A 53,403-nucleotide genomic window follows, 5' to 3' on the forward strand; every position below is an offset into this window, starting at 1 on the left:
CCGCCCGCAACTTCTGCCCAAGCCGCACCGCACTCGCAGCCGACACATCGAACCGTCGCGCAACAGATCGAACCGATTCACCCTGCACGACAGCCGCCGCAATCCGGCTGCGCAAATCCAACGAAAGTGACTTCGGCATTGCTGAAAGCCTCCCGCTAAAATCCATACGGAATCAGAAAACAACACAAAATGCCAGCCCCCGATTCCGTTACCCGCAGACAGACTCTAACGCTTGCGCAAAATCACCGTTGTAGGTGTATTCAGGTCGAGCTAGTATTCCTTCAGCTTCTAGAAACTCCTCCTCTGGTCCGCTACCGAAGTGAACCGCACGTGACGAGGGCCAGACTAATTTATCAAAAAACAGCAGCGCTGCTTTGAGCTCCTGTCGGTCAATTTGGTGACTCTTAATATATATTCTGCTCTTATTAATATCTATCGGAGGGCTAACGATCAGCCCACGGATAGGGTTTCCGTAGTTTGCATCCGATGCTTTTCGGCGTTTCGCTTCGCCCATTTTCAGTCTCCGTCACTCCACTCAGGGTGGAGCAAACGCTCTTTCTTCATCCAAAGCAAGGTTCCCTTTCAAATGAACAGCCGTCGCTAAGGCGGCGCGGTCTTCGCGTGGCGATGTGTCAACGTTGCAATGCTGTTTGAAGCCATCACGCTTCCACAGTAATCTTCAATGCATGCCACGGTTCCCAAGCTCTCAGGCTGTAGCCTGGCTGGGGCAAAAGCCTCCTGCTGATGCCCTCCAGCCGCCCGTGCCCCCACCTCATCTGGTAGGGTAGTCTCGCTCAAGCTTCACCTGCATACTGCTGCTTCGGAGGCTGGCTGCACCGTTGCCTGGTTACAGTCTCCGCGGTCCTCCCAAGACCTGAAATGCGCGCCCCCTTGCCCTAACCGGCGAGGGGGCTTTTTTGCGTGTCGCAGGGTAGCCCCCGTGCCGTCCCGTCCTAAATCTAGGTGTATGAATTCCTACGAAAGCCGGTTCCGCGTCATTGTCGGCGAAGACTTCGACCCATCACGGGATCTTGGGGCAGAACAGGCGTGTGCACTTTCTGCTCTCATCTTCGGCATGCCGGAGACGCAGACCACGAGAGATGGTTTTTTCATCCAGTACGAGGGCTGGAGCTTCGATCAGGACATCTACCTGTCGGTTACGGTCACAGACGATCATAAGAGCGGGGCGCGGGCTCTATGCGAGCCGAATTTCGCTCTCGACCAAGATATCGCAGCTTCCTGAGAGACGCTGCGCGGCGAGACTTGACCCACCCCGCGCCATTTGTTCTGCGGGGTGGGAGCGTCGACGGGAAGTTAGAGAAGGAAGAAGCCCTTCTGCAAGTTGAGCGGATCATCAAAGTGCAGAACGAAGTCGGCCTTCTTGTCGCCGTTCGTATCGGCATAGACGATCGTGTCCGACTTGAGTTTCTCATAGCGAAGTTCGCCCGCTTTTCCATGGAAGCCAGCTGTGCCGATGTATGAGAAAGCCTGATTGCCGGCAGCTTTGGTGTTTGCGTCAATGACCGATAAGTCGATGCGATCTCTCTCGAGAAGGAAGAAATCGAATATGCTATCGCGCGTCGCTCCCGTGCCGTAGCTGTCTTTGACAGACGTGAAAGCGAAAGTATCGGCGCCGACGCCGCCGAATAGTTTATCGCCTCCGACGCCACCATCCAGCCGATCATTGCCCAGGCCACCATCCAGCCGATCATTGCCGAGCCCGCCGGTGAGCGTATCGTTGCCGAGCCCGCCGGTGAGCGTATCGTTTCCAGCAGCTCCGTAAAGCCTATCGTTTCCGTCGTCTCCCAGGAGAACGTCGTTGTCAGCGCCACCGTCGATCCAGTCGTCCCCGAGGCCTCCGAACAGGCGATCGATATCCGCGCCGCCATAGAGCACGTCGTTGCCATCCCCGCCCAAGATACGGTCCTGTCCGGAATCGCCCCACAGCCTGTCGTTGCCGCCAAGCCCGTTGATGATATCCGCGCCCCCGAGGCCGGAGATGACATCGTCGCCGGAGCTGCCTTCCAGACGGTCGGGTCCCTCAGTCGGCGCGGGTTTTTCCGGATCGTCGTTGACGATGATAACCTGAGCGCTGCCGACCGCGATCGTGGCGGCTTCATCGATGCCGGAGATCTGGAGGCCGACCAGTTCGTCGCTTTCGAATGTAACGTCACCGTTGATCGTCAGCGTCACCGTCTTCACTTTCTCTCCGACCGCCAATGCGAGCGACGAGACCAATCCCGACACATCCGTCGAGTCGGCCGATCCGATACTCTGGAGCGCGACGATCGCAGCACTGTCTGCGCTATCACGGGAAATTGTGAACACGACGCTCTGCGTGCCGGCATTGCCTTCAACGACCGACGACGTATCGACGGACAGGCTGTAGATGGGTGTTTCGAGGACTTTGAGCAAAGCGCCCGCTGCTTCTGCTGCATTCGATGCCGAAAAACTCACCCCGCCCGTCGAGGTGGACAGATCACCGAAGTAATCGACGACATCCGGGTCGCTGCCTATGACGACGGTGAAGATCTGGACAGGGATCGACGTCCCGCCGGCGGCGGCCGCCATCGCAAACGTCGACATGTAGACCGACGGTGCGATCGCCTTGGAAACGATGCCGCCAGACAGCTTGACCCCGAGATCCGCCGCAAGCGCCCGGACCTGACCCTCCAGTTCCGGGTCGTTTGGCGGTGCGTCTCCAAAAAGAACGATACGGCGCGCCGCCGCATCCTCCCGCCACTCGCCCGCTCCGCCGTTCAGCGCCCTAAGCAGTCCGGCATTGACAGCTTCCGGATAGTCGCCTCCGCCCCCGACCGAAATAGAATTGATCGCGTCGATCGCAGCGGCCTTGCGCTCCCCTAACGTCGCATGCTCCGTGAAGGAGAGAATGGTTTCCGTTTCGGGATCGTTGTAGCCAACGACCGCGACGCGAGAATTGCTGAACCCCCTGTCCGCGTCGAAAATAGTGTCTAGGATGGCTGCGGATTGCGCCCGAACGGCATCGATATCATCCGACATGCTGCCGGTCGTATCGATCACGAAAGCGATATCCTGGCCCTTGCCGACCGGAATCTCGAATTTCTGGACGACCGGAGCGATCATATCGACGGAGATCGGGATGCTTGTCTTGTAGAGGTCGTAGCGCCCGTCAGTAAGAGACCAGCTGTAATCGAAGTTAGCGAGGGGACCGAAGGTAATATCCGGCGACAGCACCGGTCCATCGAGAGACACCTCACCGGAAAGGATTTCCATACCGACTTTTCCGATCGGTGCAAGGGAGTAGGAGACATCGACATTGCCGACTAGCTCATAGGTGATCTGACCCGTCAGGGGTTTAGAGAGATCCGTCGGAGCAATGAACGTGAAATCGTCTCCGATCTTGCCGGAATAGGTCTCGGTCCCGATCTGGATCTTCGTGAGGATGTTGCTCGGCTCGAAGCTGAACGTCTGAACGAGGCCGTAGCCACCGACGATTTCCGGCGCCACAATCGTGTATTCGAGTTCGAAATTATAGTCGCCGATGGCTACCTTGTATTCTTCGGTTAGGAAATCGAGTGCTGCAAGGGCCGGAATGATATCCAGAAACTCGATCGGATTGAGCTCAAGAGAAACGAGAGGCTCTTCGATCGGCAAAGTAAGAGGAACGAGGACGCCGGTCGGACCTGTTCCGTCCTGCAGCGTGTTTTTCTCTTCGCCGGAAGGTGTCGCAAACTCTAGATCGAGCCCGTCGATCAGCTCACGACCGCCGGAAAGAGAATCGATGGTGACAAGCGGAACTGACACGGGATCTTTCGTCGCCACAGCGATGTCGGCCGACGTAAAAAGCGGTGTCTCGAAAAGATTTCCAACCTCGATATTCGTCAGCGAGGCTGCTGCCTGCAGTTTCGCACTGAGCTCGAGTCCGCCGAAATTTAGGCTTTCCGCTGCCAGAACGGCCCCCTCCACAAAGAAGTCATTCGTCGTTCCAACGAGATAGGCCGCCCCTGCCGTGATCTCGTCGGGAAGTTCAAGACCTGCAAACATTGGGTACGTCAGATCGAACTCTCCGAGCGACGGCGAGGAAAGCTCAAGATCCAGACCGACTTTGACATCATAGGTGTAATCGAAATTGGCCGCGAGACTCGCATATTCGCCGGAGCCGACGTATTCCTTGGAAAAAAGCGTTGTCTTGAAGTCAGAGAGATCGACCCCGAGTACTTTTCCGATATCGACATCTTCGGCCGAGAAGGAGATGTCCTGTTTAGAAATAGCCATAATGTTCCCCCTACACACATAAAATTGACCGTTATGGAAACTGAAATTTTTTTAAAATAAAATCAACTATATTTGGGAGGTGTTCTTAGGGGATTTCTATCCCCCCTTCCAAGCGTGCGCCGATAGGTGCGTTTGGCACACTTGAGTGACACGCCGCCTTGAAATGGCTGGCGGTTCTGGAAGCTTCCCAAGCTGAGTATGCCACTTGCTGACCGCCGTAGCATGGTCGGATAATTCCGCGTTCCAATTGCGAATTTAGTCCGTAGGCGCTAGCTTGAGGCAAATAGCAAAGGGAGCCACATGAATATTATTTTAGGAAAATACGAAGTTTTTAAGAGTGTTTCTTTGTTGATCCCGCAAGGTGAGAGAGTCATCGTTCCGATGGAAGTAGATGGCTGGCAACTTCAGGTCGCTATTTCCCTAATTGAAAATGGTGGCCCTCCGTCGCTGGATATTGAAGCAGTCGGATCTAACATTGCGCAGTTAACTCTGAGAAACTGGAACAATCCCCTTGGCACTACCACCAATCAGCCAGCAAGTCTTGGTAAGAGTGGCAAAAGCGGATTAGACATCACTTTCGTTTTGGCTCACTGGCGCATAGGCACCGTCGATAAGATCGAAATACAGTTCATGAGCGCTGTGCAATGATCATTGGTCAGTCATCAGGACCTATATATCAAGAAAGCGAACTTACGACAGGCACAGTCGATGTCGTGCTTGAGAGCAATAATACCGCACAAAATACGATTAAGATCACGGAAGACAGGCTGGAATTACGCTTAACAGCATTTCTCAAGCGACATGAGAGGAGAAATGAGTGGGCAAAATGGCTAGGCACGTTTCTGGCTGTACTCACTACGATCGTGACATCTAGCTTTGTCGATGTATGGATATTCAAGGCAAGTCTTATCCAAACCGTGTTTGTCTGCGTGGCTATCTTGACGGGTCTGGCGACTATACGAGCGCTTTATCAGTTGGTATCCACTCCAAGGATTTCCATCGAGAGCTTTATCCATGGGCTTCGCGATGACACGACGATGCCAGCTTCACAGCGTGCACTTAAGTCTGAGTCCTGATCATTACGGACCGATTGCGGACCGCTGCGCGAGACAGAACCAGAACAGACGAGAACGGAACGAGACCGGTCTTCTTGAAAATGCTGGGTTTGCGCGAAGCCTACGCCGTTCGGGACGGGGGTAACCTCCACGTGACACGGCTCTAGAGTAGCTTCCTTAGCCCTAACCCGCTCGAGGGGCTTTCATGGTCTTGGCGCTAGATGACTATGCATCCCCTACTTTTTCGTTTTCCTCCCCAATGACTGCCCAAGCCGCTCCTCGCCATCTGGCGCCGTCGCCGCAAACCCTGCCGTGATCCCGAAGTATCCGTCGTAGAATTTTAGGACCAACGGCACTGATCGGCCATCATGCAGCGGGTCGACCTGCGGAAAGCCCTTGCGCATGAGCTGCGGGATGACCGCCTTGATGTAGTAGTCCGCCCGCTCCTTGCCAACGATCGCGACCGCGATCTGCTTGTCGGTCGCGAACATGGGGAGGGAAGTAAGGGGGTCGGTCATCACCTCCTCCCTTCCAATTCCCACGCCTCAATCTTCCGCATCTCCGCCTTGCCGTCCTTTGTCAGCGTGAACCTGCGCTTGCCCTTCGCGTCCTTAGCGAGCTCGCGCACCATCGATTTGCCAGCGAGCATTGCCAGGGTCGTTTCACCGGCGCCAGGGATCTCTGCGGCAGTCTCGCATTCCGGATGGTCGCGCATAAATCGCAGGACCTTCACGTGTCGGTCGTCGAGTTCGGTTGGTGAAGACAAGCGGTCAAGGGCGGAGCGTAGAGCCGACTTGCCGGCTGGTTGCCCACTTTTGAAGCTGTCGATCCACGCATCGAGGTCGCGCACATCATAACGGTGCATCCGGACGCTATCTCCGAGCGCAACCGCTCTCACCGGGCACACCCCGCCGAAGGTTGAGATCGACAGCCCGCAGTAGGCCGCCGCCTGGCTCTTGGTGAGGAGACGAGGGGTCACGGTGCTCTGTGTCATGAACCAGCGCCCCATTTCACGTGCTTGCCGACATAACCAAGCGGATCCGCCCACCACGGCATTGCACGCCAGATGTCCGGAACGGGAAGGGTATTGATCGCCTCGATAAGGGGCGCCTGCGGCACATTCGTGTAGTGGCGGCTCATGCTGTCCACGGCGTGACCCAAGATCTGGTCCTTAATGTGCGGGTGGATCTGGTTGATGACCAGCTGCGTCGAGACCGTGTGCCTGCCAGTGTAGGGGCTCACGTCATCGATGCGGATACCGCGCTTTGCCAGCCGCGCTCTCGTGCCGCGTATGGATCCATTGAGCTGGCCGCCTCGCTCCTCGAAAATTTGGTAAGCAGTCCCGCGATAGTTCTGGAAGACTTGCGGCGGCCCCTTCTTGCGCTTCAACAGCGACGTGAAGAGCGGCACCAGGAACTCGTGCATCGGAACGCCCCGTGGCTCTCCAGTCTTGGTGTGCTCGAGCGTGAGCCATCTGCCGGCCACATCAATGTCGCTCGGCTCAAGCGTGAAAAGCTCAACTGGTCGCATGCCTGTGTAGAACAGCGCCGTCATGACCATCGCAGGGGCAGGTGACATGTTCGATACGAACTCAGCGGCTCGCTCGTAGGCTACTGGGCGGGTTCCCGATCTGCTCGTGGTCGGTCGACGCCGCGTACCCTTCTGCTTCCTCGGGCGTGCCCATTGCCTGGGCTCTGCCCACTCGTTTCTCGCGGCGTGATTCCAGACTGCGATGAATGGCGTGAAGAGTTGACGATTGCGTGTGACGGCGGTTGTGTCGGGATAGAGCTTTAGCGACAGCAGATCGAGGTCGCTCTGGTGGATGTCTCGGAGGAGCCTGTTGCCAAAGGCGTTCACGAGCGGTGTGAGGAACCGCGCGGATCCTCCTCCGACTAGGTACGCATCGGCCGCAGTCTTAAAGGTCACGACCGACTTTTTTCCGAAGATGCTTTCGTCCAGCAGATCGCGCTCACGCAGGACGCGGATGGTTTCGGCCGCGTCAGTGTCCGCGGTCTTCGTCGACTCGTAGACGGCGATGCCCCGCACGTTTCCGCGGAGCCATAGATTCGGGCTGTCTTTTCGTTTGATGAGTTTGAGAACCACCACAGGCCTCCTAGGAGAAAACAGGTCCGCCCGCGGCACCGGTGTGCCGACGGCGTTGTTGCGTCTCCTCAATGTGGTGTGTGCGGGTTGGTGAACCGCGAATACAAGCTAGATGGCAGGGAGTGGCTGGTCAATACGGCGCGCCGCATGCTCTCCCCACAAAGATGCGAACCCGGGAAACCAGCGCTTGACTCTCATCGACTACCAGAACAAAATGGGAACATAGTCCGCAGTATTAGAAAACATTCCCAACCGAGAGTCTCGCAATGACTAGCGCAATGCCTCACCGTGTCCAGCAATCCGATGCCGTTCATATGTCCGCTGACACCTTAGCCGAGGAGATCATCGCCTCCTACAACGGCGATCACCGGGCGGCGCTGAAGTCTGTGTTGGCGGATTCCCTGTTCTTCCAGTCGCAGCTGCACACCGCCTCGTGCTTGCTCTCGAAAGGTATGGGGAGGGGCTGGGTACCCGCATTCGAGCGCATACCAGCTCAGGAGGGCTGACGGTGAAGCATCCGCGCTCGATCGATCTGCGCACGGAAATGTCCGCGCCATTCAAGCCGGCCCGTGCCAGAGACGCCAGTTACGATCTGTGGCGGCTTATCGGCGACTTGCCGCAGTACGAGATCCTCGGCGGCACCTGCCCGAAGTGCGGGAATGTCGGATGGCTCGACATGGATGTCGTGCGCAGGAAAGTCGGGGCCGACATGAGCCTGAACCATTTTAAGGAGAAGCTCGTCTGCCAATGCGGGAACCGCGAGGGCAATCGGCTCATGATCGGGACTTTGGCGCGGTGAGGGTGGTAGCCCCTAGCTCTTACCGCTGCGCACCTGCTCCGCAATTCTCGCCTCAATCTTCTTTTGGATCCACTCCATCACCTCGCTCTTCACGAAGGCAATTCGTCGATCGCCAAGATCGACGGCAGCCGGGAATCGTCCGGATGTTCTGTAGGCGTTGACCATCGTTCGAGACATGCTTGTCATGATGGCCGCTTGGTTCAATGAGACCAGAACCGCTAGGTCGTTGTCGTCGCGCCGTCTGAACATACGCCTCTCCTGGTCGATAAGGCTAGCATAGCCAACATTGGCGACCTGGGCAACGAGGATGCGGAAATTATTCTATACTAAGATATTGTATTGTTTTACAAATTTGTCAAACGCATCAAGCGATCTTAAGCGGCCATATTCACTCAGCAGCGCCCTTCGGCAGAAAGCCTTTGTCTTCAAGGTCGCGGATGATCAGGTACTCGACATATGCTGACATCGATCTTCTGTCTGCCTTTGCCGCCTCCTCAAGGGCTTCGCGAACCTCCGGAGCCAGCCGTATCCCGATGCTCGCCGCACGTACCATTTCTTGCCCCTCAGTTTTGTTGAACTTTGTTTAACATTGTTGTTGACGACTATTGAACATCGTTATAGCTTGTTAAACAGAAAGACGCAACGAGGAGCTGGGATAATGGTAAACGAGAAGGTAATATTTGCAGACGTCGAGGATCCGATATGCGCCGCGGCCAATCATGCGGTTCTGGCCAATGAGTTTGTCTGGAACCTTCTGCGGGAGAACAAGGGGCTGGGGTCGCTCTCAGAGCACCGCGTAACAGCGGCCTGCTCTGTGCTCGAAACGGCCGAGACCGCCGCTCTGGAAGCTCGTGACACCTACTACGCGGCATTCGAGCAGAACAATGACGCCGCCTTCGGCAAGACGCCTGTTGTCACTGTCGTGAGTGTCCAGGTCGCTTCCGGCCTTGATGACCTCAAGCAGCAGCTTGAGTTGCTCTACATGGCAACCGCTATGCTGCCCGATGAGGACGATGAGGGCGCAATGAGGGACGGTCTGTCACGAGCCTTGAACCTGCTGGCCGAGACGGCAGGGCACCTGCACTAGAAGTTTCGGCCCGCTGGCGCAATTGGATAGCGCACCGGTTTTCTACCCTGGAGGTTCCTGATTCGAGTTCAGGGCGGGCCACCAAAATACAGAGCATGTGCATCCACCACCTCGCGGGCTCACCACCCGAGTGCACAGCTCAAGGCGCGGCGTATGCTGCTGCCGGCCGCTCGCTGTCACAGCGAGCGGTTTTTTCTGAGTTATGACAGAGGATAATAAAACCCAAATAAACCAATAAAAACAACGGAAATGGCGGAAGAGGTGGGATTCGAACCCACGGTACGGTCTCCCGCACGCCGGTTTTCAAGACCGGTTCCTTAAACCACTCGGACACTCTTCCAGAGACTTTTGGCGCGCGAGGGTCTGGTTGGATTATCGTTTGAGGGGGCCCTCGTCAACTCGGGGTTTGATGCGGATGGTCGGCGAGGGCCGGCATCCGATGGTCCGTTAAGGTTTGGAACAAAAGCAGATTGGGGGTGTTCCTGGCGTATATCATCATGGCAACGGAGATACAGAGATGCGGAAGGTCGGAATGTGCATGGCTTTGAGCCTCGGTGCTGCGTTTTCCAAGCCGGCTGTTGCTGCTCTCGGAGATCCGGCATCCTACGCTCGGGACGACGTTGTCGTCGCCGCGTTTTACAATACGACTCCCGCAGGTGGCTCTGCCAGCGAAGAGACGGCAGATATTTGCGTGCCGCCGGAGGAGCAGTATATTCCGTCCTTCGTACGCGATCCGCGCGGCCGTATCGTGGGCGTGAATTACACGATTATCGAATATGTTTGCTGACGGGAGTAGAGCTGGCGATCTTGCGATCGCAACCACTCGTTAACCATAAACACGAATTCCCGGCGGAGCGCGAAGCCCGCATTCGCATTTACGCCATGTTGCTGTCATTTTTGACGACTGTATCCTTTTGATACGATCGGTCCGCCCATGAGGGGCTTGAGCGTTCCGATTTCGTCAGACAGCGGCAATGTGGGACAGATGACTTTCAGACAATATGCACGTTTCCTCGCAAGGGGTGCTGGCTTTGCCGCCGTTCCGGCGATCTGCCTGGCACTGACGTCCTGCGGAACCACGGCGCAGGTCGAGGCGCCGAAAAAGCGGAGCAAAGAGTATTTTCCGGAGTCGGTCTATGGCGTCAAGGCGAGCCCCCGCGTCGCCGACGGCAAGAACATTCCGAAGGGCGGCGGGCGTTATCAGGTCGGCAAGCCCTACAAGGTTAAGGACAAGTGGTACACGCCGAAAGAGGACTTCAGCTACAACAAGGTCGGTATCTCCTCGTGGTACGGCTCGGCCTTCCATGGTCGCCTCACGGCCAATGGCGAGGTCTATGATACGGCGCATCTGTCTGCGGCCCATCCCACCTTTCCGCTGCCCAGCTATGCGCGCGTGACGAATGTCGAGAACGGCTCGTCGGTCATCGTGCGCGTGAACGATCGGGGACCCTACGAATACGGCCGTATCATCGATGTTTCCTCCAAGACGGCCGATCTCCTCGACATCAAGCGCAAGGGCAGCGCGCAGGTTCGCGTCCAGTATGTGGGCCGCGCGCCGCTCGAGGGCAACGATATGCCCTATCTGATGGCATCCTATGCCGCCAAGGGCAGCCGCGTACCGGGTATCGCGCCGGAAGGGCAGATCGCGTCGGGCGTCATGGTCGCGTCGAACGAACCGCTGGCCCGGCAGATGAAGAGCCTCGGATCGTCGGACCTCGGAACGGTATCCATTCCCGCCAAGGCGCCCGTGCCGCAGCCCGCACGCAATTCTGTCGCGCCGTCCGCGCATCCCTCGCTTGACAGTGCCTCCTCGATGACGGCCCTTGCCGAGCCGCAGCATGTCCTGCGCGCGCCGGGCGCCATGGACGCGCTCGAGGCCTTCGTGACCTTGCCGGATGTCGGCCCGATCCCGGCAGAGCGTCCGAGCACCTTCGGCAAGCCGGGAAACGGCGTTCTCTACGCTGCAGCCTATGTGGAAGCGCGCGTCAGCACCTCGGAGACCGCGTTCGATGCCATCATGGTCGATCCGCATGCTTTGACCTCCTCCGCCATCATCGCACATGCCAAACGCAACGCTCGCTAAGGTGGGCGAGATGGGGGCGACCCCGGGGGAGGCTTCGTGAGGCGGCGCATGCTCTGCAGGACATGGGCGCTGGCACTGGCGCTTGCGCTCTGCAGCACCGCGTCCGGCGCGCAGGAGTTCGAGACGAAGGCGCGCCAGGCACTCGTCATCGATGCGCTGACGGAAACCGTTCTTCTGGAGAAAGCAGCCGACGAGGCCGTTCCCCCGGCCTCCATGGCCAAGATGATGACGGTGGAGCTGGTGCTCTCGGCACTGAAGGACGGGAGCCTTTCGCGCGAGTCGCTGTTTCCCGTCAGCGAACATGCCTGGCGGACGGGCGGGGCGCCCTCCGGCACATCGGCGATGTTTGCGGCGCTGAATTCCCGCGTGTCGGTCGGGGATCTGCTTCAGGGCGTCGTCGTTCAATATGCCAATGATGCCTGCATCGTCCTTGCCGAGGGCATGGTCGGCAGCGAGGCTGGGTTTGCGGAACGCATGACGGCCCGGGCACGGGCGATCGGGCTGAAGGCATCGACCTTCGCCAATCCCACAGGCCTGCCGGCCGACGGCAATCTCACGACGATGCGGGACCTCGTGATGCTCGCGCGCCATCTCCGCACGTCCTATCCCGACGATATTCCGCTTTTCCGCCAGGCCGAGTTCGAGTGGAACAAGATCCGCCAGCGAAACCGGAATCCGCTGATCTTCGCCAATATCGGCGTCGACGGCTATGTCACCGGTTTTGCCGAAGGTTACGGCTACGGCCTCGTCGCATCCATGGAGCGGGACGGGCGGCGCGTCGATCTGGCGCTGAACGGGTTGGCGACGGACAAGGACCGTTTGGCCGAGGCAAGGCGCGTGTTCGACTGGGCCATGACGAACTTCTCGGAGAAGCGGCTCTTTGCCGGAGGCGAGACGGTGGCGGAAGCCAGCGTCTACGGCGGCGATCGCGCTTCCGTCGGGCTGGTGACGGCGAGCCCCGTCGATATTCTGCTTCCGGTAAAAACACCCGCGAAGCTGACCGCCCGCGTCGTCTATCGCTGGCCTCTGACGGTGCCCGTGCGGGCAGGGGAGGTCGCGGGCACGCTGCGCATCTGGAACGGAGAGCAGTTGTTGCGGGAGGTGCCGCTGAAGACTGCAGCATCGGTCGAGGCCGGGTCGCTGACGAGCCGTGCTGCGGATGCCCTGAAGGAACTGCTGTTTTTCTGGCTTTGACGACTCCTGTCTGTGGCGCCGGGCCTGTTCGGGCGGCCTTGCGTCCTTTTCCGGCACGCGTGTTTTCAGACGATGCACAATAGGTTACTGGAACGTCTCCCCTTGTCCGTTCTCCGGGCTTGGGATCGCGACGATTGAGGCAATGAATTGACGGCTGATGCGATGTTCGTGACATTCGAAGGCGGCGAGGGGGTCGGCAAATCGACCCAGATCCGTCGTCTGGCCAGTGCGCTGGAAGCGCAAGGCCATGCCGTGCGCATCACCCGCGAGCCCGGTGGTTCCGCCGGGGCCGAAGCGGTGCGGCACGTGATCCTGTCAGGGGCTGCGGAATCCTACGGGGTTCGCATGGAAGCGCTGCTCTTTGCCGCCGCACGCAGCGACCATGTGGAAACCGTGATCCGCCCCGCGCTGGAAAGTGGCTGCATGGTCCTCTGCGACCGTTTCATGGACTCCTCCCGCGTCTACCAGGGCATCACCGGCAATCTTCCCGAAGCCCTCATCGACGGTCTGGAGCGGCTGGCGATCAATGGGCTACGCCCCGACATCACCATCATTCTCGACATGCCGGCAGCGAGCGGGCTCGCGCGGGCGCGGGCGCGGGCGTCGGAGGCCGCGGACATGGCGAGTGCCGTGCCGGATCGCTTCGAGAAGGAAGAACTGGAAACGCATGAGAAGCGCCGCGAGGCCTTTCTCGATATTGCCGCGCGCGATCCCGCGCGGTGTCGCGTGGTCGATGCCTCCCGGTCCGTCGATGCCATTGCACACGATGTGCTGGCAACCGTGGAAGCGCGCATCGCGGAGCGGCAGGCGGAAAGGCGAGACGCATGACCGACGGTCGATCCGATGTCCTCGACGGCGCGATCGCGCCATCCGACAACAGCGCGCTGTTCGGGCACCAAGAGGCGCAGGCTTTTCTCGCGGCCGGCTATCGCTCCGGCAAGGGACATCATGCCATTCTCATCGAGGGGCCGGAGGGCATCGGCAAGGCGACGCTCGCCTTTCGCTTCGCCAACCACATTCTCAGCCATCCCGAGCCGGCCGATGCGCCGCCGGAAATTGCCGATCCCGATCCGGGTTCTGTCGTCAGCCGGCAGATTGCGGCCGGGTCGTCGCACAATGTTCTGCACCTCACGCGTCCGGTGGATGAGAAGACCGGCAAGGTAAAAAGTGCGATCACGGTGGACGAGGTGCGCCGGGCAGGGCGGTTCTTCGCGCAAACCTCGGGTACCGGCAACTGGCGCATCATCATCATCGACCCGGCCGACGATCTCAACCGGAATGCGGCCAATGCCATCCTCAAGATTCTGGAGGAGCCGCCGAAGCGGTCGATGTTCCTCGTTCTCACCCACACACCCGGCCGCCTTCTGCCCACCATCCGCTCGCGCTGCCTGCCACTGGCACTAAAACCCCTTGCCGACGACGACATGACCCGGGCACTGGCGCATCTCGACATCCGGCTGGAGGGGGAGCGGGGCGAGCGCGTGCTTGCGGCCGCGAAGGGCAGCGTTTCGGAGGCGTTGAAGCTCATCAATTATGGCGGACTCGACATCATCGACGCCTTCGACCACATGCTCGGCCATCCCGACGACGCGCCGGCGCGACGCGAGATGCACAAGCTCGGCGACATTCTGGCGGCGAAGGACAGCGATACGATATTTGCCTTTTTCGCGACGCTTGTCGCGCGCCACGTAAACGCACAGGCCAAGGCGGCCGGCCTTGGCGGCGATCTGGCCGCGGCCGAACGTTTCGCGCGGCTTTCCTCGGACCTGTCCGAGCGGCTGACGGTCGCCGACGCCTACAATCTCGACCGCAAGCAGACCGTCCTCTCGATTCTCGATGATCTCAGGACGGCCGGCCGGTTCTAGAGATCAGGGTGCAGTCCCATCCGTTCCAACAGGCGAAAAGCGCCACTTCCGTTCGACGGCGGCATCGAGATCGAGCCCGTGCCGATGGGCGAAGAGCAGGACATGGCCGAGGAGATCGGCGGTCTCGTCTTCCAAGGCGGTTCTCAACGTCTCCTCGTCGAGGCCCTTTCGGCGCGCCCGTCCGCTCAGCCGGTTCCATGCTTGCGTGACCTCGCCCATCTCCTCGACGAGCTTGAGGATGAACCAGTCGTCGTCCCGCAGAATGCCGGTCGTTTCCGCATAGCGAACAGAGGCCCGCTCGAAGTCTTTCTGCAATTTTCCCAACATGACCCTCTCTCCCTTCGTTCCTTTTTTGTTCCTGCAGACCATTTCCGTCAAGAAGCCCGGTCGCTTTTTGCAGGGTTTCCATTCCCACCGCCCGTGGGATGGTTTAAGAGCGGGGCAGGCCAGAAAAGCTCACAGCCAGAAGTTCACAATTGCCATGACAGACACATCCCCCTTCTACATCACCACCGCCATCGCCTACCCCAACGGGCGTCCGCATATCGGCCATGCCTATGAGCTGATCGCGACCGATGTCGTGGCGCGGTTCGAGCGGCTGGACGGGCGAGACGTCTTCTTTCTGACGGGGACGGACGAGCACGGGCAGAAGATGCAACAGACGGCACGCCGGGAAGGCCTGACGCCCGGGGAACTGGCGGATCGCAATGCGGCCGAATTCCAGGCGATGGTGAAGCTGCTCGAAGGCTCGAACGACGATTACATCCGAACGACAGAGCCGCGCCACCACGAGGCCGCGAAGGTTATCTGGAACAGGATGGCTGACGCCGGCGACCTCTACAAGGATGCCTATTCCGGCTGGTACTCCGTGCGTGACGAGGCGTACTATCAGGAAAGCGAGACCGAAGTCCGCGCCGATGGCGTGCGCTACGGACCGCAGGGCACGCCCGTGGAGTGGGTGGAGGAGGCGAGCTATTTCTTCCGCCTCTCCGCCTATCAGGACCGGCTGCTCCAGCACTACGAAGACAATCCGGATTTCATCGGTCCCGCCGAGCGCCGCAACGAGGTTATCTCGTTCGTCAAATCGGGCCTGAAAGACCTCTCCATGTCGCGCACGACGTTCGACTGGGGCATTCCCGTGCCCGGCGATCCGGCACATGTCATGTATGTCTGGGTCGATGCTCTGACGAACTACATCACGGCCACCGGCGCCCTGACGGACCCGGAAGGCCCGCGCGCCAAGTACTGGCCGGCGAGCATCCACATGATCGGCAAGGACATTATCCGCTTCCATGCCGTCTACTGGCCCGCCTTCCTGATGTCGGCCGGCCTGCCGCTGCCGAAAAAGGTTTTCGCCCACGGCTTCCTGCTCAACAAGGGCGAGAAGATGTCGAAATCCCTCGGCAATGTGGTCGATCCGGTCAATCTGGTGGAGCATTTCGGTCTCGACCCGATCCGCTATTTCTTCATGCGCGAAGTCTCCTTCGGGCAGGATGGGAGCTATAGCGAGGAGGCGATCGCGACGCGGATCAATTCGGATCTCGCCAACGGCATTGGCAACCTTGCCAGCCGCTCTTTGTCGATGATCGTCAAGAACTGCGACGGCGCCATTCCGGTTTGCGGCCCGTTGAGCGAAGCCGACGCGGCCATGCTTGCCTCGGCGGACGCCCTGCACGCCTCGACGCGCAGCGACATGGACGCGCTCGCCATTCACAAGGTTCTCGCCTCCATTATCGCGGTCGTGTCGGAAGCCGACCGGTATTTCGCAGGCCAGGAGCCTTGGGCTCTGAAAAAGACCGACCCCGAACGCATGGCGACGGTGCTCTATGTGACAGCGGAGGTCGTGCGCCAGGTGGCGATCCTGCTGCAGCCCTTCATGCCGGGCTCTTCGGCCAAGCTGCTGGATCTCGTGGCGGTGCCCGAAGACCGCCGCAGCTTCGCTTTCCTCGGGGAGGCGGGCCGGCTGACGTCGGGAACGCCCCTCGAAGCGCCGAAGCCGGTCTTCCCGCGCTATGTCCCGCCCGAGGTTTGACCGTGGTTGCCCCTTTGCTGATCGATACGCATTGCCACCTCGATTTTCCGGATTTCGAGGCCGAGCGGGACGCCATCGTGGCTCGCGCGGCCGAGATCGGCGTCCACAAGCTCGTCACCATCTGCACGCGCGTCAAACGCTTCGACACGATTCTTGCGGTCGCCGAGCGATACGATACCGTGTTCTGCTCGGTCGGAACCCATCCGAACAATGCGGATGAGGAACTGGACGTGCTGACGGAGGATCTGGTCCGGCTGTCGGCGCATCCGAAGGTGGTCGCGATCGGCGAGGCGGGCCTCGATTATTTCTACGACACGCAGAAGCCGGAAGACCAGAAGACCGGCCTGCACCGTCACATCGCCGCTGCACGCGAAACCGGTCTGCCGCTGGTCATCCACAGCCGCTCGGCGGACGACGACATGGCGGAGATTCTCACGCGCGAGACGGGGAAGGGGGCTTTCCCCTTCATCCTGCATTGCTTCTCGTCCGGGCCCGATCTGGCACGGGTCGGCGTGGAGCTTGGCGGATATATCTCCTTTTCCGGCATCCTCACCTTTCCGAAATCCGAAGAGCTGCGCGCTATCGCCCTCAGCGTTCCGCACGATCGGCTGCTGGTGGAAACCGATGCGCCCTACCTCGCGCCGAAACCGTTTCGCGGCAAGCGCAATGAGCCGGCCTACGTCGCGCACACGGCGCAGGTCCTCGGCGAAACGCTCGGGCTTTCCATCGACGCGATCGCGGCCGTGACCACCGAAAACGCGCTGCGCATCTTCTCCAAGATGCCGCGATCCTGAACCGGTGACATCGATGGCGGCACGGCGGATTTTCACCATTCTCGGCTGCGGATCGTCTCCGGGCGTGCCGCGCATCACCGGCGACTGGGGTGCCTGCGATCCGCAGAATCCGAAAAACCGCAGGCTGCGGGCAGCCTTTCTGGTCGAGCAGGTGGCAGAGGACGGCGGCCGGACGACGGTTCTGATCGACACGGGCCCGGACCTGCGCGAGCAGCTTCTATCGGCCGGGGTGAGGGACCTCGACGCCGTCGTCTATACGCATTCGCATGCCGACCATCTCCACGGCATCGACGACCTTCGGGGATTCGTCATTCACAACCGGCGCCAGACGCCGATCTGGGCCGACGCCTTCACACTCGCGCGCATCCGCGACGGGTTCGGCTACTGTCTGGAATCTCCGCCCGGAAGCAACTATCCGCCGATCATCCGGGCCTGCCTGATCGAGCCGTCTCTCGACCCCTTCGAGGTTGACGGCGCCGGCGGCACGATCACGTTCCAGCCGCTGCTGCAGATGCACGGCTCGATCCATTCGCTCGGCTTCCGCATCGGCGACGTCGCCTACTGCACCGATGTCAGCGATTTTCCGCCGGAAACGGTCGACAAACTCGGCGGATTGGACACGCTGGTGATCGATACGCTACAATATCAGTATCATCCGAGCCATCTCTCGCTCGAACAGTCGCTCGGCTGGATCGAGACGATCGCCCCGCAACACGCCATCCTGACCCATATGCATGTGCCGCTCGACTATGAGACCGTCATGCGCGAAACGCCGGCTCACGTGGAGCCGGCCTATGACGGTCTGCAGATCGTGATCGAGGTCTGAAGGGGGCTCTATCCGAAGTAGGGTGCGAGATTGTCCCGGACGCGGTCGAGAACGGTCGCACCGCGCAGATCGGGCTCGAAGCGCTTGCCGGTGATCGTCTCATAGGCCTCGATATAGACCTTGGACGTTTGATTGATCAGCGCGTCGGGGATTGCGGGGATCGGATCCTTGTAGGGATCGCAACGCTCGGTGACCCAGGCGCGCACGAAGTCCTTGTCGAAGCTCTTCGGCCGTCCGCCGGTCGCGAAACTTTCCGGATAGCTCTCCGCGATCCAGTAGCGGCTGCTGTCCGGCGTGTGGATCTCGTCGGCCAGCACGATGCGCCCGGACGCGTCGGTGCCGAACTCGTATTTGGTGTCGACGAGGATCAGCCCACGCTTTGCCGCCAGTTCCTGTCCACGCTGGAAGAGTGCCAGCGCGTAGGACGACACCGTTTGCCATTGCTCCGGCGTCAGAAGCTTCTGTGCAAGAATCTCCTCGGCCGACAGCGGCTCGTCATGACCTCCGTCGAAGGCCTTGCTCGTCGGCGTGATGATGGCCGTCGGCAGCTTCTCATTGTCCTTCATGCCGTCCGGCAGGCGCGTGCCGTACATGGAGCGCTCGCCGTTGCGATATTTCGTCAGGATCGATGTGCTCGTCGTTCCCGCAAGATAGCCGCGCACGACGATTTCCACAGGCAGGATATCGAGCCGCGTTCCCACCACGACGTTCGGGTCGGGATAGTCGAGAACATGGTTCGGGCAGATATCCGCCGTCTGCTCGAACCAGTACCGCGCCGTCTGCGTGAGAACCTGTCCCTTGAACGGAATGGCGGTCAGCACGACGTCGAACGCGCTGAGCCGATCCGTCGCGATGATGATCCGCCGCCCGTCCGCCAGATCGTAGTTCTCCCGAACCTTGCCGTTGTAGCGTCCCGGAAGCTCGGGAATGAAGGCGTCGGGGAGGATACGCTGATTGGTGTCGGTCACGGGCCATCTCATCGCTTGGGGGGAAGAAAACGTTCCGTGGATTAGACGCGCTGCCGCCATCGCGTCAATAGAATGGACCCGGCGTTTCAGGGATATCGTCCCGGAACGGCGTGCTGCCGGCCGTATCAGCGCAGGCAGGGTCATCTATGTTCCATAATCTATATTATGTGATTCAGTCATGTAACCAAGGTGGGTTCAAGGATGAAGTGCGACATGCCCTTCTCGTCATCGTCACGGCATCATGGCTCTTCCCATCCGGCACTATCGGCGTAAGCTCAGCGTTACAGCCTCGAATGATGGGAGATGGCAATGGCGCGTGGGGTCTTGGGTGTTGGGGTCGGAATGGCTCTGCTGCTGTCGTCGCCGGGACATGCCGCCGAGCCGGTGGACAATGCGCGGTCCATTATCGGGCGGCAGATCGAGGCCTTTCTGAACGACGATGCGGCGGCGGCGTATTCGTTTGCGTCTCCTCAGATCAAGGGGCTGTTTCCGAGCCAGGATCTGTTCTTCGAGATGGTGAAGCGCGGCTATCGGCCCGTCTACCGGCCTGGAAATTTCGCCTTCGGCCGGAGCAAGGTCGATGGCTCGACAGTCTTGCAGGAAGTGCTGATCTCCGGCCCGGATGGCAAGGACTGGACGGCGCTCTATTCGCTCACCCTGCAACCCGACGGGACCTACAAGATCAACGGCGTGCAGATGCTGCAGCAGGCGCCGGGACCTGAAATCTAAAGTGGTATCCGTCATTGACCACAGGTGTGCGTATTCGTTAGGTTTGCCGTTCAGGGAGGCCGAACATGCCACTATCTTTGCAAAAAGTCTGCGACATCCATGATTTCTTCGAGCCGGAGATCGATGCGATCATTCGGCGCGACCTCCGGTCGGTGCCGTTCGGCTCGCGCCGGGCATGGGAATTCGCCATGATCTTTCGGGCTCTCGGCGCCAAGGGAAAGTTGCAGGGCAGTGCACACGGGCTGGCCATGGGCGCCGGAACCGAAAAGCTGATCTATGCGATCGTCCCCCGCGTCGCCAAGACCGTCGTCACCGATCTCTATCTGCCCGATTCCGGCTGGATCGGTGTGCGCACCGAAAGCCCGCGCGATCTGATCCGCAAGAAAGCGCCCTGGCCCGTCGATTTCGGCAAGGTCGATGCGATGGCCATGGATATGCGCGATCTCAGGTTTCCCGACGAGAGTTTCGATTTCTGCTGGTCGACGGGCGCCTTCGAACATATCGGCCATGACGAGGATTTCCTGCGGCATTTCAGGGAGGTCGATCGCGTCCTGAAGCCCGGCGGCGTCTACGCCTTCACGACGGCCGTCACGTTCGGCGGCGTCACCGAGCGCATTCCGCACAATTACTACTTCGACCCCAACCATCTGGTCGATCTGATCCACGCTTCGCCGCTGCATGCCGAACCCGTGTTCGATTGCTACGTGCAGGACCACCTCCTGAACCGCCCTCACCCCGAGCGCTACCAGAATTACGGCTTTGCCGCCGGCAACCAGATCTCCAAGCCCATCGTATCCTTCCGCCGCGGGGTGACGCTGACGGCGAATGTGATGGTGCTGACGAAGGCGCCCGAGCGGGCAAAGGTTCGGCCCCGCGTGGAGGGTCTGGAGCGATCGCGGGCACGTCTCGCGGATCAGGCACATCACCTCATTCACGAGACCTGGGCCAGTCCGCAATATCTGGAAACGAGGATCGCCGGGCGAACGCTCAAAGTTCAGCCCCAGGTCTTTGCCGATGGCCGAGCCGAGTTCGACGTGATCGTGCCGCCGGGAGCGCCGGCTCTCTATAAATGGGTCGTCAAGCGCCGGCCCGTCACGGCGGTCTACACCTGGGAAACGCAGGCAAAAGGCAACGTGACCGCGCAGGCAGGAACGTTCAGTTTCCCGACGCGTCGCGACTCTCTCTACTCCGTCAAGCTGGAGGCCGTCGGCGACGGCAGCCTCGACCGGGTCGTGATCCGCGCCAAGGCCGCATAGACCCGGAAGCCGCGGCAGCTCACGCCACCCTTCTGATCTCGCTCCGCCGAGAAACGTCGGTCAAACCGGCGCGAGATCGCCCCTCGCCCACTCTTCCTGCGTCTCGGCCATGAAGTCGGCGTAGCGGCCGTCCTCGATCGCCTTGCGGATTCCGGCCATCAGGTCCTGATAGTAGGAAAGATTGTTCCACGTCAGCAGCATGCCGCCGAGCGACTCGTTGGCGCGCACGAGATGGTGGAGATAGGCGCGGGAATAATCACGCGCGGCCGGGCATGTGGATTGCTCGTCCAGCGGACGCATGTCCTCGGCATGGCGGGCATTCCGCAGGTTGATGCGGCCGCGGCGCGTGAAGGCCAAGCCGTGGCGGCCCGAGCGGGTCGGCATGACGCAGTCGAACATGTCGATACCGCGGGCAACGGATTTCAGGATGTCATCCGGCGTTCCCACGCCCATCAGGTAGCGTGGCTTTTCGAAGGGCAGTTCGGGGCAGGTCGTGTCCAGCATATCGAGCATGACCGCCTGCGGCTCGCCGACGGCGAGACCACCAACCGCGTAACCCTTGAGGTCGAGGCCGGCCAGTGCCTGGGCCGATTTGACGCGGAGCGTAGGGTTATCGCCTCCCTGCACGATGCCGAACATGGCCTTGCCCGGCTGGTCGCCGAAGGCGGTCTTGCAACGCTCGGCCCAGCGCAGCGACATTTCCATCGCGCGCTCGATTTCGCGGGGTTCGGCCGGCAGGCGGATGCATTCGTCGAGCTGCATCTGGATATCGCTGTCGAGCAGGCCCTGAATCTCGATGGAGCGCTCCGGCGACATATGGTGCAGGGCGCCATCGACATGGCTCTTGAAGGTCACGCCCTGTTCGTCGAGCTTGCGCAGGCCCGAGAGCGACATGACCTGAAACCCGCCGCTGTCGGTGAGGATCGGCCCCTGCCAGCGAATGAGGTCGTGCAGGCCGCCGAGACGCGCGACGCGTTCCGGGCCCGGACGCAGCATCAGGTGGTAGGTGTTGCCGAGGATGATGTCGGCCCCGAGCTCCTTGACCTGGTCGAGATACATCGCTTTCACCGTACCGACCGTCCCGACAGGCATGAAGGCCGGTGTGCGGATGGTGCCGCGTGGCATGGACACGGCGCCGCGCCGTGCCTTGCCATCCGTGGCGCTCAGGTTGAACTGGAAAGTCTCTGTCATGGCTCGTTCCGGAAAAGCAGGCTGGCATCGCCATAGGAATAGAAGCGATAGCCGTCGGCAATGGCGTTGCTATAGGCGTCGCGCATGGTGTCGAGGCCTGAAAAGGCGGAGACGAGCATGAACAGCGTCGATTTCGGCAAATGGAAATTGGTCATCAGGATATCGACCGCGCGAAACCGATAACCCGGAGTAATGAAGATGCCGGTCGGGCCCGACCAGGGATCGATGCGTCCGTCTTCGCCGGCTGCGCTCTCGATGAGGCGCAGCGAGGTCGTGCCGACGCAGACGATGCGCCCGCCCCTCGCCCGTACGGCGTTCAGCTTCCCGGCGACCTCGGCCGAGACATGGCCGATCTCCTGGTGCATCTTGTGGTCGTCGGTATCATCCGCCTTCACGGGCAGAAAGGTGCCGGCTCCGACATGCAACGTCACGAAATGGCGCTCGACGCCACGGGCCTCCAGGGCCGCAAAGAGGCGGTCGGTAAAATGCAGACCGGCGGTGGGTGCGGCGACAGCGCCGTCTTCGCGGGCGTAAAGTGTCTGGTAGTCCTGCCGGTCCTGTGCATCCTCCGGCCGCTTGGAGGCGATATAGGGTGGCAGCGGGATGTGGCCGACAGCAGCGATCGCTTCATCAAGCGCGGGGCCGGCGAGATCGAAGACCAGCGTGACCTCGCCGCCTTCCGTCTTCGCCTCGACGGTCGCGTCCAGCGTGCCGAGAAGACAGGCGTCTCCGCCATGGCCGAACCGGATGCGATCTCCGGGCTTGATGCGCTTGCCGGGTCTTGCAAAGGCCTTCCAGCGATCGGGCGCGATGCGCATGTGGAGCGTGGTCGACACAGCCTGCTCGGTCGCGCCTTCGCGCAGGCGAACGCCTTCGAGTTGCGCCGGAATGACCCTGGTGTCGTTAAAGACCAGGGCATCGCCCGGCTGCAGGAAAGATGGAAGATCGACGACGCTGCGATGCTCGAGAGGGCTACCCGGGCGCACCACGAGCAGGCGGGCGCTATCGCGCGGGTTTGCCGGCCGGAGGGCGATATTGTCGTCTGGGAGATCGAAGTCGAAGAGATCGACGCGCATGGATGAGCACTTCTGAAAACGGACAAGGCCCGCCCGATGGCCTGAGCGGCGATCGGGCGGGCCCTGCCATAGCCTGAATCAGGCGTTGGCAGCAATCTTCATCGAAACGATGCTGTCGGGATCCTTGACCGGCTCGCCGCGCTTGATGTTGTCGATGTTTTCCATGCCTTCGATGACCTGGCCCCAGACCGTGTACTGCTTGTTCAGCCAGGGGCTGTCGGTGAAGCAGATGAAGAACTGGGAATTGGCCGAATTCGGCATCTGGCTGCGGGCCATGGAGCACGTGCCGCGCACGTGGCTGGTGGCCGAGAATTCAGCCTTGAGGTCGGGCTTGGACGAGCCGCCCATGCCGGCGCGGGCCGGATTGAAATCCTTGCCGCCCTGCTTGCCGAACTGTACGTCGCCGGTCTGCGCCATGAAGTCTTCGATGACGCGGTGGAAAACGACGCCGTCATAGGCGCCTTCCGCAACCAGCTCTTTGATGCGGGCGACGTGGCCCGGTGCGAGATCGGGCTTCAGCTCGATCACGACCTGACCCTTGGTCGTTTCCATGATGATCGTGTTTTCCGGATCCTTGATCTCGGCCATGCTCTTCTCCTTCAAAGAATAGGGATGTTACTTGCCGACCTTGACGCTGATCATACGGTCGGGATTGGTGACGGAGCCGCTGTCGCCCTCGCCTTTCTTGATCTTGTCGACATTTTCCATGCCGGACACGACCTGGCCGACGACGGTGTACTGGCCGTTGAGGAACGAGCCTTCGTCGAACATGATGAAGAACTGCGAATTTGCAGAATCCGGGCTCTGCGAGCGGGCCATGCCGACCGTGCCGCGCTTGAACGGGGTCTTGGAAAATTCGGCCGGCAGGTCGGGCTTCGAGGAGCCGCCCATGCCCGCACGACCGGCCTCGAAGTTCTTTTCGAGATTGCCGTACTGAACGTCTCCCGTCTGGGCCATGAAGCCGGGGATGACGCGGTGAAACGCGACGTTGTCGTAGGCGCCTTCTGCAGCCAGTTCCTTGATCCGCGCGACATGCTTCGGGGCGATTTCGGGAAGCAGCTCGATGACGACGGCGCCGCTTTTCAGCGTGATCGTCAGGAGGTCCTTCGCCTGGGCGATGGCGGCGCCGGTCAGCACCGCCAAGGATACTGCGCCGGCGAGGGCAAGCTTGAAGAATGTCATGATGGCTCCGTGTTTCGTCTGCGGATTTTACTGTGACCGTGTCGATATAGTGCCCGATGTGCCGACGTCAGCGCTGCGCCTTGCGAATTGCAAGCGCCTGAACCACCACCTTCGGCACGAACGGGCCGACATCGCCGCCCATGGCGGCGATCTGACGGACCAATGTGGCTGTTATGGGCCGGGAAGCCGGTGCGGCGGGAATGAAAAGGGTCTGGATATCAGGCGCCATTTCGCGGTTCATGCCGGCCATCTGCATCTCGTAGTCGAGATCCGTGCCGTCTCGCAGCCCGCGAACGAGGAGCGAGGCGCCGTGACGACGCGCAGCGTTGACGACGAGATCGTCGAAGGACACCACCGAGACATCGGCACTGCGCCCCGGCATCGCCTGGCCGACCGCGTGGCGGATCAGGGTGGCGCGCTCGTCGAAGGAGAAGAGCGGCGTCTTGCCGGGATGAACGCCGATAGCGACGATCAGGCTCTGCGCGACGTTCAGCGACTGGGCGAGGATGTCGAGATGCCCGTTCGTGATCGGATCGAAGGAGCCGGGGTAGAAAGCTGTCGTCATCGCACCGTGTTCCGTTTGCGCAGTCTTGTGTCACGCCCGGCAGAGCGACGCAAGATGCGCGATCTGCCGCCTCGAAAACCGCACCGTCCACAGCATGACAGTACTGACAAGAATAGTCCGTCAGGATCTCTGGAACTTTTATCCGCGATGCCCCGTTGATGGTGCAGAAAGGATGATGGCCATGGGTTTGATGTTGTTTTCGATGCTGATGTTTTTCACGATGATCTTTGCGACGGTGCACGCGCTTCGCTCCGAAGTCGTCTCGAAACCAAAGTCCGCCCGTCGGTTTGTAATCACCAGATAAGGATTCGCGACATGGCCGTTATCATGATGATCGTGTCGGCAGTGATTAGTATCGTGTTCCTGTTCGATTTCACGAAAACCATTCTCCAGCTGAAGCGCGATCGCGAAGCCATTCTCGCCTCCCGTCGTCATGGCGAAGGCTTCTCTATTTAAAGTTTCCTCCCAAAGCGACCTCCAGCGCTGAGGGAAACAAAAAGCCGGACGGCCCCCTGCCCGTCCGGCTTTTACTCTTTCAAATTCAGGCAACGCCGCTCTATTCGGAGGCCGCGTCCGGCGTGTCCGTGGGTAGCGCAGCGCTTTCCTGAGCGAGCTGCTCGTCGATAATCGCGACGGCCGCCTCGTCATCCTCCGGTTCGCTGATACGCTCGACGGACACGACCTTTTCGTCTTTTGCAGTCGAGAAGATCGTTACCCCCTTCGTCGCACGGCTCGCCAGACGAATACCGCCGACGGGAACGCGGATCAGCTGACCGCCATCCGAGACAAGCATGATCTGGTCGGCATCTTCCACCGGGAAGGCTGCGACGAGAACGCCGATTTCGTTCGTCTTCGACGTATCAGTGGCGCGAATCCCCTTGCCGCCGCGGCCGGACGTCCGGAAATCATAGGTTGAAGACCGCTTTCCATAGCCTTTCTCCGAGACCGTCAGCACGAATTGCTCCTGCGCCTTCAGCTCGTCATAGCGTTCCTGCGAGAGTTCGCCGACGACGTCGGCACCCTCTTCGCCGACCAGCGTGATCTCGTCCTCATCGCCTGCAACGGCCTCGCCAGCGACGAGACGCCGTTCGAGGGACGCCCGCTTGAGATAGGCGGCGCGCTCCCACGGCTCGGCATCGACATGGCTGACGATGGTCATGGAGATGATGCGATCGTCCTTGCCGAGCGAGATACCCCGGACGCCGATCGAATTGCGGCCGGCAAAGACACGGACGTCGTCCACGGGGAAGCGGATGCACTGGCCGAGCGCCGTGGTCAGCAACACGTCGTCACGATCCGTGCAGGTTTCCACCGACAGGATCTCGTCGCCATCCTCCTCCAGCTTCATCGCGATCTTGCCGTTGCGGTTGACCTGGATGAAGTCCGACAGCTTGTTGCGGCGAACGGTGCCGCGCGTCGTGGAGAACATGACGTCGAGATTGGCCCAGCTGGCCTCGTCCTCCGGCAGCGGCATGATCGTCGTGATGCGCTCCCCCGGTTCGAGCGGCAGCATGTTGATCAGTGCCTTGCCGCGCGATGTGGGGGTCCCGATCGGCAGGCGCCAGACCTTTTCCTTATAGACGATACCGCGCGAGGAGAAGAACAGGACCGGCGTGTGCGTGTTCGCAACGAACAGGCGCGTGACGAAATCCTCGTCGCGGGTCGACATGCCGGAGCGGCCCTTGCCGCCGCGACGCTGCGCCCGGTAGGTCGTCAGGGGCACGCGCTTGATGTAGCCAAGATGCGACACCGTCACGACCATGTCCTCGCGGGAAATCAGGTCCTCGTCGTCCATGTCCGGACCGCCTTCGACGATCTCGGTCCGGCGCGGTGTGCCGAATTCCTCGCGGATGGCCGTCAGCTCATCCTTGACGATCGTCATGATCCGCAGGCGCGAACCAAGAATGTCGAGGTAATCGCTGATCTCGGCGCCGATCTTATTCAACTCGTCGCCGATTTCGTCGCGACCCAGCGCCGTAAGGCGGGCGAGACGCAGTTCGAGGATGGCGCGGGCCTGTTCCTCGGAGAGATTGTAGGTGCCGTCCTCGTTGATCCTGTGGCGGGGATCGTCGATCAGGCGGATCAGCGAGTCGACGTCGTGGGCCGGCCAGCGGCGCGTCATCAGCTGTTCGCGCGCGGTCGCCGGATCCGGGGCCTCGCGGATCAGCTTGATGATCTCGTCGATATTGGCAACGGCAATGGCGAGACCGACGAGCACATGGGCGCGCTCGCGCGCTTTGCGCAGCAGATACTTCGTGCGGCGGCTGACGACCTCTTCGCGGAAGGCGACGAAAGCCCGCAGCATGTCGAGCAGCGTCATCTGCTCGGGCTTGCCACCGTTCAGCGCCACCATATTGCAACCGAAGGAGGTCTGCAGCGGCGTGTAACGATAGAGCTGGTTGAGGATGACCTCGGCATTGGCATCGCGCTTCAGCTCGATGACGACGCGGTAGCCCTGGCGGTCGCTCTCGTCGCGCAGGTCGGAGATGCCTTCGATGCGCTTGTCGCGCACCAGCTCGGCCATCTTCTCGATCATCGTCGCCTTGTTCACCTGATAGGGAACTTCGGTCACGATGATCATCTCGCGATCGTTGCGCATCGGCTCGATATGCGCCTTGCCGCGCATGATGACCGAACCGCGGCCCGTCTCGTAGGCCGAGCGGATGCCGGAGCGGCCCATGATCATGGCGCCGGTCGGGAAGTCCGGACCCGGGATGATCTCCATCAACTGCGGCAGCTCGAGCGCGGGATCTTCGATCAGCGCGATGCAGCCCGTGATGACTTCGGACAGGTTGTGCGGCGGGATGTTCGTCGCCATGCCGACCGCGATGCCGCCGGCGCCGTTGACGAGCAAGTTCGGAAACTTCGCCGGCATGACGACGGGCTCGGACAGCGTGCCGTCATAGTTGTCGCGGAAATCGACGGTCTCCTTGTCGAGGTCGTCGAGAAGCGCGTGGGCAGACTTCTGCAGGCGGCACTCGGTGTAGCGCTCGGCCGCCGGCGGGTCGCCGTCGATGGAGCCGAAGTTGCCCTGCCCGTCGATCAGCGGCAGGCGGAGCGACCAGGGCTGGGCCATGCGCGCCAGAGCGTCGTAGATCGCGAGGTTGCCGTGCGGGTGGTACTTACCCATCACGTCCCCGGTCACACGGGCGCATTTCACGTATTTCTTGTTCCAGTCGATCCCGAGCTCGCTCATGCCGAACAGGATCCGCCGGTGAACAGGCTTCAGTCCGTCGCGAACGTCGGGGAGCGCACGGCTGACGATGACGCTCATCGCGTAATCGAGATAGGAGCGCTGCATTTCCTCGATGATGGAAATGGGCTCGATGCCTGGTGGGTTCTTGCCGCCGCCGGGAGGTGTTTGCTCAGTCAATTTGGGTCACGATCGTTGGTCAGAATCAGAGGGCTACATATAATCCATACAGCGCCCGTGCGCTAATTTGCGCAGAGGGTTGTGAACAGTCTTATGCCTTTCTGGCAGCAAAAGGGCCGCTTTCCAAGGTAAACTTGCAGCGCCGGCGCCCTGCCCCTTTACCCGAAACGTCGCTTGAGCCTAACTGGACCCTCGCGCGAAACGCGCCCTGGAGAGCGGCATGCCCGATACCGACCTTCTCATCAACGCGTTGACCACGATCCTCGTGACCATCGACCCGCCGGGCCTCGCGCCGATCTTCCTCAGCCTGACCGCCGGGATGAGCCGGAGCGAACGCAAGCACGTCGCCTGGCGCGGCAGCCTCATCGCCTTCTGCATCCTCTCGGTCTTCGCGCTCTTCGGCGACAGCATCCTCAACCTGCTGGGCATCTCGATGGGCGCGTTCCGCATCGCCGGCGGGCTTCTCTTGTTCTGGATCGCCTTCGAGATGATCTTCGAGAAACGCAACGAGCGGAAGGAGAAGACCGGGGAAACGGCGACCCTGCGGGATCACATCGAGAACATCGCCGTGTTTCCGCTCGCCCTGCCCCTCATCGCCGGGCCGGGCGCGATATCGGCCACGATCCTGCTTGCGGGATCCTATCCCGGAACCGTCGGGCGTCTCCAGCTGATCCTCGTCATCGCGCTGTGTATTGCGATCCTGTTTGCAGCGCTCGTCATCGCCGAGCGCATCGATCGCTTTCTCGGCCAGACCGGCCGCGCGATCCTGACGCGCCTTCTCGGCGTCATCCTGGCCGCGCTGGCCGTGCAGTTCGTTGTGGACGGGGTGATCTCCGCATTCGCACTGAAGATCTAACGCGGACCCTAAGTAGAATCCCGAGGCCGAACGCGCTACTGGTAGAAGAAGCAGACGCAGTCGGCCTTTGCCGCATCCTCGGCCGCCCACACACGGGCAGCAAGACGGCTTGCGTCGCCGCTATCTCCCAGACGCAGGCCGAGAAGCGACGTGGCCGCCAGCTTGGCGTTGACGGCATCGATCTCGACCATCTTGCCGACCTGATGGACGCCGTCGCGCGGTGTCCAGGTGAAAAATTGAACGTTGTAATGCATGGCGTTCCTCCCGCTCATACCGACGCGGTCGCTCCTCAACGGACCGCTTGGGAACCATACCATAAAATTGCGCAAATCCATATGGCTTCGGGGCTCGCCACGTCCTGCGGGAACTTACGGGGCCCCTGCCCGTTGCTCCGGTCAAGACACTGTGGGGCGCATCGTCGCTCCGGACCCAAGGAGACGGATATGGCGAAAATCGTGGACGAACGTGGCGATGTGCGCTCGACGCAGGAGCTGGACAAAAAGGTCACGGTCAGCTCGACCGAAGCGCGTCAGGGTGGCGCCGGGCGTCCGGTCCTGATGGTTCTTATCGGCGGCCTGTTTCTGGCGCTGATTGCCTGGGGTGCGGCGGAAATGTTCGGCGAAAGCACGGACAACGATGCCGCGACCGATCGTCAGCAGACGACGCCCGCGCAGAACGGACAGGCGACACCGGCCAATCAGGGTACGATCGACAACACGCCGGCGAACGGCGCGCCGATGCAGCCGGCACCGACCGATCGCGATCCGACGCCGCAGACGGGCACGACCAACGGCTGAGGGATTGAAACGTGCAGAAAAAAGGCCGGATTGATCCGGCCTTATTCGTGTTCTCTACCCGCGCGCCGCTTTCACAGCTGCCTTCGCCTGCTTCCGGCGCCCCCACCAAACGGCCATGCGCCGGCGCCTGCGACGGATATAAGCCGAGTCATGCGAGAGCACGACGAGGCCGAGCGGCACCATCCAGAAGCCGAGGATCGGCAGAAAGCCGAGAAGACCGCAGACCACCAGAAGACATCCGATGAGAACGCGCAGCCATTTCTGGCGGGGTAGCGGCATATGCCAGGACCCGATCGACAGCTGGGGCCCCATCGGGCGCGGCGGAGCCGGTTTCGTCTGCGCATCGGCGCTATCCGCTCGCGTTGTGCCCGAAGGGCGTGCGGCTGCGTCAACCTCGTTCATCATCGTCCAATCCGGCTTCAACCTTTCAGGACGACCCCTGTCGTCCGTGTTGGCCTGAGGTGTGCTTCGCACCTGTGTTTGTCCACAGCGAGACACGTTTTTTTGAAAAAAGCGCTTGGCAAATCGAAAAAGCCCCCGTATTAGCAGCCTCACTTCTGCAGCGCAGATGTTCCCTGGTAGCTCAGCGGTAGAGCATTCGACTGTTAATCGACAGGTCGCCGGTTCGAATCCGGCCCGGGGAGCCATTTTCTTTCTCGAGATCATGGCATGTGGCTTCGGTCACGTCTACCGCACACTCCTTATCCGTGTACCGTTACCATCCCGATGCCGGAACATTTGGTTCGACCCTGTGTTTTTCTCATTCAACGGAGAATCAATCATGGGTACCAGCGAGCATAACGGCACGTCCGAGCAAAAACGTCCGAACGACATCCGCCCGACAGCGGACAACGCGGTCGCGGATGAAAAAGACGCCGTCGCCCCGACCTTCGTCAAGCCTGCTGATGAGAAAGACGCCGGCGACCGGCCGGTGGTCAACCCCGTGACCGGCGGGGCGTTTTGAGCATGAGACCGGTGATGCCTTTCGGCGCGCTTCTCGTCGTCGGCGTTCTGGCCCTTACGGCCTGCACGCCGCGCGAGGTTGAGCCGATTCCCGGCAGCATTACCTATGGCGGCCATCAACCGCGGACCAAGCTGACGAAGTCGCCGATCGGAAGCACCTTTACCAATCAGATCACCGACGAATACGGGTGCATGGCCATCGAGACCTACCGGATCGAACCCGACAGATCGCTGAAGCTTCTTCGTCGGTCACGCCAAGCGTCCTCCGGCATTTTCGGCTTTTCCTGCTGAGTGTCGGGACATCCACAACCTGCGCCTTTGCGCGGTGACCGAAGTCGTATGTTTTTGAAACCTTCTTGATCCACACCCCGTCCTTGACCGTAAGACCGGTAAAGAAAACAGACGGATCGACATGGACGACGTGCATCAACGGGATCAAGGCCCGATCATCGTATGGTTTCGAAAGGACCTCCGGACGGACGACAACCGTGCGCTGAGTTCCGCGGTGGAGACCGGGCGTCCGATCATTCCGCTGTATATTCGCGAGGAGACGGCGGAGACCGGTCCGCTCGGCGAAGCGCAGGCATGGTGGCTGCATCATTCGCTGACAGCCCTTTCCGCAAACATTGAGAGGTGCGGTTCCCGCCTTCTTCTGAAGAGCGGCGAAGCGGAGAATGTGCTGCGGCAGGTCATCAAGGCCACCGGTGCTTCCGCGATCTTCTGGAACCGTCGCTACGATCCCGCCGGCATCAGGATCGATACGCGGCTGAAAGAGGTCCTTTCGTCCGACGGGCTGGAGACGGCGAGTTTCGCCGGTGCGCTCCTTCACGAGCCTTCGCGTGTGAAGACGAAGACCGGCGGTCCCTATCGGGTCTATACGCCCTTCTGGCGTGCGGTCGAGGCCGGTGGCGAGCCGCCCGAGCCCGTCGATGCGCCTGAGAAAATCCCGGCGCCGAAGACGTTTCCGACATCGGAAAAACTTGACGACTGGGGCCTCCTGCCCAAGCTTGAATGGGCTGCGGATTTCTCGCAACGCTGGGAGCCGGGCGAAGCCTCTGCACGCGAAAAGCTCGAAGACTTCACCGATGGCACGATCGACGGATATCGCGAATCGCGCGAGCGGACCTGGGAAGCGGGAACGTCCCGCCTCTCGCCGCATCTGGCGATGGGCGAGATTTCGCCGGCCCGCATCTGGCACGCGACGCGCGGCCTCCCCAAGGCCGATTCGGCCGACGTCATCACCTTCCGCAAGGAGCTGGTATGGCGGGAGTTCGCCTATCACCTCCTGTTTCACAACCCCGATATGCCGACGGAAAGCCTGAACCGGAAATACGACAAGCTCGGCTGGATGGATGGCGACGCGGATTTCGACCTCTGGAAGACGGGTATGACGGGTTTCCCGATCGTGGATGCCGGCATGCGCGAACTCTGGCGTTTCGGCACCATGCACAACCGCGTCCGCATGATCGTCGGCTCCTTCCTCGTGAAGGACCTTCTGATCGACTGGCGGCGCGGCGAACGCTGGTTCCGCGACACGCTGGTCGATGCCGATCCCGCGAGCAATGCAATGAACTGGCAGTGGGTGGCCGGCTGCGGTGCCGATGCCTCGCCCTTTTTCCGCGTCTTCAACCCGATCACGCAGGGCGAGAAGTTCGACAGCGACGGGCTCTATGTCCGGGAGCATGTGCCGGAGCTTGCCGACATGCCGAGCGACTGGATCCATCATCCGTTCGACGCACCCGCCGCCGTCCTTGCCAAGGCTGGCGTGACGCTCGGCGACTCCTACCCGAAACCGATCGTCGATCATGCCAAGGCGCGTGACCGTGCGCTTGCCGCCTACCGCAACATCAAGGATGCCGCATGACCTCTTCTCTCTCCGTCGGCATCGCTTCCAAGACGGGCCGCCTCTCAATCGCCGTCGTCGGCTCGGGCATTTCCGGCAGTTCGGCGGCCTGGGCGCTGCGCGACGTTCACGATGTCACCCTGTACGAGAAGGCCGAGCGGCCGGGCGGGCACACGGCCACCGTGGACGTCGATTACGACGGGCGACGGATTGCGGTCGATACGGGCTTCATCGTCTATAACGAGCCGAACTATCCAAACCTGAAAGCCCTGTTTGCGGAACTCGACGTGGAAACGCTGCCGAGCAGCATGAGTTTTTCCCTGTCGCTCGACCACGGCGCGCTGGAGTGGCGTGGCGGGCCGTTCACGGGTCTCTTCGCGCAGAAGCGCAATATTCTGCGTCCGTCGTTCCTGCTGATGCTGCGCGAAATCCTGCGCTTCAACAAGATCTGCCTTGTCGATCGCGATGCGGGACGTCTTTCGGAAATGTCGATCGGGGACTACCTCGACTGGCGCCGTTTCTCGCCCGGGTTTACCAACAATTACCTGCTGCCGATGGCCGCCGCCATCTGGTCGGCACCTGCCGCCAAGATGCTCGAATTCCCGGCCGACCACTTCATACAGTTCTTCGACAATCACCGTCTCGTCTACGCAACGCCGCATCCATGGCGCACGGTGGCGGGCGGCAGCCGGGTCTATCTGGAGAAGCTGCTGGCGCCTCTCGGCGACCGGCTGAGGCTGAACTGCGGAATCCGCTCCATCCGCCGCGACGGACGCAAGGTGCATGTGACCGAGGACGATGGCACGGTGCGGGTCTACGACAAGATCATCATCGCATCGCATTCGGACCAGGCTCTCGCCATGCTGACGGACGCCACGCCGCAGGAGCGGGCGGTCCTCGAAGCCGTGCCCTACAAGCCCAACCGCGTCGTGCTGCACCGGGATGTGGCCCTGATGCCGAAGCGGCAGAGGGTCTGGGCATCGTGGAACTACCTTCGCTCGACGCGTCCGGGCGCCGACAGCCAGGTGGCCGTGACATACTGGATGAACAGCCTTCAGGCGATCGACCCGGCCTGCCCGCTCTTCGTGACGCTGAACCCCGAACGCGAGCCCGACCCAAGGCTTGTCTTTGCCGAGTACACCTACGACCATCCACAGTTCGATGCCGGCTCCATCGAGGCGCAGCGGCGGCTGAAAGCCCTTCAGGGTGACAACGGCACCTTCTTTGCCGGCGCTTGGACGGGCTACGGGTTTCACGAGGATGGTTTGTCGTCGGGTCTGGCTGCAGCGGAGGCGCTCGGCGGCATCATACCGTGGCGGCTTGATCCGGCTCCCGTCTTCGCCGAAGCTGCGGAATGACCGAGACGCCTCCCGACGACAAACGTCTACATACACCGCCGGCGGAGGCGGCCCTGCTGTATGACGGCAATGTCATGCACCAACGCATGAAGCCGCTCGGGCACAGGTTTTCCTATACCGTCTTTTCTCTGATGGTGGATCTCGACCGCCTGGACGAAGCCGGCAGGCAGAGCCGTGTCTTTTCGGTCGACCGCTTCAATCTCCTGTCGTTCCACCAGAGCGATCACTCCGGGCAAACGGACAGGTCGCTGCGGGTCTATGTCGATGACTTGCTGGCCGGGGCCGGCCTTGCCGTGCCTGCGGCGCGTGTGCTCCTCGTCTGCTATCCGCGGATTGTCGGCTGGGTCTTCAACCCCCTTGCTGTCTACTACGCCTATGACGCCTCCGACGCGCTGGTGGCTCTGGTTTACGAGGTGCGCAACACGTTCGGCGAGCGGCACAGCTACGTGTGCCCGATCGCGCCCGGGCAGGTCAGCGAGGCCGGCATCCGGCAGGAATGCGACAAGATCTTCCACGTCTCGCCCTTCATGCCCATGGCCATGCGCTATCGCTTTCGTATGGTGCCGCCGGGCAAGGACATTCGCTGGCGGATTCTGGAGACGGACGCGGAGGGCCCCGTGCTTTCGGCAACCTTCTCCGGCCATGCGCAACCGCTGAAGACACGCAATATCCTGCGTCTCGTCGGCCGCATTCCCCACCTCACATTGAAGATCGTCGCGGGCATTCACTGGGAAGCGGCAAAGCTCTGGTGGAAGGGCGCACGCTACATTTCAAGGCCCGTACCGCCTGCCCTAACCAGTGTCTGGACCGACGATATCCGCCGCGACGAGCCGGCTCCCCGCCGATTATCGCCACAGTCCTCCTCCAACCCAGAGACTTGCAGCCCGGCCGAATAAGGCTATTTTGTGTAGGTCCGTTGTTTGCCGAAAGGTTGTGCGATGCGTTCAGCTGAAACATGGTGCGATGAGAAATCGCCCGCAGAGCGTTTGTCCAAGGACAATATTTCCCGGTTCATCAAAGGTTTGCCGGCGAAAGCTCAGATGGTGCTTCGCGGCCTTGTCAATATGGAGGCGGGCTGCCTGCAGCTGACATTGCCCGATGGCCGGACCTTCGTCATCAAGGGCCGGGCGTCCGGCCCGGAGGCGGCCGTGACGCTGCATAACTGGAACCTGCCGCAACGGGCTCTCACCAACGGAACCATCGGCGTGGCCGAGAGCTACATGGATGGCGACTGGGACAGTCCCGACGTCGGGGCATTCCTCGAACTTTTTCTCGTCAATGCCGAAATGGGCCGACACTTCCCGAATGGTGCGCGCGGCATTCTGCGGTTCGTCGAGAAGATGCGGCACTGGATGAACGCCAACACGAAAGCCGGCTCCAAGCGCAACATTTCTGCCCATTACGACCTTGGCAACGCCTTCTATGCGCAATGGCTCGACCCCTCGATGACCTACTCCTCGGCGCTGTATGCGACGGGCGCAAACGACCTCCAGTCCGCCCAGCGCGCAAAGTACAAGGCGTTGGCCGATGCTGCGCGTATCGGGCCAGGAGATCATGTGCTGGAAATCGGCTGCGGCTGGGGCGGCTTCGCGGAATATGCGGCCGGCGAAATCGGTTGCCGCGTCACGGGCCTGACGATCAGCCACGAGCAGCTGGATTTCGCCCGCGCCCGAATGGAGAAGGCGGGCCTCTCGGACAAGGTTGATATCAAGTTCCAGGACTATCGCGACGAGACGGGCACCTATGACAAGGTTGTCTCGATCGAGATGTTCGAGGCTGTCGGCGAAAAATACTGGCCGACCTATTTCTCGCAGGTCCGCCGCTGCCTGAAGCCGGGCGGTCGCGCCGGCCTGCAGATCATCACCATCAAGCCGGAATCCTATCGCGAATATCGCGCCAATCCGGACTTCATCCAGAAATATGTCTTCCCCGGCGGCATGCTGCCGACGCGCGAGCATCTGGTTTCGCTTGGCTCCAAGGTCGGACTAAACATGGTCGGCGATCTCGGTTTCGGCCTCGACTACGCCCGAACGCTTGCCGAATGGCGGGAGCGTTTCTGGTCGGTCTGGCCGAAGATCGAGCCGCTTGGCTTCGATATCCGGTTCAAACGGCTTTGGGAGTTCTACCTGTTCTATTGCGAAGCCGGGTTCCGCGCGAAGAATATCGACGTCCGACAGGTCGTCTATGAATGATCTCCCGGACGGGCGGGGCACCTCCGCCCGTCATTCGAACGCGAAGCTACCGCTGCGCGTCCTCCTCACCTACGCGCTGCCTGCCGCGCCGCTGGCAGCGCTCGGCCTTCCCCTCTACTCGCTCGTGCCGACCTACTATACCGAGACGCTTGGCGTGCCGATCGCGACGGCGGGTTGGGTGATCCTTTTGATCCGGCTGTTTGACGCGATCTCGGACCCGCTGGTCGGTTATACGGCCGACCGGATGGACCCCGCTTTCGGCCGCCGCCGTCTGCTGTTCCTCATGTCGCTTCCGGTCGCGGCTCTTGCCGCCGTCATGCTGTACTGGCCGGCAGAGACGGCCGGTGCGGGATGGCTCGGCTTCTGGGGATGCGTCGTGTCTCTTGGCTTCACCATGGCCATGGTGCCCTACTCTGCCTGGGGCGCGGAGCTTGTCGGCGACTATCACGGGCGCACCCGCCTTTCCGCCTTCCGCGAGACCTTCACGCTGATCGGCACATTGATCGCGATCGTCCTGCCCTTCGCCATCGGCTTTGAACAGAAGGGGCTGTCCGGCCTCGCGGTCCTCGGTCTCGTCGTCGGCGTCGGCCTGCTCCTTCTGGGCGGCCTCACGGTCCGCATGGTGCCGGAGCCCGAGAACCGCACGCAGACGCGACTGTCCCTTGCCGATGCACTGCGCTTTCTCGTGCGCAACAAACCGTTCCTGCGGCTGGTCCTTGCCTACTTTCTGAATGGCCTTGCCAATGGCATTCCGGCGACGCTGTTTCTCTACTTCGTCTCCGCGCGGCTCGGTCTGCCGGACATGCGCGGGCCGCTGCTTTTCCTGTACTTCCTCTGCGCCATCGGCGGTGTGCCGCTCGCCAGCGCCTGTGCGGCCCGCTTCGGCAAACACCGTGCGTGGTCCGTCGCCATGCTCGTCGCCTGTGCGGTGTTCCTGCTCGCCCCGTTTCTGCCGCCGGGCAGCTTCTACGGCTTCGGCGCGATCTGCGTCGTCACGGGGATTCTCCTCGGGTTCGATCTGGCGCTCCCGCCCTCCATCCAGGCCGATGTCATCGATGCGGATACGGCCGTTTCCGGTGAACAGCGCGGCGGCTTCTACTTCGCGGCCTGGGGGCTGGCGACGAAGCTGTCGCTGGCCATCGGCGCCGGTCTCGTCTTCCCCATCCTGTCGGCGGCAGGGTTCGATCCCGCGGCAGGGTCGGGGAACAGCCCGGATGCACTGTTCGCGCTTGCCGCGCTCTACGCCTGGGTGCCGGTTGTGTTGAAACTCTGCGCCATCGCGCTGATGTGGACGTTTCCGCTGGACGAGCGCATGCAGCGTCAGCTACGCGAAGCGATCGCGCCGAACGCCTGAGAGATCATGACACACGAACCGTCCTTGCCCGCCGGCCTGGGCCGAGCCCGCCGGCTCGCCTGGCTCTATCTCGCGCTTGCCATCGGGATCGAGGTCATCGGCCTCACCGTCATGAAGGCTGCCAGCGCATCCGGGGGCATGGGCGGCTACATCGTCATGTATGTGGCGATCGCGCTGTCCTATGTCTGTCTGGCAAAAGCCGTGCGAACGCTGCCCGTGGGTGTCGCCTATGCCATCTGGGAGGGGTCGGGGATTGCGCTGATCACGCTGGTGTCGGTGTTCTTCTTCCACCACGACCTCAGCAATCGGGAGCTCATCGGCCTTGCCATGGCCGTTCTCGGCATCATTCTCGTGAATGCCGGCGAGGACCATGGAACCACGCCTGCGGAGGCTGCCGATGAGCCTGCCTGAGATGCCCTTCATCCTCGCCGTCCTTGCAGGCCTGTTCGACGTTGCGGCAAACCTTGCCTCCAGCAAGTCCGAAGGCTTCTCCCGCAAAGGCTGGGGCGTGATGTCGATCCTGCTCGTGCTCGTAGCCTTTGCGCTGCTCGCGGAAGCCGTGCGCGGCATGGACCTGGCCGTTGCCTACGGCATCCTCGGCGCGACCGGGATCTTCGGGACGGCGATCAGCGCGCGGTTGCTTTTCGAGCAGAAGCTGAAACCGATCGGCTGGGTCGGTTTGGCTCTGGTGTTCGGCGCCGTGCTCGTGCTTCACACAGCCTGAGGCTCTTCGGGCTTGCCGCCCGGCAGACGCGCCGTCACGGACGGGCGCTTCTTCCATCCCGTTGCAGCATTGACCAGGGGAAAATACAGCCAGTAGGGCAGGATATTGATGAACTTCAGAACATAGGTGAAGCGCTTCGGGAAGGTGATCTCGAAGCCCGAGCCCTGAAGCCCCGACACGATCGCGCCCGCCGCCTCGTCCGGCGAAACGAGCGCCGGCATCGGGAAGGCGTTCTCCTTCGTCGCCGGTGTGTCCACGAAGCCGGGATTGACCACCTGAATGCGGATACCCTGTTTGTCCAGATCGAACTTCAGGCTTTCCGCCATATTGATCAGGGCGGCCTTCGTCGCACCATAGGCCCCGCTCGTCGGCAGGCCGCCATAGCCGGTGACGGAGGAGACGATGGCGATCTGCCCCTGCCCCCGCGCCTTCATGTGGCGGATCGCCGGCAGCAGGCAGTTGACCACGCCGTTCAGGTTGACGGAAAAGGTCTCCTGAAAATCCTCGAGATGCAGATCCTCGCCATGCACGGGCTTGAAGACACCGGCGTTAAGGGCGACCAGCGCCAGCGTCCCGTGATCATATTCGATCGAGGCGATCACGCGCTCCATATCCTGCGGATCGGTGACGTCGCCATCGAGCACGATGACGCGGCCAGGACCCGTCGCCTCCCGCTGCAAGGCCACGAGCTTGTCATGGCTGCGCGCGGTGACAACGACGCCGAAGCCCTCGGCCACCAGCTTCAGGGCCAACGCCCGACCGATGCCCGAGCTGGCGCCCGTGACCCAGGCGAGACCGTGTTCCGGACGTGCGATGAAAGACGACATGTTCCGTTTCTCCCAGGCGCGCGATAAGCCTGTTTCCGTTGATCCGATGATGACATAGAGCGGCGGCAATCTCCGGAAAGACGCGTGCCCTGCGGCGATTCAGCCGATCAGATCGCCAAGGCGACGACCGAGTGAGCCGCGAAGCTTGACCGGCGCATCCGTGACCGCGAAAACGATGCAGTGCTCGCCGCCGTCGGCGATCGGCCGATGATCTAGGCTGTCGTCGGCGACCGAAATGTCGCCGCGGCCGAAGCGGCCCCGGACATCGCTGAACGCCCCGTGCAGCACCAGAGAAAGCTCGAAACCCTCATGTGTATGCTCCGGAATGGCCCGGCCCGGACGGATGCGGTAGAACGACACATCGCAGCCGTCGATCTTGCCCAAGGTATATTCCTTCAGCCCGGGCAGCTTCCAGCGCCAGGGAATATCGTGCCGGTCGAAGCCCGCAAACGCGCGCAACACGCCTGGCCACCCGTTCTGATCCTGAGGGTTCGGCTGCGGTGCCGTGGGGAGCAATAGCGGCGGACTGGACAGAATGGCCGCCATGCTGTTTTCCGGATCGGACAGCGGCGCCGGTTCGAGCGTCTCGACGAGATCTCCGGCCGCAGCCTCGAAGGCCGCAACGGTCTGACGATTGACAGACGCCAGTTCCAGATGTGCCGCAACGAGGACGCGGGCAGGCTCCGGCAGAATACCAGCCGCATAATGCGCCATCAGCGCATCCACCGTATCGAGTTCACGCGTCGTCATCACACTCTGTCCACCGTCCCCTCCAGAGGACGCCCCTCAGACAATAATGATTTCTTACGATCCTGTCTCGGCTGTGGATCACCGAATTGTGCAATGTGCGCTTCCAGACGAATATTGCGCCGCAGAGCCACCTCGCAAAACCGTTTTCCTTGCAGCCGGCTGTTTGCAGCGGCAAAAGGAGGAGAACCATCCCGCGGCGTTCGGTTGCGCTCTTCGCCGGCCTTGCCGCCGCCCCGCGTCCGGCTATGTTGCGCTGAAGCTCGCCGACGTTCCCATTGCGATTCTCCTTCAAGAGGTCCCAGACATGCCCGCATTGAATTCCGTTCTCGACGCCATCGGCAATACGCCCCTGATCCGCCTGAAGGCGGCGTCGGATGCGACCGGCTGCACGATTCTCGGAAAGGCCGAGTTTCTCAATCCCGGGCAATCGGTGAAGGACCGTGCGGCGCTGTCGATCATTCGCGCGGCGGAACGCGAGGGCGCGTTGCGCCCCGGCGGCGTCATCGTCGAGGGAACGGCCGGCAACACGGGGATCGGTCTGGCGCTGGTCGCACAGGCACTCGGCTATCGCACCGTCATCGTCATTCCGGAAACGCAGAGCCAGGAAAAGAAGGATGCGCTGAAGCTGCTGGGGGCCGAGCTGGTCGAGGTTCCCGCCGTTCCCTACCGCAATCCGAACAACTACGTAAAACTTTCCGGCCGCCTCGCCGAGCAGCTGGCGCGGACCGAGCCGAACGGCGCGATCTGGGCGAACCAGTTCGACAACACAGCCAACCGTGCCGCCCATGTCGAGACGACGGCGCCGGAAATCTGGTGGGACACCGACGGCAAGGTCGATGGCTTCATCTGCGCCGTCGGCTCCGGCGGCACGCTTGCCGGCGTGGCCGAAGGCCTGCGCGGGTTCAATCCGGATATCAAGATCGGGCTTGCGGACCCCGAGGGCGCCGCTCTTTTCAGCTATTACACGGAAGGCGAGTTCTCCGCGCCGGGCAGCTCGATCACCGAGGGCATCGGTCAGGGCCGTATCACGGCAAACCTCGAAGGGTTCATGCCGGACTATTCCTACCGCATCCCCGACGCCGAAGCGGTTCCGCTGGTGTTCGACCTGATCGAGAAGGAGGGACTCTGCCTCGGCGGTTCCTCCGGTATCAATATTGCCGGCGCGATCCGCATGGCGCGGGATCTCGGCCCCGGACATACGATCGTGACGATCCTCTGCGACTATGGCAACCGCTACCAGTCGAAGCTGTTCAATCCGGATTTTCTGAAATCCAAGGGCCTGCCGGTTCCGGACTTTCTCACCCGGCACAGCAAGATCGATGTTCCCTACGAAGCGGCAAGCGCCTGACGCGATGACGATGTCCCCCACGCAAAAAACCGACGCCCTGTTCCGTGACGACTTCTATCTCTCGACCTGCGAGGGACGGGTGACCGACGTGCTGGAAGACGGCGGCATCGTGCTCGATCGTACCTGCTTCTATGCGACATCCGGCGGGCAGCCCGGCGATCTCGGCTTCCTGGAGCGCGCCGACGGCAGCCGGATCGAGATCGCGACCACGCGAACGGGCGCGAACAAGGATATCATCGTGCATGTGCCTGCCGAGGGTCAGGCACGTCCGGAGGTCGGTGAAGAGATCGTGGCGCATATCGACTGGCCGCGCCGCTACAAGCTGATGCGGATGCATACGGCCTGCCATCTGCTGTCGGTCGTCTGCTCCTATCCGATCACGGGTGCCGCTGTGGGCGAAGACGAGAGCCGGGTCGATTTCGACATGAGCGAGACGATCGACAAGGACGCGGTGACCGAAGAAATGATGGCGCTCGTGCGCGCGAATCATCCGATCATGGTCCGCTGGATCACGGATGACGAGCTTCTCGCCAATCCCGATATCGTCAAGTCGAAGAACGTTCGTCCGCCGCTCGGCCTCGGGCGCGTGAGCCTTGTCTGCATCGGCGAGGACGCCGCCATCGACAGCCAGCCCTGCGGCGGCACGCATGTGTCCGAGACGCAGGAGGTGGGCGACATCCACATCGCGAAGATCGAGAAGAAGGGCAAGGAGAACCGGCGCTTCCGCATCCGCTTCGGCCCGCCCGAGACTGCCGCCTGAACCTGCGCATCCCCTTTCACTGACATGGATTTACCCGAATGCGTGAAGACAAAAGCCCCCTCGTCGTCAGCAGCGACTGGCTGCAGGCGCGCCTTGGCGATGCCGGCCTGCGGATCGTCGATGCCTCATGGTATCTGCCGGCCCACAAGCGCGATCCGAAGGCGGAATATGCAGCCGGGCACGTTCCCGGCGCGATCTTCTTCGACCATGATGGGCTTTCCGACGCGACGAGCGGGCTGCCGCACACCCTGCCCACTCCGGATGCCTTCGCCGCGTCCGTCGGCGCTTTAGGCATCGCCGAGATGGACATGATCGTCGTCTACGACGGTCCCGGCTTCTTTTCCGCGCCTCGCGCCTGGTGGATGTTCCGCGTGATGGGCGCAAAAGAGGTGTATGTGCTCGACGGCGGGCTCGATGGCTGGAAAAGCGAAGGCCGGCCGGTGACCACCGAAACGCCGCCGGTCTCTCCGGCCACGTTCCACCCCACCTTCGACGCGCACGCCGTGACGTCCTTCACCGAGATGACGCAGATCGTCGGCGAGGGCAGCCGGCAGATCGCGGATGCCCGCAGCCTCGGCCGCTTCACGGGTGAGGAAGCGGAGCCTCGCGCCGGCATGCGATCGGGTCATATGCCGGGCGCCCTCAGCCTTCCGGCCGGCGGTTTCGCAGCGAACGGCCACTTCAAGTCCCTGCCGGAGCTGCAGAAACTCGTTGCGGACGCCGGAATCGATCTCGACAAACCGGTGGTGACCAGCTGCGGCTCCGGCATCACGGCGGCGATCATCACGCTCGCGCTGCAATCCCTTGGACATACCGATAATACGCTCTACGATGGATCCTGGTCGGAATGGGGGAGTCGCGCTGATACCGCGATTGCAACCGGAAACCCTTAGACGGGAAGAGTGGAACACGCATGGAATTGGTAGACGCAGTCGCTTTGAACGGGACGGAAACCAACGCATCGGTGGATGCCGGGATCGCTCTGGTGCCGGGGCAGCCGGCCACGATCCACATCACCGAACTGGAGATGACAGCGGCGCCGAAACAAAGCCTGCCGTTCCCCGTCAATATCCAGACGGCGCTGATGCGCGTCGTGGATATTCCGCCCGCCTATTACCGATTCCTTTATTTGCAGGTCGGCCGTCGCTGGCATTGGGTCGATCGGCTCCGTCTCGACGATGAGGCGCTGGCTGCGGTCCTGCATGACAAGCGCAATTGCGTAACGGTTCTTTATGTAAACGGCGCCCCGGCCGGCTTCTTCGAAGTCCTGCATGTGGACCAGGACACGGTCGAGCTGACCCATTTCGGCCTGTTCGAGCGTGCCCTTGGCCTCGGTCTCGGCAAGTGGTTCCTGCTTCAGGCGCTCTACGGCTGTTGGAGCTATGGCCCGAAGGTGGTCAAGGTCCAGACGAACAATCTCGACCACCCCCGCGCCATCCAGCTCTACCAGCGATTCGGTTTCTCCCCCGTCGCCACGCGGGAAGACCAGCTCGTGCCGCTGACCGAAGAGGAAATGCTCGAGCTCGTTCGGAAGCTCTGACGATCGTTCGTCCGGAAACGGGTGTCGGCGGCGCGTCCGTTTCGTCATGATCCTTGAAACCAGCAGGGAGACCAGTATGACGACGATCCGCTTTACCGCGATGCCCACCGAAGACGCGATGCAGATCTGGACAGGCGGGACAGACGCCTACGGCCTGATGCCGGAACGCTTCGTGTCGGACGGCGACGGCAATCCGTGCCGCCACTGCCTTGAGCCGATCGCAGACGGCGAACCGGCACTGCTCTTCGCATACCGTCCCTTCCCTGCCGCGCAAGCCTATGCGGAGACCGGGCCGATCTTTCTGCACGCCGAGCCCTGCCCGCGCTACGCCGCGGAGGAATGCCTGCCGCCGATCCTGAACAGTCCGGATTACATCGTGAGAGGCTACGATCAGGCGAACCGGATCGTCTACGGGTCCGGCGCGGTGACGCCGACGGATGACGTCATGGATCGAGCGTCGGACATTCTGAAGCGGCCGGAGATGGCCTATGTGCATGTGCGCTCGTCGCGCAACAACTGCTACCACTGCCGCATCGACCGTGCGGCCTGACGGATCAGACCTGGCGGGAAGCGGCGCCGTCGGCAAACAGCGAAGGGCCGTTTTCGTCGATGATCTGGTGTGCCTTGCGCAACGCCGCGGAAGAAGCTTCGTCGGCTGAAGAGAACATGTCGGCACGGATGAAGCTGCGCGAGAGCTTCTGCCCGCCCACATCCTTCTCGATGACACCGGACAGCCTGTACTGGCTGCCCTCCTTCATCGGCGTCGCCCGGATCAGGCAATCGCCATAGGCCTCGGTCGAGCCGGAGGCTGCTTCAGGAGCGGTGTCGGACGAGGAGCGGCCGAAGAGACGGGAGAAAAACGATGCCATGCGAAAGATTTAGCCTCCCCGCCCGGCGATGTCAAAGTCCCCGCGTGCTCAGATGACGAGGTTCGACAGGATATCGTTGTCGGTAATGTCCTGATATTTCAGGCCCGCCGCATCGAAGGCCGCGATCAGCGTCGGAAAGTTCTCCGGACGCTTGGTCTCGATGCCGATGAGGATCGATCCGAAATTGCGCGCGGATTTCTTCAGATATTCGAAGCGAGCGATATCGTCCTCCTCGCCGAGCAGGCCGAGAAAATCCTTCAACGCGCCGGGCCGCTGCGCCATGCGCAGGATGAAATACTTCTTCAACCCGAGATGCCGCATCGCGCGCTCCTTGACGTCGGGCAGCCGCTCGAAGTCGAAATTGCCGCCGGAAACGACCGCAACGATCGTCTTGCCGGCAAGCTGCGCCGCGTCCAGTTCGGCAAGGGCCGTGATGGCGAGAGCGCCCGCCGGCTCCAGCACCACGCCTTCGAGGTTGAGCATTTCGGTGATGGTTACGCAGATCGCGTTCTCGGGCAGGAGCAGCGTCTGGCTGGCCGAGAAGTGCTTCAGCCGTTCGAAGTTGAGATCTCCGATGCGGCCGACGGCGGCGCCGTCCACGAAGTTATCGACCTGCTCCAGCGTCACCACGGCGCCCGTTTCCAGACTGCGCTTGAGGCTCGGCGCGCCCTCGGGCTCGCAGAAGACGAAGCCGTTCGGATCGACATCGCCGGCGAAATAGCCGGTCATCCCGGCGGAAAGACCGCCACCGCCAACCGGCATGATCACCATATCGGGCACGACGCCCTCGGGCAGTTGGGTCGCGACCTCCGCGGCAACGGTCGCCTGTCCCTCGACGATATCGCCGTGGTCGAAGGGGGGCACCATCATGCCGCCGGTCGCTTCCACATGATCGCGCGCCGCCTTGTAGCACTGGTCGAAAATGTCGCCGACGAGCTTGATGGTGATGAACGGCCCGCCGAACATGCGCGTCTTGTCGATCTTCTGCTGCGGCGTCGTCACGGGCATGAACACGATGCCCTCGACACCGAAATGGCGGCAGACGAAGGCGAAGCCCTGGGCGTGATTGCCGGCGGAAGCGCAGACGAAGACGCGGTCCCGCGCGCCGGCCGCAATGGCCTTGCGGAAGAAGTTGAAGGCGCCGCGGATCTTGTAGGAGCGAACGGGCGACAGATCCTCGCGCTTCAGGTAGATCTTCGCGCCAAACCGGGCGCTGAGATGATCGTTGAGCTGCAGGGGCGTTTCCGGAAAAATGTCGCGCAACGCCAGCGCTGCCCTGTCCACATCCTGCTTGAAGCTCATCGTCTTGTCCTTGCTGTTCCCGGCGCCTGCGTGACGGCATCCCGCCCGACGACGCCCGTCTGCGTGCAGGATGCTATGCCACAGACCGCGCGCGGATGCCATGTGGCGGAAAGGTCGCGTCGCAAGGCTTGACTCGGTCCCGCAAATTGCGAAACTTCGTGCCGCGTCAGGCAGTTATGCCGGGTGGTATCGGTTGGACGATGCCGCAGCCGACGCTTTGGGAGGGTGGGGGAAATGCAGTCGATCTTCAATACGACGCGAGCGTTCGGTCTTGCGGTTCTGGTCCTGGGTGTCCTGCCGGTCGGCACGGTCGTTGCCGGGCCATTGGCGGATGCCGCCACGCGCGCCGAGCAGATGGCCGCCTCCGGCGATGCTGCAGGTGCCCGCGCCACCATCCGCGATGCCGTCAGCGACTTCTCGGCCAGCCTGCCCTTTGCGGTGGGTGCGGCGACCTTCGTCGCGGGCGACCCGTCCGGCTTCGGTATGTTCGAGCCCCGCCCCGACAACACTTTCAAGCCGGGCGAGAAGATCGTTGCCTATATCGAGCCCGTGGGGCTGACCTGGAAGCCGGCACAAGTGCCGGCCAAGATGGAGACACGGTTCACGGTCGATTTCGACCTTCTGGATGCCGGCGGCACCGTTCTTGGCAGCCAGAAGGCATTCGGAAACTTCACCTTCACGGGCGTCAGCAAGAATTCGGAGATCTTCGCGACCCTGACGCTGGATGTCAGCGAGGCACCGGTGGGCAGCTATGTGCTGCGCTACCACCTGAACGATACGAATTCGGGCAAGACGGCGTCGGTCGATCTGCCCTTCGCCATCGCGGTTGCGCCGTGACGCACGGGACGGAGACAACGGGGGCAAACCCGCCGCTGCCGGAGACAGGCCCGCTGCTCGTCGGGTTCGACGCAGACGACACGCTGTGGCAGAACGAGCAGTTCTACCGCCTGACGGAAGAGGCATTCGCGGCCCTGCTTGCGGATCACTGCGAGGCAGCCGTTCTGTCGGAGCGCCTGCTGGCGGCAGAGCGGCGCAACCTCGCGCTCTACGGCTTCGGCATCAAGGGATTTACCCTGTCGATGATCGAAACGGCGCTCGAACTCACCGATGGTGCGCTGCCCGGCCATGTCGTCGCCCGCATTCTGGAGATCGGCCGCGAGATGCTGCGCCACCCGGTGGACCTCCTGCCGTCTGCACGCGAAACGCTGGAAGCGCTCTCCGGCCGGTACAGGCTGGTCCTGATCACCAAGGGCGATCTGTTCGATCAGGAGCGCAAGCTTGCGGCATCCGGCCTTGGGCCGTTCTTCGACGGCATCGAGATCGTCAGCGACAAGACGGACGGCATCTATCGCGGCATCTTCGCCCGGCACGGCACGGAGCCCTGCCGCTGCGTCATGATCGGAAATTCGCTGAAATCCGATATCCTGCCGGCGCTCGGCGCAGGCGCATCCGCCATCTTCATTCCGCACGACCTGACTTGGGTTCACGAGCATGCGGAGGCACCCGAGGGCCATCCAGGGTTCTCCCAGGCAGCGGATCTCTCCGCCGTGCCCGGAATCCTCGCAACGATAGGCTAGGCATTTTCCCGCCGAAGCGTCGCCGCTTCCCATCGGACATGACGTTCGCGATGGTGGGATCTACGTCCGCCGGCTCGCGGCGATGCCCTCCAGCATTGCCCTTACGTCGGCTTCCGCCGCGGCCAGAATGGTCTCGTCTCGGGCGCGGATGACGAGTTCGGTCGAGAAGGACGTGCCGTCGAACTTCGGGTAGGAGCCGATGCTGGTTTGCGGATGGGCCTTCTGGACGTCGCCCAGGGGGCCGCCGATATCGCCTTCGCCGAACGGCGACTGGACGGAGCGCGAGAGCACCGTGGCGCCCGTCTTCAGCGTCGGCAGGACGGCCTCGAGCATGGCCTGAAACACCTGCGGCACGCCGGCCATGACATGGACATTGCCGATGACGAAGCCCGGTGCCGTGGAGACGGCGTTCGGGATGTGTGTCGAGCCGTTCGGCATCCGCGCCATGCGACGGCGCGCCTCGGTGAAGTCCATGTTGCGGCGGGCATACATGTCGCCGAGCAGCGTCATAGCGTCCGGATCGTGGATGCATTCGACGCCGAAGGCGCGCGAGACCGCGTCGGCCGTGATGTCGTCATGCGTCGGACCGATGCCGCCGGATGTGAAGACGTAATCATACTGCCCGCGAAGCCCGTTCAAGGCGGCAACGATCGCCTCCTCGTCATCGGCGACGATCCGCACCTCCTTCAGGTCTATGCCGGAGATCGTCAGAAGGTCGGCGAGATGACCGATGTTCTTGTCCTTGGTCCGGCCGGAGAGAAGCTCGTCGCCGATGGCCAGCATGGCAGCCGTTACGATCGTGTCCGTGGTCATCGTGCATGTCCTTGTCAAAGCGTGCATCGTTCATCCCGAACGATGCCTTGTCAATATTAGTGAACAGTCTGTTATCCCATGCGTTTCTGACAGCGCCCGCCCGACGTGGTAAAGCGGGCGACGCATTGACGCCCATCCTTGAGGAGATCACGATGGCAAAAGTTCTGGTTCTCTACTACTCGGCCTATGGTCACATCGAAGCCATGGCCTATGCGGTCGCGGAAGGCGCGAAGGCGGAAGGCGCCGACGTTGTCGTAAAGCGCGTGCCGGAACTCGTGCCCGATGATGTCGCCAAGGCATCGCACTACAAGATGGATCAGGCTGCACCGATTGCAACGGCAGCGGAACTGGCCGATTACGACGCGATCATCTTCGGCTGCGGGACGCGTTATGGCGGCTTCGCCTCGCAGATGCGCAACTTTATCGACCAGACGGGCGGCCTTTGGTTCTCCGGCGCGCTGGTCGGCAAGGTCGGCTCGGCCTTCACCTCCTCGGCCACGCAGCATGGCGGCCAGGAATCGACGCTTCTCTCCTTCATTCCCACGCTTCTGCATCACGGCATGGTCGTCGTCGGCCTGCCCTATGCCTTCCAGGGCCAGATGGGTCTTGAAGAAATCAAGGGCGGCACGCCGTATGGCGCGTCCACGATCACCGGCGGCGACGGCTCGCGTATGCCCTCCGCGGTCGAACTCGAAGGTGCGCGCTTCCAGGGCGCTCACGTCGCCAAGATCGCGGCCAAGCTGACCGCCTGATCGAAAACAGCCTCCCAAGGCCATGCGAAGGCCGTCCGCAGGATACTGCGGGCGGCCTTCTGTGTTTTTCTGCGAAACCGGAACAGCGATGATCGGGCTTGCGCGACTCTGAGGGATCGCAGACCTATAACACATCCACATCGCCTCCCGGAACCGTCATGACCGCCAGCACACCTATCGACAACCCGCGTCCTCTCGTCTTTCTCGCCGCCTTCGCGACCGGCGGATTGCTGACGCTGATGGTGCATTTCAATGGCGAACTCGCCCGCTACGGCAATCCGCTCTTCTCCTCCTGGACGGCGCACGGCACCGGCACGATCGCCGCTCTCGTCTTCCTTGCGCTTCTGTACAGGCGTGGACGGGAGGCTCCGGCCGCACGGCCTCCGGCGCCGATCTGGGCCTATCTCGGCGGCATCTCCGGCGCTGCAACGGTCATGCTGACCTCCACCGCCGTGAACTCGCCGCTGGCCCTTGCCGGCACGCTGGCACTCGGCCTGTCGGGACAGGCGATCTTCAGTCTCGCGGCGGATCACTGGGGCCTGTTCGGGCTGGCAAAGCGGCGGCTGACGGTTCGCAATCTCGCGGCGCTCGCCCTCATTCTGGCGGGAAGCGCGCTCATCATTCTGGAAGGGCGGAGCGCCGCATGATCGTCGCGATCTTTCTTGCATGCTCGGCGGGCATCCTCATCGGCATCAGCCGTCAGATCAACGGGCGTCTCAGCCTTTCGACCTCTCCGCTGATCGCCTCCTTCTGGAACCACATCGTCGGCTTTGCCGCCCTGACGGTTCTCGGCCTCATCCTCGGCGACATGCTGCCGGCCGGCGCCGCGCAGGTGCCTTGGTACGATTATCTCGGCGGGCCGATCGGCGTCGTCTTCGTTGCAGCGGGCAGCTGGGTCATCGCCCGCATCGGCGCCGTCAACACCGCGCTGATGATGATCGGCGGACAGATGGTGTCGGGCGTCGTTCTCGATCTCGCTCTGTCGGTGCCGACGGCGCTCGGGCCGACGGCGCTTGGCGTCGTCCTGGTGCTGGCCGGCATCGCGCTGTCCCAAGGCAAGCGCAGGGGGTGAGGGCCGCTCCCCTTATTTTCCGGCGAGGCTTTTCGAGACGGCGGTCGTGAAGGTGACGCCACCCTGATCGTCCGACGCTTCCCCCAGAACCACATCCATGGCCGTATCGGTCACCCTCACGACCGCAAAGCCGCCCTTGAAGGCCGCTTTCGGCTTGAAGACGTCGATGCCGCCCGCCTTGTAGGCCATCGGCGTGTCGTGCTCGTGCCCGTGGAAGATGCCGATGACATTGTAGCCCTTGAGAACCTCTAGAAGGGCGGAGCGTTCGGCCTCGCTCCACCAGTGCGGATCGCCGGTTCCCTGGTCGTCGAAGGTCTCGTGACCGGCATCCCAGCGCTCGATCGAAAAGCTGTCCCATCCGTAGTGCTGGAACAGCACGACCGGGCGGCCATCCGCCGCCGCCGTTGCGAGATCCTTCTTCAGCCAGTCGAGCCCGCTGACGGCGCCCTTGCGATCGTCGCCGCCGAAGCGCTGGAGCTGCACGAGATGCAACCGGCCCCAGTTCCAGGAGTAGTTGTCCGAATCGACATCGTAATTGTCCGCGGGAAGGGAGGGCGTGAAGAAGACGCTCGGGCGATGATTGACCTCGACATAGTCGCGGAGCTCCCGCCGGTACCAGTCCGGATGGCTCGGCGGGCCATCCTGATCGAGATCGTGATTTCCAAGCCCGACATAGACCGGCATATGCACGTGCTGCGCGTCCGTGCCCTGCGCATAGCGCTGGCTGAACTGGCGCAGCTGCCACCCCTCGCCCGGCACCGCCACCTGCCCGCCGCCATCGTCGGTGATGTCCCCGCCCATGACGAGACCGACGGGGTCGCCGAGCGGCCGGCCGGCGCCCGAAAGGCCGCTCGGCGTTCCTGCAACCACCGTGGGCCAGACCTGCGTGGGAAGAGCGTTCAGCGCCCGGATATGGCGCAGAAGCGCGGCATCCGTCTTGCCCTCCTGCTCGCAATCCGGCGACAGGCCTTCGGCCATACGGCAGGCATGAACATCGGTGGCGAAAACGAAGGTGACATCCATCGGGGCCTGTTGCGCCCGCGCCGGAGACGACGCCAGCGGGATCATCACCGCAGCGAGCGCCGCAAAACCGACCTGCCCGCCAAAGCGATCTCCGCCGAGATGTCGCATCGTCTTTCCCTCCCCCGTCTTTCGCCATGCATCGAGGCGCCATTGCTAGCAGGATCCTCTGCGGCTGCAAGAGCGTGCGGTCTTGCCTCTCGGGAACGATCGCCGCTCGTCGCCCGTTACCGCTTGAGGCTATGAGCCGCACAGCGACAGGATAGGGAGACAAGCATGGTCAAGGTCGTTTACGAGATCGTCGAGCACGACGGTGGATGGGCCTATAAGGTCGGCGACGTGTTTTCGGAAAGCTTTCCGACGCATCAACACGCTCTGCACGCGGCCAAGGCCGCAGCTGCCGAGCAGCAGGTCGGCGGATCGGACGAGGAGATCAGCTTTCAGGACGCGTCCGGCCAGTGGCACGACGAACATGCCAGCGGCGGAGACCGCCCCGAAGCCGTCGTCGAAGACAAAGCGTAGAGGTCGAATAGGATGATGCCTCTCTCCATGATGGAGAGAGGCTAAAGGTCTGGGTCATGAAATGGTCGATATGCGGGATCGACCTTTTCCTTATCGCCGACGGGCTGCACCCCTGCAACGTGAAGCTGTCGTTAAGCTTTATCGGAAGGGTTAATCGCCGCGTGCTGCGGCTTGACGAACGCATCGCGGTATCCGAAAGACTGTAGCCATTGCGGACGTGGCGAAATTGGTAGACGCAAGAGACTTAAAATCTCTCGAGGAGACTCGTACGGGTTCGACCCCCGTCGTCCGCACCAGTCTTTGACGTGGGCGAACGTCATCCCCTTCTTGAAAATGGTCGGGCTTTGCCGCAAAACCGCTCTGTGCATCAGACACGCCCAGATACGCTTGGAGCCCGCCATGTCTCTTCCTGAAAAAGCCTTTCCCGTTTCCTGGGACCAGTTCCACCGCGATGCGCGTGCGCTTGCCTGGCGTCTGGCCGATCAGGGGGTCGAGTGGAAGGCGATCGTCTGCATCACCCGCGGCGGGCTGGTGCCGGCGGCGATCATTTCGCGGGAACTGAACATCCGCATGATCGAGACGGTCTGCGTCGCCTCCTATCACGACTATTCCTCGCAAGGTCAGATGGAGGTCATCAAGGCGATCTCCGAGGAGATCCGTGCCGATGGCGGCGAACGCGTGCTGATCGTCGACGACCTCACGGATACGGGCAAGACCGCGGCCATCGTGCGGGCCATGCTGCCGAAGGCGCATTTCGCCGCCGTCTATGCCAAACCGAAAGGCCGGCCCCAGGTCGATACCTTCGTGACCGAGGTCAGTCAGGATACCTGGATCTATTTTCCGTGGGACATGGGGTTTACCTATCAGGAACCGATCGCCAAGGGATCGCGCGGATAGATCGGCGCGACGGACAGGCTTACGGCTGTTTTGACAAGCGGCGCGCGGGGGCGGTACACGCCCTCGACGCGCCGTTCATTCGTCAAGGCCGCACCCGGCCATGCGTGACTTTTATGACACCCGGCAGGCGCGACGGCCGATCTCACCAAGTTTTTGTCCACAAGTTTTCACGGAACGAACGGCCCTTTCGATAAGTGCCGACCACAAGTGACTGATTTCCTTACATCCCTCAATTTCTTTCTATTTCCACAAGATATAGTCGGCAGTGGACGGCGAGACGCAAGCCCTTGACGATGCCACCGGACTCGAGGTTAATCATTTTCAAGACTGGCATGAGGCCAGACGACGGCCCAGGCGGCGGCCTGCCCCGGACTGCGCCATCATCCTGAACTTGTTGGAGATCCTGCCTTCACGGCGGGAACGCGTGTTGAAAAAATGATCTGTCAGACGAAAATCACGCATACCGAACCAGCAAACAGGTCGATCATTCCGTCTACATCTGGTAGACTTACAGCTTAAAGAACACCACATATCGGATTCCATGATTGGCATCCATCGAAACGCTCCACCGACCGTCAATGCTGCGGCTCGGAAGGACCTTCTGCGTGCCTGAGACGCGCACGCAACGGACAGAATAAGGATTGGGACAGATGCAGATCGAACGTCGCTTTACCAAGGCCGGCCAATCGGCCTATGCAGACATCGCGTTCCGCAAAGCGGTCAGCGAGATCAAGAACCCGGACGGCTCCATCGTCTTCCGGCTGGCCGATATCGACGTGCCTGCCCAGTTCAGCCAGGTCGCCGCCGACATTCTGGCGCAGAAGTATTTCCG

Annotated in this window: 64 protein-coding genes and 4 tRNA genes (1 of these 68 only partly in view); 42 read left to right on the forward strand and 26 right to left on the reverse strand. The window is 61.9% G+C overall.

Annotated features, from left to right (window positions below):
- Both LRX75_RS23475 and LRX75_RS21415 read right to left on the reverse strand, forming a co-directional pair.
- On the reverse strand, positions 1–166 hold a 166-nt coding region (locus tag LRX75_RS23475; protein WP_420851177.1), incomplete at its 3' end, for a helix-turn-helix domain-containing protein.
- A gap of 42 nt (positions 167–208) precedes the next feature.
- A complete protein-coding gene (locus tag LRX75_RS21415; protein WP_231816666.1) occupies positions 209–514 on the reverse strand; it encodes a hypothetical protein in 306 nt (101 codons plus the stop codon).
- A 453-nt stretch (positions 515–967) separates the two neighbouring features.
- On the opposite strand from LRX75_RS21415, the gene LRX75_RS21420 reads away from it, so the two are divergent.
- Positions 968–1,243, forward strand: a complete 276-nt coding sequence (locus LRX75_RS21420; protein ID WP_231816667.1) for a hypothetical protein — start codon at positions 968–970, stop codon at positions 1,241–1,243.
- A 71-nt stretch (positions 1,244–1,314) separates the two neighbouring features.
- Here the strand turns inward: LRX75_RS21420 and LRX75_RS23320 are convergent, their stop codons facing one another.
- Positions 1,315–4,257: a VWA domain-containing protein gene (locus LRX75_RS23320; protein ID WP_269456301.1), complete on the reverse strand. Its 2,943-nt coding sequence runs from the start codon at positions 4,255–4,257 to the stop codon at positions 1,315–1,317.
- Positions 4,258–4,557: 300 nt separating this feature from the next.
- On the opposite strand from LRX75_RS23320, the gene LRX75_RS21435 reads away from it, so the two are divergent.
- Both LRX75_RS21435 and LRX75_RS21440 read left to right on the forward strand, forming a co-directional pair.
- Positions 4,558–4,905 (forward strand): DUF6864 domain-containing function, encoded by a 348-nt coding sequence (locus tag LRX75_RS21435; RefSeq protein ID WP_231816668.1) that lies wholly within the window; start codon positions 4,558–4,560, stop codon positions 4,903–4,905.
- Entirely contained in the window at positions 4,902–5,333 is a 432-nt protein-coding gene (locus LRX75_RS21440) for a hypothetical protein (protein ID WP_231816669.1), read from the forward strand. The genes LRX75_RS21435 and LRX75_RS21440 overlap by 4 nt, the downstream gene beginning before the upstream one ends.
- A 215-nt stretch (positions 5,334–5,548) precedes the next feature.
- Here LRX75_RS21440 and LRX75_RS21445 read toward each other — a convergent pair whose 3' ends face one another.
- From LRX75_RS21445 to LRX75_RS21455, 3 genes are read right to left on the reverse strand one after another with little or no spacing between them, the layout of a single operon-like run.
- A complete protein-coding gene (locus LRX75_RS21445; RefSeq protein ID WP_231816670.1) occupies positions 5,549–5,830 on the reverse strand; it encodes a hypothetical protein in 282 nt (93 codons plus the stop codon).
- A complete protein-coding gene (locus tag LRX75_RS21450) occupies positions 5,830–6,306 on the reverse strand; it encodes a M14 family metallopeptidase (RefSeq protein ID WP_231816671.1) in 477 nt (158 codons plus the stop codon). The genes LRX75_RS21445 and LRX75_RS21450 overlap by 1 nt, the downstream gene beginning before the upstream one ends.
- Positions 6,303–7,415 (reverse strand): tyrosine-type recombinase/integrase, encoded by a 1,113-nt coding sequence (locus LRX75_RS21455; protein ID WP_231816672.1) that lies wholly within the window; start codon positions 7,413–7,415, stop codon positions 6,303–6,305. Before LRX75_RS21455 ends, LRX75_RS21450 begins: the two co-directional genes overlap by 4 nt.
- A 508-nt stretch (positions 7,416–7,923) precedes the next feature.
- Here LRX75_RS21455 and LRX75_RS21460 point away from each other — a divergent pair.
- A complete protein-coding gene (locus LRX75_RS21460; protein WP_231816673.1) occupies positions 7,924–8,214 on the forward strand; it encodes a hypothetical protein in 291 nt (96 codons plus the stop codon).
- A 12-nt stretch (positions 8,215–8,226) separates the two neighbouring features.
- Here LRX75_RS21460 and LRX75_RS21465 read toward each other — a convergent pair whose 3' ends face one another.
- Together LRX75_RS21465 and LRX75_RS21470 are read right to left on the reverse strand one after the other, a co-directional pair.
- Positions 8,227–8,463, reverse strand: a complete 237-nt coding sequence (locus tag LRX75_RS21465) for a helix-turn-helix transcriptional regulator (protein WP_231816674.1) — start codon at positions 8,461–8,463, stop codon at positions 8,227–8,229.
- 139 nt (positions 8,464–8,602) lie between these two features.
- Positions 8,603–8,767, reverse strand: a complete 165-nt coding sequence (locus LRX75_RS21470; RefSeq protein ID WP_231816675.1) for a YlcI/YnfO family protein — start codon at positions 8,765–8,767, stop codon at positions 8,603–8,605.
- Between the two features lie 105 nt (positions 8,768–8,872).
- On the opposite strand from LRX75_RS21470, the gene LRX75_RS21475 reads away from it, so the two are divergent.
- The gene (locus LRX75_RS21475) at positions 8,873–9,301 is read left to right on the forward strand and encodes a hypothetical protein (RefSeq protein WP_231816676.1); all 429 of its coding nucleotides are present in this window, start codon (positions 8,873–8,875) and stop codon (positions 9,299–9,301) included.
- 7 nt (positions 9,302–9,308) lie between these two features.
- A tRNA-OTHER gene (locus tag LRX75_RS21480) sits at positions 9,309–9,385 on the forward strand.
- A gap of 166 nt (positions 9,386–9,551) precedes the next feature.
- Here LRX75_RS21480 and LRX75_RS21485 read toward each other — a convergent pair.
- Positions 9,552–9,641, reverse strand: a tRNA-Ser gene (locus LRX75_RS21485).
- A 198-nt stretch (positions 9,642–9,839) separates the two neighbouring features.
- On the opposite strand from LRX75_RS21485, the gene LRX75_RS21490 reads away from it, so the two are divergent.
- The 5 genes from LRX75_RS21490 to LRX75_RS21510 all read left to right on the forward strand — a co-directional run bounded on the left by LRX75_RS21490 (position 9,840) and on the right by LRX75_RS21510 (position 14,443).
- Positions 9,840–10,088: a hypothetical protein gene (locus LRX75_RS21490; protein WP_231816677.1), complete on the forward strand. Its 249-nt coding sequence runs from the start codon at positions 9,840–9,842 to the stop codon at positions 10,086–10,088.
- A gap of 198 nt (positions 10,089–10,286) precedes the next feature.
- Entirely contained in the window at positions 10,287–11,384 is a 1,098-nt protein-coding gene (locus tag LRX75_RS21495; RefSeq protein ID WP_231816678.1) for a septal ring lytic transglycosylase RlpA family protein, read from the forward strand.
- A 48-nt stretch (positions 11,385–11,432) separates the two neighbouring features.
- The gene (locus tag LRX75_RS21500) at positions 11,433–12,578 is read left to right on the forward strand and encodes a D-alanyl-D-alanine carboxypeptidase family protein (RefSeq protein ID WP_231816679.1); all 1,146 of its coding nucleotides are present in this window, start codon (positions 11,433–11,435) and stop codon (positions 12,576–12,578) included.
- Positions 12,579–12,740: 162 nt separating this feature from the next.
- The gene (gene tmk / locus LRX75_RS21505) at positions 12,741–13,406 is read left to right on the forward strand and encodes a dTMP kinase (protein ID WP_231816680.1); all 666 of its coding nucleotides are present in this window, start codon (positions 12,741–12,743) and stop codon (positions 13,404–13,406) included.
- Positions 13,403–14,443 carry a DNA polymerase III subunit delta' gene (locus tag LRX75_RS21510; RefSeq protein WP_231816681.1) on the forward strand — a complete coding sequence of 347 codons (1,041 nt, stop codon included), beginning with the start codon at positions 13,403–13,405 and terminating at the stop codon, positions 14,441–14,443. Before tmk ends, LRX75_RS21510 begins: the two co-directional genes overlap by 4 nt.
- Positions 14,444–14,446: 3 nt before the next feature.
- Here the strand turns inward: LRX75_RS21510 and LRX75_RS21515 are convergent, their stop codons facing one another.
- Positions 14,447–14,770, reverse strand: a complete 324-nt coding sequence (locus tag LRX75_RS21515) for a nucleoside triphosphate pyrophosphohydrolase family protein (protein WP_231816682.1) — start codon at positions 14,768–14,770, stop codon at positions 14,447–14,449.
- 154 nt (positions 14,771–14,924) lie between these two features.
- Between LRX75_RS21515 and metG the strand changes: the two genes are divergently transcribed.
- From metG to LRX75_RS21530, 3 genes are read left to right on the forward strand one after another with little or no spacing between them, the layout of a single operon-like run.
- Positions 14,925–16,475: a methionine--tRNA ligase gene (metG, locus tag LRX75_RS21520; protein WP_231816683.1), complete on the forward strand. Its 1,551-nt coding sequence runs from the start codon at positions 14,925–14,927 to the stop codon at positions 16,473–16,475.
- Between the two features lie 14 nt (positions 16,476–16,489).
- The gene (locus LRX75_RS21525; RefSeq protein ID WP_231816735.1) at positions 16,490–17,269 is read left to right on the forward strand and encodes a TatD family hydrolase; all 780 of its coding nucleotides are present in this window, start codon (positions 16,490–16,492) and stop codon (positions 17,267–17,269) included.
- A 13-nt stretch (positions 17,270–17,282) separates the two neighbouring features.
- Positions 17,283–18,095 carry an MBL fold metallo-hydrolase gene (locus LRX75_RS21530; RefSeq protein WP_231816684.1) on the forward strand — a complete coding sequence of 271 codons (813 nt, stop codon included), beginning with the start codon at positions 17,283–17,285 and terminating at the stop codon, positions 18,093–18,095.
- A gap of 8 nt (positions 18,096–18,103) precedes the next feature.
- Here LRX75_RS21530 and LRX75_RS21535 read toward each other — a convergent pair whose 3' ends face one another.
- Positions 18,104–19,063 (reverse strand): phosphoribosylaminoimidazolesuccinocarboxamide synthase, encoded by a 960-nt coding sequence (locus LRX75_RS21535; RefSeq protein ID WP_338110346.1) that lies wholly within the window; start codon positions 19,061–19,063, stop codon positions 18,104–18,106.
- A gap of 342 nt (positions 19,064–19,405) precedes the next feature.
- On the opposite strand from LRX75_RS21535, the gene LRX75_RS21540 reads away from it, so the two are divergent.
- On the forward strand, positions 19,406–19,792 hold the full coding sequence (locus tag LRX75_RS21540) for a DUF4864 domain-containing protein (protein WP_231816686.1): 387 nt from the start codon (positions 19,406–19,408) through the stop codon (positions 19,790–19,792).
- A 65-nt stretch (positions 19,793–19,857) separates the two neighbouring features.
- Positions 19,858–21,048, forward strand: coding sequence for a class I SAM-dependent methyltransferase (locus LRX75_RS21545; protein WP_231816687.1), 1,191 nt, complete (start codon positions 19,858–19,860; stop codon positions 21,046–21,048).
- Between the two features lie 60 nt (positions 21,049–21,108).
- Here LRX75_RS21545 and tgt read toward each other — a convergent pair whose 3' ends face one another.
- The 7 genes from tgt to gyrA all read right to left on the reverse strand — a co-directional run bounded on the left by tgt (position 21,109) and on the right by gyrA (position 28,435).
- On the reverse strand, positions 21,109–22,239 hold the full coding sequence (gene tgt, locus LRX75_RS21550; protein WP_231816688.1) for a tRNA guanosine(34) transglycosylase Tgt: 1,131 nt from the start codon (positions 22,237–22,239) through the stop codon (positions 21,109–21,111).
- Complete coding sequence (gene queA, locus LRX75_RS21555) at positions 22,236–23,315, reverse strand: tRNA preQ1(34) S-adenosylmethionine ribosyltransferase-isomerase QueA (protein WP_231816689.1); 1,080 nt, start codon at positions 23,313–23,315, stop codon at positions 22,236–22,238. The genes tgt and queA overlap by 4 nt, the downstream gene beginning before the upstream one ends.
- Before the next feature lie 78 nt (positions 23,316–23,393).
- The gene (locus LRX75_RS21560) at positions 23,394–23,903 is read right to left on the reverse strand and encodes a peptidylprolyl isomerase (protein WP_113152107.1); all 510 of its coding nucleotides are present in this window, start codon (positions 23,901–23,903) and stop codon (positions 23,394–23,396) included.
- A 27-nt stretch (positions 23,904–23,930) separates the two neighbouring features.
- Positions 23,931–24,497: a peptidylprolyl isomerase gene (locus tag LRX75_RS21565; RefSeq protein ID WP_231816690.1), complete on the reverse strand. Its 567-nt coding sequence runs from the start codon at positions 24,495–24,497 to the stop codon at positions 23,931–23,933.
- Positions 24,498–24,564: 67 nt separating this feature from the next.
- Positions 24,565–25,062: a pantetheine-phosphate adenylyltransferase gene (coaD, locus tag LRX75_RS21570; protein WP_231816691.1), complete on the reverse strand. Its 498-nt coding sequence runs from the start codon at positions 25,060–25,062 to the stop codon at positions 24,565–24,567.
- Positions 25,063–25,200: 138 nt separating this feature from the next.
- The gene (locus LRX75_RS21575; protein ID WP_231816692.1) at positions 25,201–25,611 is read right to left on the reverse strand and encodes a hypothetical protein; all 411 of its coding nucleotides are present in this window, start codon (positions 25,609–25,611) and stop codon (positions 25,201–25,203) included.
- 7 nt (positions 25,612–25,618) lie between these two features.
- Positions 25,619–28,435 carry a DNA gyrase subunit A gene (gene gyrA / locus LRX75_RS21580; RefSeq protein WP_420851247.1) on the reverse strand — a complete coding sequence of 939 codons (2,817 nt, stop codon included), beginning with the start codon at positions 28,433–28,435 and terminating at the stop codon, positions 25,619–25,621.
- 220 nt (positions 28,436–28,655) lie between these two features.
- On the opposite strand from gyrA, the gene LRX75_RS21585 reads away from it, so the two are divergent.
- On the forward strand, positions 28,656–29,291 hold the full coding sequence (locus LRX75_RS21585) for a MarC family protein (RefSeq protein ID WP_231816693.1): 636 nt from the start codon (positions 28,656–28,658) through the stop codon (positions 29,289–29,291).
- Positions 29,292–29,326: 35 nt separating this feature from the next.
- Here LRX75_RS21585 and LRX75_RS21590 read toward each other — a convergent pair whose 3' ends face one another.
- A complete protein-coding gene (locus LRX75_RS21590; RefSeq protein ID WP_113152103.1) occupies positions 29,327–29,545 on the reverse strand; it encodes a hypothetical protein in 219 nt (72 codons plus the stop codon).
- A 189-nt stretch (positions 29,546–29,734) separates the two neighbouring features.
- Here LRX75_RS21590 and LRX75_RS21595 point away from each other — a divergent pair, with 189 nt between their 5' ends.
- Positions 29,735–30,088, forward strand: coding sequence for a hypothetical protein (locus LRX75_RS21595; RefSeq protein ID WP_231816694.1), 354 nt, complete (start codon positions 29,735–29,737; stop codon positions 30,086–30,088).
- Positions 30,089–30,142: 54 nt separating this feature from the next.
- Here LRX75_RS21595 and LRX75_RS21600 read toward each other — a convergent pair whose 3' ends face one another.
- On the reverse strand, positions 30,143–30,400 hold the full coding sequence (locus LRX75_RS21600; RefSeq protein ID WP_231816736.1) for a hypothetical protein: 258 nt from the start codon (positions 30,398–30,400) through the stop codon (positions 30,143–30,145).
- Between the two features lie 260 nt (positions 30,401–30,660).
- On the opposite strand from LRX75_RS21600, the gene LRX75_RS21605 reads away from it, so the two are divergent.
- The 10 genes from LRX75_RS21605 to LRX75_RS21650 all read left to right on the forward strand — a co-directional run bounded on the left by LRX75_RS21605 (position 30,661) and on the right by LRX75_RS21650 (position 38,522).
- Positions 30,661–30,735, forward strand: a tRNA-Asn gene (locus tag LRX75_RS21605).
- A gap of 134 nt (positions 30,736–30,869) precedes the next feature.
- Positions 30,870–31,052: a hypothetical protein gene (locus tag LRX75_RS21610; protein ID WP_231816695.1), complete on the forward strand. Its 183-nt coding sequence runs from the start codon at positions 30,870–30,872 to the stop codon at positions 31,050–31,052.
- A 14-nt stretch (positions 31,053–31,066) separates the two neighbouring features.
- The gene (locus LRX75_RS21615) at positions 31,067–31,342 is read left to right on the forward strand and encodes a hypothetical protein (protein ID WP_231816696.1); all 276 of its coding nucleotides are present in this window, start codon (positions 31,067–31,069) and stop codon (positions 31,340–31,342) included.
- 121 nt (positions 31,343–31,463) lie between these two features.
- Positions 31,464–32,915, forward strand: a complete 1,452-nt coding sequence (locus LRX75_RS21620) for a cryptochrome/photolyase family protein (protein WP_231816697.1) — start codon at positions 31,464–31,466, stop codon at positions 32,913–32,915.
- Complete coding sequence (locus LRX75_RS21625) at positions 32,912–34,252, forward strand: NAD(P)/FAD-dependent oxidoreductase (RefSeq protein WP_231816698.1); 1,341 nt, start codon at positions 32,912–32,914, stop codon at positions 34,250–34,252. Before LRX75_RS21620 ends, LRX75_RS21625 begins: the two co-directional genes overlap by 4 nt.
- Positions 34,249–35,148: a DUF1365 domain-containing protein gene (locus LRX75_RS21630; RefSeq protein ID WP_231816699.1), complete on the forward strand. Its 900-nt coding sequence runs from the start codon at positions 34,249–34,251 to the stop codon at positions 35,146–35,148. The genes LRX75_RS21625 and LRX75_RS21630 overlap by 4 nt, the downstream gene beginning before the upstream one ends.
- 42 nt (positions 35,149–35,190) lie before the next feature.
- On the forward strand, positions 35,191–36,444 hold the full coding sequence (locus LRX75_RS21635) for an SAM-dependent methyltransferase (RefSeq protein ID WP_231816700.1): 1,254 nt from the start codon (positions 35,191–35,193) through the stop codon (positions 36,442–36,444).
- Positions 36,437–37,798, forward strand: coding sequence for an MFS transporter (locus LRX75_RS21640; RefSeq protein ID WP_231816701.1), 1,362 nt, complete (start codon positions 36,437–36,439; stop codon positions 37,796–37,798). The genes LRX75_RS21635 and LRX75_RS21640 overlap by 8 nt, the downstream gene beginning before the upstream one ends.
- Before the next feature lie 6 nt (positions 37,799–37,804).
- On the forward strand, positions 37,805–38,209 hold the full coding sequence (locus LRX75_RS21645) for an SMR family transporter (RefSeq protein ID WP_231816702.1): 405 nt from the start codon (positions 37,805–37,807) through the stop codon (positions 38,207–38,209).
- Positions 38,196–38,522 (forward strand): DMT family transporter, encoded by a 327-nt coding sequence (locus LRX75_RS21650; protein WP_231816703.1) that lies wholly within the window; start codon positions 38,196–38,198, stop codon positions 38,520–38,522. The genes LRX75_RS21645 and LRX75_RS21650 overlap by 14 nt, the downstream gene beginning before the upstream one ends.
- On the opposite strand, the gene LRX75_RS21655 is transcribed toward LRX75_RS21650, so the two are convergent.
- Together LRX75_RS21655 and LRX75_RS21660 are read right to left on the reverse strand one after the other, a co-directional pair.
- Entirely contained in the window at positions 38,510–39,349 is an 840-nt protein-coding gene (locus LRX75_RS21655) for an SDR family NAD(P)-dependent oxidoreductase (RefSeq protein ID WP_231816704.1), read from the reverse strand. The genes LRX75_RS21650 and LRX75_RS21655 overlap by 13 nt on opposite strands.
- Positions 39,350–39,448: 99 nt before the next feature.
- The gene (locus tag LRX75_RS21660; protein WP_231816705.1) at positions 39,449–40,099 is read right to left on the reverse strand and encodes a ChrR family anti-sigma-E factor; all 651 of its coding nucleotides are present in this window, start codon (positions 40,097–40,099) and stop codon (positions 39,449–39,451) included.
- 304 nt (positions 40,100–40,403) lie between these two features.
- On the opposite strand from LRX75_RS21660, the gene LRX75_RS21665 reads away from it, so the two are divergent.
- The 5 genes from LRX75_RS21665 (at position 40,404) to LRX75_RS21685 (ending at position 44,297) form a co-directional block, all read left to right on the forward strand.
- Complete coding sequence (locus tag LRX75_RS21665) at positions 40,404–41,447, forward strand: cysteine synthase A (protein WP_231816706.1); 1,044 nt, start codon at positions 40,404–40,406, stop codon at positions 41,445–41,447.
- A 10-nt stretch (positions 41,448–41,457) separates the two neighbouring features.
- Positions 41,458–42,207: an alanyl-tRNA editing protein gene (locus LRX75_RS21670; protein WP_231816707.1), complete on the forward strand. Its 750-nt coding sequence runs from the start codon at positions 41,458–41,460 to the stop codon at positions 42,205–42,207.
- A gap of 38 nt (positions 42,208–42,245) precedes the next feature.
- On the forward strand, positions 42,246–43,100 hold the full coding sequence (sseA, locus tag LRX75_RS21675; protein WP_231816708.1) for a 3-mercaptopyruvate sulfurtransferase: 855 nt from the start codon (positions 42,246–42,248) through the stop codon (positions 43,098–43,100).
- Positions 43,101–43,234: 134 nt separating this feature from the next.
- On the forward strand, positions 43,235–43,747 hold the full coding sequence (locus LRX75_RS21680; protein WP_420851249.1) for a GNAT family N-acetyltransferase: 513 nt from the start codon (positions 43,235–43,237) through the stop codon (positions 43,745–43,747).
- A gap of 76 nt (positions 43,748–43,823) precedes the next feature.
- On the forward strand, positions 43,824–44,297 hold the full coding sequence (locus LRX75_RS21685; protein WP_231816709.1) for a DUF1203 domain-containing protein: 474 nt from the start codon (positions 43,824–43,826) through the stop codon (positions 44,295–44,297).
- Positions 44,298–44,301: 4 nt separating this feature from the next.
- Here the strand turns inward: LRX75_RS21685 and LRX75_RS21690 are convergent, their stop codons facing one another.
- Positions 44,302–44,616: an HlyU family transcriptional regulator gene (locus LRX75_RS21690; RefSeq protein WP_231816710.1), complete on the reverse strand. Its 315-nt coding sequence runs from the start codon at positions 44,614–44,616 to the stop codon at positions 44,302–44,304.
- A gap of 48 nt (positions 44,617–44,664) precedes the next feature.
- A complete protein-coding gene (ilvA, locus tag LRX75_RS21695) occupies positions 44,665–45,918 on the reverse strand; it encodes a threonine ammonia-lyase (RefSeq protein WP_231816711.1) in 1,254 nt (417 codons plus the stop codon).
- Between the two features lie 234 nt (positions 45,919–46,152).
- Between ilvA and LRX75_RS21700 the strand changes: the two genes are divergently transcribed.
- Positions 46,153–46,755 (forward strand): hypothetical protein, encoded by a 603-nt coding sequence (locus tag LRX75_RS21700; protein ID WP_231816712.1) that lies wholly within the window; start codon positions 46,153–46,155, stop codon positions 46,753–46,755.
- A gap of 35 nt (positions 46,756–46,790) precedes the next feature.
- On the forward strand, positions 46,791–47,495 hold the full coding sequence (locus tag LRX75_RS21705; protein ID WP_231816738.1) for an HAD family hydrolase: 705 nt from the start codon (positions 46,791–46,793) through the stop codon (positions 47,493–47,495).
- Between the two features lie 60 nt (positions 47,496–47,555).
- Here LRX75_RS21705 and LRX75_RS21710 read toward each other — a convergent pair whose 3' ends face one another.
- On the reverse strand, positions 47,556–48,308 hold the full coding sequence (locus LRX75_RS21710) for a competence/damage-inducible protein A (protein ID WP_231816713.1): 753 nt from the start codon (positions 48,306–48,308) through the stop codon (positions 47,556–47,558).
- Between the two features lie 152 nt (positions 48,309–48,460).
- On the opposite strand from LRX75_RS21710, the gene wrbA reads away from it, so the two are divergent.
- The 3 genes from wrbA (at position 48,461) to LRX75_RS21725 (ending at position 50,132) form a co-directional block, all read left to right on the forward strand.
- The gene (gene wrbA / locus LRX75_RS21715; RefSeq protein ID WP_231816714.1) at positions 48,461–49,060 is read left to right on the forward strand and encodes an NAD(P)H:quinone oxidoreductase; all 600 of its coding nucleotides are present in this window, start codon (positions 48,461–48,463) and stop codon (positions 49,058–49,060) included.
- 158 nt (positions 49,061–49,218) lie between these two features.
- On the forward strand, positions 49,219–49,707 hold the full coding sequence (locus tag LRX75_RS21720) for a DMT family transporter (RefSeq protein WP_231816715.1): 489 nt from the start codon (positions 49,219–49,221) through the stop codon (positions 49,705–49,707).
- Complete coding sequence (locus LRX75_RS21725) at positions 49,704–50,132, forward strand: DMT family transporter (RefSeq protein WP_231816716.1); 429 nt, start codon at positions 49,704–49,706, stop codon at positions 50,130–50,132. The genes LRX75_RS21720 and LRX75_RS21725 overlap by 4 nt, the downstream gene beginning before the upstream one ends.
- Positions 50,133–50,144: 12 nt before the next feature.
- Here the strand turns inward: LRX75_RS21725 and LRX75_RS21730 are convergent, their stop codons facing one another.
- Positions 50,145–51,263 carry a metallophosphoesterase gene (locus LRX75_RS21730; protein ID WP_420851248.1) on the reverse strand — a complete coding sequence of 373 codons (1,119 nt, stop codon included), beginning with the start codon at positions 51,261–51,263 and terminating at the stop codon, positions 50,145–50,147.
- Positions 51,264–51,428: 165 nt separating this feature from the next.
- Here LRX75_RS21730 and LRX75_RS21735 point away from each other — a divergent pair, with 165 nt between their 5' ends.
- From LRX75_RS21735 to LRX75_RS21750, 4 genes are all read left to right on the forward strand, one after another.
- Positions 51,429–51,674 (forward strand): DUF2188 domain-containing protein, encoded by a 246-nt coding sequence (locus tag LRX75_RS21735; protein WP_231816717.1) that lies wholly within the window; start codon positions 51,429–51,431, stop codon positions 51,672–51,674.
- A gap of 211 nt (positions 51,675–51,885) precedes the next feature.
- Positions 51,886–51,970 (forward strand) — tRNA-Leu (locus LRX75_RS21740).
- Positions 51,971–52,073: 103 nt separating this feature from the next.
- Positions 52,074–52,571: a xanthine phosphoribosyltransferase gene (gene gpt, locus LRX75_RS21745; RefSeq protein ID WP_231816718.1), complete on the forward strand. Its 498-nt coding sequence runs from the start codon at positions 52,074–52,076 to the stop codon at positions 52,569–52,571.
- A gap of 650 nt (positions 52,572–53,221) precedes the next feature.
- Positions 53,222–53,403: the 5' portion of a vitamin B12-dependent ribonucleotide reductase gene (locus tag LRX75_RS21750; protein WP_231816719.1), read on the forward strand. It continues 3,643 nt past the right edge of the window; 182 of the gene's 3,825 nt are visible here — the first part of the coding sequence; the start codon lies at positions 53,222–53,224; its stop codon lies off the right edge, out of view.

Source organism: Rhizobium quercicola, assembly GCF_021168455.1.
In the GTDB taxonomy this organism is placed as follows: domain Bacteria; phylum Pseudomonadota; class Alphaproteobacteria; order Rhizobiales; family Rhizobiaceae; genus Ferranicluibacter; species Ferranicluibacter quercicola.

Excerpts from the sequence above, each read along its gene's own strand:
- LRX75_RS21415 (WP_231816666.1), bottom strand. The coding sequence starts at position 514 with ATGGGCGAAGCGAAACGCCGAAAAGCATCGGATGCAAACTACGGAAAC.
- LRX75_RS21420 (WP_231816667.1), top strand. The coding sequence starts at position 968 with ATGAATTCCTACGAAAGCCGGTTCCGCGTCATTGTCGGCGAAGACTTC.
- LRX75_RS23320 (WP_269456301.1), bottom strand. The coding sequence starts at position 4,257 with ATGGCTATTTCTAAACAGGACATCTCCTTCTCGGCCGAAGATGTCGAT.
- LRX75_RS21435 (WP_231816668.1), top strand. The coding sequence starts at position 4,558 with ATGAATATTATTTTAGGAAAATACGAAGTTTTTAAGAGTGTTTCTTTG.
- LRX75_RS21440 (WP_231816669.1), top strand. The coding sequence starts at position 4,902 with ATGATCATTGGTCAGTCATCAGGACCTATATATCAAGAAAGCGAACTT.
- LRX75_RS21445 (WP_231816670.1), bottom strand. The coding sequence starts at position 5,830 with ATGACCGACCCCCTTACTTCCCTCCCCATGTTCGCGACCGACAAGCAG.
- LRX75_RS21450 (WP_231816671.1), bottom strand. The coding sequence starts at position 6,306 with ATGACACAGAGCACCGTGACCCCTCGTCTCCTCACCAAGAGCCAGGCG.
- LRX75_RS21465 (WP_231816674.1), bottom strand. The coding sequence starts at position 8,463 with ATGTTCAGACGGCGCGACGACAACGACCTAGCGGTTCTGGTCTCATTG.
- LRX75_RS21470 (WP_231816675.1), bottom strand. The coding sequence starts at position 8,767 with ATGGTACGTGCGGCGAGCATCGGGATACGGCTGGCTCCGGAGGTTCGC.
- LRX75_RS21475 (WP_231816676.1), top strand. The coding sequence starts at position 8,873 with ATGGTAAACGAGAAGGTAATATTTGCAGACGTCGAGGATCCGATATGC.
- LRX75_RS21490 (WP_231816677.1), top strand. The coding sequence starts at position 9,840 with ATGGCTTTGAGCCTCGGTGCTGCGTTTTCCAAGCCGGCTGTTGCTGCT.
- LRX75_RS21495 (WP_231816678.1), top strand. The coding sequence starts at position 10,287 with ATGACTTTCAGACAATATGCACGTTTCCTCGCAAGGGGTGCTGGCTTT.
- LRX75_RS21500 (WP_231816679.1), top strand. The coding sequence starts at position 11,433 with ATGCTCTGCAGGACATGGGCGCTGGCACTGGCGCTTGCGCTCTGCAGC.
- tmk (WP_231816680.1), top strand. The coding sequence starts at position 12,741 with ATGTTCGTGACATTCGAAGGCGGCGAGGGGGTCGGCAAATCGACCCAG.
- LRX75_RS21510 (WP_231816681.1), top strand. The coding sequence starts at position 13,403 with ATGACCGACGGTCGATCCGATGTCCTCGACGGCGCGATCGCGCCATCC.
- LRX75_RS21515 (WP_231816682.1), bottom strand. The coding sequence starts at position 14,770 with ATGTTGGGAAAATTGCAGAAAGACTTCGAGCGGGCCTCTGTTCGCTAT.
- metG (WP_231816683.1), top strand. The coding sequence starts at position 14,925 with ATGACAGACACATCCCCCTTCTACATCACCACCGCCATCGCCTACCCC.
- LRX75_RS21530 (WP_231816684.1), top strand. The coding sequence starts at position 17,283 with ATGGCGGCACGGCGGATTTTCACCATTCTCGGCTGCGGATCGTCTCCG.
- LRX75_RS21540 (WP_231816686.1), top strand. The coding sequence starts at position 19,406 with ATGGCTCTGCTGCTGTCGTCGCCGGGACATGCCGCCGAGCCGGTGGAC.
- LRX75_RS21545 (WP_231816687.1), top strand. The coding sequence starts at position 19,858 with ATGCCACTATCTTTGCAAAAAGTCTGCGACATCCATGATTTCTTCGAG.
- tgt (WP_231816688.1), bottom strand. The coding sequence starts at position 22,239 with ATGACAGAGACTTTCCAGTTCAACCTGAGCGCCACGGATGGCAAGGCA.
- queA (WP_231816689.1), bottom strand. The coding sequence starts at position 23,315 with ATGCGCGTCGATCTCTTCGACTTCGATCTCCCAGACGACAATATCGCC.
- LRX75_RS21560 (WP_113152107.1), bottom strand. The coding sequence starts at position 23,903 with ATGGCCGAGATCAAGGATCCGGAAAACACGATCATCATGGAAACGACC.
- LRX75_RS21565 (WP_231816690.1), bottom strand. The coding sequence starts at position 24,497 with ATGACATTCTTCAAGCTTGCCCTCGCCGGCGCAGTATCCTTGGCGGTG.
- coaD (WP_231816691.1), bottom strand. The coding sequence starts at position 25,062 with ATGACGACAGCTTTCTACCCCGGCTCCTTCGATCCGATCACGAACGGG.
- LRX75_RS21585 (WP_231816693.1), top strand. The coding sequence starts at position 28,656 with ATGCCCGATACCGACCTTCTCATCAACGCGTTGACCACGATCCTCGTG.
- LRX75_RS21590 (WP_113152103.1), bottom strand. The coding sequence starts at position 29,545 with ATGCATTACAACGTTCAATTTTTCACCTGGACACCGCGCGACGGCGTC.
- LRX75_RS21595 (WP_231816694.1), top strand. The coding sequence starts at position 29,735 with ATGGCGAAAATCGTGGACGAACGTGGCGATGTGCGCTCGACGCAGGAG.
- LRX75_RS21600 (WP_231816736.1), bottom strand. The coding sequence starts at position 30,400 with ATGGGGCCCCAGCTGTCGATCGGGTCCTGGCATATGCCGCTACCCCGC.
- LRX75_RS21610 (WP_231816695.1), top strand. The coding sequence starts at position 30,870 with ATGGGTACCAGCGAGCATAACGGCACGTCCGAGCAAAAACGTCCGAAC.
- LRX75_RS21615 (WP_231816696.1), top strand. The coding sequence starts at position 31,067 with ATGCCTTTCGGCGCGCTTCTCGTCGTCGGCGTTCTGGCCCTTACGGCC.
- LRX75_RS21620 (WP_231816697.1), top strand. The coding sequence starts at position 31,464 with ATGGACGACGTGCATCAACGGGATCAAGGCCCGATCATCGTATGGTTT.
- LRX75_RS21625 (WP_231816698.1), top strand. The coding sequence starts at position 32,912 with ATGACCTCTTCTCTCTCCGTCGGCATCGCTTCCAAGACGGGCCGCCTC.
- LRX75_RS21630 (WP_231816699.1), top strand. The coding sequence starts at position 34,249 with ATGACCGAGACGCCTCCCGACGACAAACGTCTACATACACCGCCGGCG.
- LRX75_RS21635 (WP_231816700.1), top strand. The coding sequence starts at position 35,191 with ATGCGTTCAGCTGAAACATGGTGCGATGAGAAATCGCCCGCAGAGCGT.
- LRX75_RS21640 (WP_231816701.1), top strand. The coding sequence starts at position 36,437 with ATGAATGATCTCCCGGACGGGCGGGGCACCTCCGCCCGTCATTCGAAC.
- LRX75_RS21645 (WP_231816702.1), top strand. The coding sequence starts at position 37,805 with ATGACACACGAACCGTCCTTGCCCGCCGGCCTGGGCCGAGCCCGCCGG.
- LRX75_RS21650 (WP_231816703.1), top strand. The coding sequence starts at position 38,196 with ATGAGCCTGCCTGAGATGCCCTTCATCCTCGCCGTCCTTGCAGGCCTG.
- LRX75_RS21655 (WP_231816704.1), bottom strand. The coding sequence starts at position 39,349 with ATGTCGTCTTTCATCGCACGTCCGGAACACGGTCTCGCCTGGGTCACG.
- LRX75_RS21660 (WP_231816705.1), bottom strand. The coding sequence starts at position 40,099 with ATGACGACGCGTGAACTCGATACGGTGGATGCGCTGATGGCGCATTAT.
- LRX75_RS21665 (WP_231816706.1), top strand. The coding sequence starts at position 40,404 with ATGCCCGCATTGAATTCCGTTCTCGACGCCATCGGCAATACGCCCCTG.
- LRX75_RS21670 (WP_231816707.1), top strand. The coding sequence starts at position 41,458 with ATGTCCCCCACGCAAAAAACCGACGCCCTGTTCCGTGACGACTTCTAT.
- sseA (WP_231816708.1), top strand. The coding sequence starts at position 42,246 with ATGCGTGAAGACAAAAGCCCCCTCGTCGTCAGCAGCGACTGGCTGCAG.
- LRX75_RS21680 (WP_420851249.1), top strand. The coding sequence starts at position 43,235 with ATGACAGCGGCGCCGAAACAAAGCCTGCCGTTCCCCGTCAATATCCAG.
- LRX75_RS21685 (WP_231816709.1), top strand. The coding sequence starts at position 43,824 with ATGACGACGATCCGCTTTACCGCGATGCCCACCGAAGACGCGATGCAG.
- LRX75_RS21690 (WP_231816710.1), bottom strand. The coding sequence starts at position 44,616 with ATGGCATCGTTTTTCTCCCGTCTCTTCGGCCGCTCCTCGTCCGACACC.
- ilvA (WP_231816711.1), bottom strand. The coding sequence starts at position 45,918 with ATGAGCTTCAAGCAGGATGTGGACAGGGCAGCGCTGGCGTTGCGCGAC.
- LRX75_RS21700 (WP_231816712.1), top strand. The coding sequence starts at position 46,153 with ATGCAGTCGATCTTCAATACGACGCGAGCGTTCGGTCTTGCGGTTCTG.
- LRX75_RS21710 (WP_231816713.1), bottom strand. The coding sequence starts at position 48,308 with ATGACCACGGACACGATCGTAACGGCTGCCATGCTGGCCATCGGCGAC.
- wrbA (WP_231816714.1), top strand. The coding sequence starts at position 48,461 with ATGGCAAAAGTTCTGGTTCTCTACTACTCGGCCTATGGTCACATCGAA.
- LRX75_RS21720 (WP_231816715.1), top strand. The coding sequence starts at position 49,219 with ATGACCGCCAGCACACCTATCGACAACCCGCGTCCTCTCGTCTTTCTC.
- LRX75_RS21725 (WP_231816716.1), top strand. The coding sequence starts at position 49,704 with ATGATCGTCGCGATCTTTCTTGCATGCTCGGCGGGCATCCTCATCGGC.
- LRX75_RS21730 (WP_420851248.1), bottom strand. The coding sequence starts at position 51,263 with ATGCGACATCTCGGCGGAGATCGCTTTGGCGGGCAGGTCGGTTTTGCG.
- LRX75_RS21735 (WP_231816717.1), top strand. The coding sequence starts at position 51,429 with ATGGTCAAGGTCGTTTACGAGATCGTCGAGCACGACGGTGGATGGGCC.
- gpt (WP_231816718.1), top strand. The coding sequence starts at position 52,074 with ATGTCTCTTCCTGAAAAAGCCTTTCCCGTTTCCTGGGACCAGTTCCAC.